The 54480-nt window shown below is 64.4% G+C and carries 57 protein-coding genes, 1 tRNA gene and 1 pseudogene (1 of these 59 running past the window's edge); 38 read left to right on the top strand and 21 right to left on the bottom strand.

Annotated elements, in window-relative coordinates:
- Positions 1-83 precede the first annotated feature (83 nt).
- Positions 84-884 (top strand): class I SAM-dependent methyltransferase, encoded by an 801-nt coding sequence (locus ACIU1A_RS29500; RefSeq protein WP_404925937.1) that lies wholly within the window; start codon positions 84-86, stop codon positions 882-884.
- Positions 885-950: 66 nt separating this feature from the next.
- Here the strand turns inward: ACIU1A_RS29500 and ACIU1A_RS29495 are convergent, their stop codons facing one another.
- On the bottom strand, positions 951-2489 hold the full coding sequence (locus tag ACIU1A_RS29495; RefSeq protein WP_404925936.1) for a winged helix-turn-helix domain-containing tetratricopeptide repeat protein: 1539 nt from the start codon (positions 2487-2489) through the stop codon (positions 951-953).
- A gap of 127 nt (positions 2490-2616) precedes the next feature.
- Here ACIU1A_RS29495 and ACIU1A_RS29490 point away from each other — a divergent pair, with 127 nt between their 5' ends.
- Together ACIU1A_RS29490 and ACIU1A_RS29485 are read left to right on the top strand one after the other, a co-directional pair.
- Complete coding sequence (locus ACIU1A_RS29490) at positions 2617-3078, top strand: cupin domain-containing protein (protein WP_404925935.1); 462 nt, start codon at positions 2617-2619, stop codon at positions 3076-3078.
- Between the two features lie 199 nt (positions 3079-3277).
- The gene (locus ACIU1A_RS29485) at positions 3278-3979 is read left to right on the top strand and encodes a haloacid dehalogenase type II (protein WP_404925934.1); all 702 of its coding nucleotides are present in this window, start codon (positions 3278-3280) and stop codon (positions 3977-3979) included.
- A gap of 119 nt (positions 3980-4098) precedes the next feature.
- Here the strand turns inward: ACIU1A_RS29485 and ACIU1A_RS29480 are convergent.
- From ACIU1A_RS29480 to ACIU1A_RS29470, 3 genes are all read right to left on the bottom strand, one after another.
- Positions 4099-4175: transfer RNA gene (locus tag ACIU1A_RS29480), tRNA-Arg, on the bottom strand.
- Between the two features lie 214 nt (positions 4176-4389).
- Positions 4390-5313, bottom strand: a complete 924-nt coding sequence (locus ACIU1A_RS29475) for a DUF1003 domain-containing protein (RefSeq protein WP_404925933.1) — start codon at positions 5311-5313, stop codon at positions 4390-4392.
- A gap of 758 nt (positions 5314-6071) precedes the next feature.
- Positions 6072-6959 (bottom strand): D-alanyl-D-alanine carboxypeptidase family protein, encoded by an 888-nt coding sequence (locus ACIU1A_RS29470; RefSeq protein ID WP_404925932.1) that lies wholly within the window; start codon positions 6957-6959, stop codon positions 6072-6074.
- Positions 6960-7168: 209 nt separating this feature from the next.
- Here ACIU1A_RS29470 and ACIU1A_RS29465 point away from each other — a divergent pair, with 209 nt between their 5' ends.
- From ACIU1A_RS29465 to ACIU1A_RS29455, 3 genes are all read left to right on the top strand, one after another.
- Entirely contained in the window at positions 7169-8272 is a 1104-nt protein-coding gene (locus ACIU1A_RS29465) for a hypothetical protein (protein WP_404925931.1), read from the top strand.
- A 129-nt stretch (positions 8273-8401) separates the two neighbouring features.
- Positions 8402-9013 carry a nucleoside triphosphate hydrolase gene (locus ACIU1A_RS29460; RefSeq protein WP_404925930.1) on the top strand — a complete coding sequence of 204 codons (612 nt, stop codon included), beginning with the start codon at positions 8402-8404 and terminating at the stop codon, positions 9011-9013.
- A 94-nt stretch (positions 9014-9107) separates the two neighbouring features.
- Positions 9108-9425: a hypothetical protein gene (locus ACIU1A_RS29455; protein WP_404925929.1), complete on the top strand. Its 318-nt coding sequence runs from the start codon at positions 9108-9110 to the stop codon at positions 9423-9425.
- Between the two features lie 52 nt (positions 9426-9477).
- On the opposite strand, the gene ACIU1A_RS29450 is transcribed toward ACIU1A_RS29455, so the two are convergent.
- The 3 genes from ACIU1A_RS29450 to ACIU1A_RS29440 all read right to left on the bottom strand — a co-directional run bounded on the left by ACIU1A_RS29450 (position 9478) and on the right by ACIU1A_RS29440 (position 11842).
- Positions 9478-10182, bottom strand: coding sequence for a glutathione S-transferase family protein (locus ACIU1A_RS29450; protein ID WP_404925928.1), 705 nt, complete (start codon positions 10180-10182; stop codon positions 9478-9480).
- A 192-nt stretch (positions 10183-10374) separates the two neighbouring features.
- Positions 10375-11583 (bottom strand): beta-ketoacyl-[acyl-carrier-protein] synthase family protein, encoded by a 1209-nt coding sequence (locus tag ACIU1A_RS29445; RefSeq protein ID WP_404925927.1) that lies wholly within the window; start codon positions 11581-11583, stop codon positions 10375-10377.
- 4 nt (positions 11584-11587) lie between these two features.
- Positions 11588-11842 (bottom strand): acyl carrier protein, encoded by a 255-nt coding sequence (locus ACIU1A_RS29440; protein WP_140491308.1) that lies wholly within the window; start codon positions 11840-11842, stop codon positions 11588-11590.
- Between the two features lie 202 nt (positions 11843-12044).
- On the opposite strand from ACIU1A_RS29440, the gene ACIU1A_RS29435 reads away from it, so the two are divergent.
- Genes ACIU1A_RS29435 through ACIU1A_RS29415 form a run of 5 tightly spaced genes read left to right on the top strand, consistent with a single transcriptional unit; the run spans position 12045 to position 14440 of the window.
- Positions 12045-12887, top strand: coding sequence for an urease accessory protein UreD (locus ACIU1A_RS29435; protein WP_140655347.1), 843 nt, complete (start codon positions 12045-12047; stop codon positions 12885-12887).
- A 28-nt stretch (positions 12888-12915) separates the two neighbouring features.
- On the top strand, positions 12916-13218 hold the full coding sequence (locus ACIU1A_RS29430; protein ID WP_140491311.1) for an urease subunit gamma: 303 nt from the start codon (positions 12916-12918) through the stop codon (positions 13216-13218).
- Positions 13219-13228: 10 nt separating this feature from the next.
- Positions 13229-13483, top strand: a complete 255-nt coding sequence (locus ACIU1A_RS29425; RefSeq protein ID WP_140554594.1) for a DUF1272 domain-containing protein — start codon at positions 13229-13231, stop codon at positions 13481-13483.
- 51 nt (positions 13484-13534) lie between these two features.
- Positions 13535-14128, top strand: a complete 594-nt coding sequence (locus tag ACIU1A_RS29420; RefSeq protein ID WP_404925926.1) for a HupE/UreJ family protein — start codon at positions 13535-13537, stop codon at positions 14126-14128.
- 6 nt (positions 14129-14134) lie between these two features.
- A complete protein-coding gene (locus ACIU1A_RS29415; RefSeq protein WP_404925925.1) occupies positions 14135-14440 on the top strand; it encodes an urease subunit beta in 306 nt (101 codons plus the stop codon).
- Between the two features lie 80 nt (positions 14441-14520).
- Here ACIU1A_RS29415 and ACIU1A_RS29410 read toward each other — a convergent pair whose 3' ends face one another.
- On the bottom strand, positions 14521-15009 hold the full coding sequence (locus tag ACIU1A_RS29410; protein ID WP_140514393.1) for a hypothetical protein: 489 nt from the start codon (positions 15007-15009) through the stop codon (positions 14521-14523).
- A gap of 132 nt (positions 15010-15141) precedes the next feature.
- Positions 15142-15519, bottom strand: a complete 378-nt coding sequence (locus ACIU1A_RS29405; protein WP_140514392.1) for a hypothetical protein — start codon at positions 15517-15519, stop codon at positions 15142-15144.
- Between the two features lie 167 nt (positions 15520-15686).
- Here ACIU1A_RS29405 and ureC point away from each other — a divergent pair, with 167 nt between their 5' ends.
- The 9 genes from ureC (at position 15687) to ACIU1A_RS29360 (ending at position 22462) form a co-directional block, all read left to right on the top strand.
- On the top strand, positions 15687-17399 hold the full coding sequence (gene ureC, locus ACIU1A_RS29400; protein ID WP_404925924.1) for an urease subunit alpha: 1713 nt from the start codon (positions 15687-15689) through the stop codon (positions 17397-17399).
- Positions 17400-17525: 126 nt separating this feature from the next.
- A complete protein-coding gene (locus tag ACIU1A_RS29395) occupies positions 17526-18014 on the top strand; it encodes a DUF29 domain-containing protein (RefSeq protein ID WP_140491324.1) in 489 nt (162 codons plus the stop codon).
- Positions 18015-18064: 50 nt separating this feature from the next.
- On the top strand, positions 18065-18658 hold the full coding sequence (locus tag ACIU1A_RS29390) for a hypothetical protein (RefSeq protein ID WP_404925923.1): 594 nt from the start codon (positions 18065-18067) through the stop codon (positions 18656-18658).
- 45 nt (positions 18659-18703) lie between these two features.
- Complete coding sequence (locus ACIU1A_RS29385) at positions 18704-19309, top strand: glutathione S-transferase family protein (protein ID WP_404925922.1); 606 nt, start codon at positions 18704-18706, stop codon at positions 19307-19309.
- On the top strand, positions 19306-19878 hold the full coding sequence (ureE, locus tag ACIU1A_RS29380; protein ID WP_404925921.1) for an urease accessory protein UreE: 573 nt from the start codon (positions 19306-19308) through the stop codon (positions 19876-19878). The genes ACIU1A_RS29385 and ureE overlap by 4 nt, the downstream gene beginning before the upstream one ends.
- Entirely contained in the window at positions 19871-20542 is a 672-nt protein-coding gene (locus tag ACIU1A_RS29375; RefSeq protein WP_404928032.1) for an urease accessory protein UreF, read from the top strand. The genes ureE and ACIU1A_RS29375 overlap by 8 nt, the downstream gene beginning before the upstream one ends.
- Positions 20539-20979, top strand: a complete 441-nt coding sequence (locus tag ACIU1A_RS29370; RefSeq protein WP_140563595.1) for a DUF3995 domain-containing protein — start codon at positions 20539-20541, stop codon at positions 20977-20979. Before ACIU1A_RS29375 ends, ACIU1A_RS29370 begins: the two co-directional genes overlap by 4 nt.
- Positions 20976-21617, top strand: coding sequence for an urease accessory protein UreG (gene ureG, locus ACIU1A_RS29365; RefSeq protein WP_140554600.1), 642 nt, complete (start codon positions 20976-20978; stop codon positions 21615-21617). Before ACIU1A_RS29370 ends, ureG begins: the two co-directional genes overlap by 4 nt.
- 77 nt (positions 21618-21694) lie before the next feature.
- Positions 21695-22462, top strand: a complete 768-nt coding sequence (locus tag ACIU1A_RS29360) for a class II aldolase and adducin N-terminal domain-containing protein (protein ID WP_140514376.1) — start codon at positions 21695-21697, stop codon at positions 22460-22462.
- Positions 22463-22464: 2 nt separating this feature from the next.
- Here ACIU1A_RS29360 and ACIU1A_RS29355 read toward each other — a convergent pair whose 3' ends face one another.
- Entirely contained in the window at positions 22465-23097 is a 633-nt protein-coding gene (locus ACIU1A_RS29355) for an HAD family phosphatase (RefSeq protein WP_140491338.1), read from the bottom strand.
- 256 nt (positions 23098-23353) lie between these two features.
- On the opposite strand from ACIU1A_RS29355, the gene ACIU1A_RS29350 reads away from it, so the two are divergent.
- The gene (locus ACIU1A_RS29350) at positions 23354-24313 is read left to right on the top strand and encodes a sugar-binding transcriptional regulator (protein ID WP_140491340.1); all 960 of its coding nucleotides are present in this window, start codon (positions 23354-23356) and stop codon (positions 24311-24313) included.
- Positions 24314-24360: 47 nt separating this feature from the next.
- Here ACIU1A_RS29350 and ACIU1A_RS29345 read toward each other — a convergent pair whose 3' ends face one another.
- Positions 24361-24546, bottom strand: coding sequence for a hypothetical protein (locus ACIU1A_RS29345; RefSeq protein ID WP_140514372.1), 186 nt, complete (start codon positions 24544-24546; stop codon positions 24361-24363).
- A gap of 110 nt (positions 24547-24656) precedes the next feature.
- Here ACIU1A_RS29345 and gcvA (ACIU1A_RS29340) point away from each other — a divergent pair, with 110 nt between their 5' ends.
- The 9 genes from gcvA (ACIU1A_RS29340) (at position 24657) to ACIU1A_RS29300 (ending at position 34669) form a co-directional block, all read left to right on the top strand.
- The gene (gcvA, locus tag ACIU1A_RS29340; RefSeq protein ID WP_140524183.1) at positions 24657-25562 is read left to right on the top strand and encodes a transcriptional regulator GcvA; all 906 of its coding nucleotides are present in this window, start codon (positions 24657-24659) and stop codon (positions 25560-25562) included.
- A gap of 212 nt (positions 25563-25774) precedes the next feature.
- On the top strand, positions 25775-27085 hold the full coding sequence (locus ACIU1A_RS29335) for a sugar ABC transporter substrate-binding protein (RefSeq protein WP_140491344.1): 1311 nt from the start codon (positions 25775-25777) through the stop codon (positions 27083-27085).
- Positions 27086-27210: 125 nt separating this feature from the next.
- Positions 27211-28083 carry a carbohydrate ABC transporter permease gene (locus ACIU1A_RS29330; RefSeq protein WP_140491346.1) on the top strand — a complete coding sequence of 291 codons (873 nt, stop codon included), beginning with the start codon at positions 27211-27213 and terminating at the stop codon, positions 28081-28083.
- Between the two features lie 11 nt (positions 28084-28094).
- The gene (locus ACIU1A_RS29325) at positions 28095-28919 is read left to right on the top strand and encodes a carbohydrate ABC transporter permease (RefSeq protein ID WP_140491348.1); all 825 of its coding nucleotides are present in this window, start codon (positions 28095-28097) and stop codon (positions 28917-28919) included.
- A 63-nt stretch (positions 28920-28982) separates the two neighbouring features.
- Entirely contained in the window at positions 28983-29987 is a 1005-nt protein-coding gene (locus ACIU1A_RS29320) for an ABC transporter ATP-binding protein (RefSeq protein ID WP_140514369.1), read from the top strand.
- A complete protein-coding gene (locus tag ACIU1A_RS29315) occupies positions 29984-30754 on the top strand; it encodes an L-iditol 2-dehydrogenase (protein WP_404925920.1) in 771 nt (256 codons plus the stop codon). Before ACIU1A_RS29320 ends, ACIU1A_RS29315 begins: the two co-directional genes overlap by 4 nt.
- 160 nt (positions 30755-30914) lie before the next feature.
- On the top strand, positions 30915-32393 hold the full coding sequence (locus ACIU1A_RS29310; protein ID WP_404925919.1) for a mannitol dehydrogenase family protein: 1479 nt from the start codon (positions 30915-30917) through the stop codon (positions 32391-32393).
- Positions 32394-32402: 9 nt separating this feature from the next.
- Positions 32403-33086, top strand: coding sequence for an HAD family hydrolase (locus tag ACIU1A_RS29305; protein WP_140491356.1), 684 nt, complete (start codon positions 32403-32405; stop codon positions 33084-33086).
- Positions 33083-34669 (top strand): FGGY-family carbohydrate kinase, encoded by a 1587-nt coding sequence (locus ACIU1A_RS29300; protein ID WP_404925918.1) that lies wholly within the window; start codon positions 33083-33085, stop codon positions 34667-34669. Before ACIU1A_RS29305 ends, ACIU1A_RS29300 begins: the two co-directional genes overlap by 4 nt.
- An 8-nt stretch (positions 34670-34677) precedes the next feature.
- On the opposite strand, the gene ACIU1A_RS29295 is transcribed toward ACIU1A_RS29300, so the two are convergent.
- The 6 genes from ACIU1A_RS29295 to ACIU1A_RS29270 form a co-directional block, all read right to left on the bottom strand.
- The gene (locus ACIU1A_RS29295; protein ID WP_404925917.1) at positions 34678-35766 is read right to left on the bottom strand and encodes an ABC transporter ATP-binding protein; all 1089 of its coding nucleotides are present in this window, start codon (positions 35764-35766) and stop codon (positions 34678-34680) included.
- Between the two features lie 2 nt (positions 35767-35768).
- On the bottom strand, positions 35769-36815 hold the full coding sequence (locus ACIU1A_RS29290) for an NAD(P)-dependent alcohol dehydrogenase (RefSeq protein ID WP_404925916.1): 1047 nt from the start codon (positions 36813-36815) through the stop codon (positions 35769-35771).
- Positions 36816-36830: 15 nt separating this feature from the next.
- Positions 36831-37643 (bottom strand): carbohydrate ABC transporter permease, encoded by an 813-nt coding sequence (locus ACIU1A_RS29285; RefSeq protein WP_140559032.1) that lies wholly within the window; start codon positions 37641-37643, stop codon positions 36831-36833.
- Positions 37644-37654: 11 nt separating this feature from the next.
- Positions 37655-38521: a carbohydrate ABC transporter permease gene (locus ACIU1A_RS29280; protein ID WP_404925915.1), complete on the bottom strand. Its 867-nt coding sequence runs from the start codon at positions 38519-38521 to the stop codon at positions 37655-37657.
- Between the two features lie 154 nt (positions 38522-38675).
- Positions 38676-39947, bottom strand: coding sequence for an ABC transporter substrate-binding protein (locus ACIU1A_RS29275; protein WP_140491369.1), 1272 nt, complete (start codon positions 39945-39947; stop codon positions 38676-38678).
- A 242-nt stretch (positions 39948-40189) separates the two neighbouring features.
- Positions 40190-41107: an AraC family transcriptional regulator gene (locus ACIU1A_RS29270; protein WP_140671575.1), complete on the bottom strand. Its 918-nt coding sequence runs from the start codon at positions 41105-41107 to the stop codon at positions 40190-40192.
- A gap of 284 nt (positions 41108-41391) precedes the next feature.
- Here ACIU1A_RS29270 and ACIU1A_RS29265 point away from each other — a divergent pair, with 284 nt between their 5' ends.
- Positions 41392-42795, top strand: coding sequence for an MATE family efflux transporter (locus tag ACIU1A_RS29265; protein WP_404925914.1), 1404 nt, complete (start codon positions 41392-41394; stop codon positions 42793-42795).
- 45 nt (positions 42796-42840) lie between these two features.
- Here ACIU1A_RS29265 and ACIU1A_RS29260 read toward each other — a convergent pair.
- From ACIU1A_RS29260 to speB, 4 genes and pseudogenes are all read right to left on the bottom strand, one after another.
- Positions 42841-43489, bottom strand: a pseudogene (locus ACIU1A_RS29260) (amino acid ABC transporter permease).
- Complete coding sequence (locus ACIU1A_RS29255) at positions 43486-44142, bottom strand: amino acid ABC transporter permease (RefSeq protein WP_404925913.1); 657 nt, start codon at positions 44140-44142, stop codon at positions 43486-43488. Before ACIU1A_RS29255 ends, ACIU1A_RS29260 begins: the two are co-directional and overlap by 4 nt.
- A gap of 6 nt (positions 44143-44148) precedes the next feature.
- On the bottom strand, positions 44149-44958 hold the full coding sequence (locus tag ACIU1A_RS29250; protein ID WP_404925912.1) for a transporter substrate-binding domain-containing protein: 810 nt from the start codon (positions 44956-44958) through the stop codon (positions 44149-44151).
- Between the two features lie 83 nt (positions 44959-45041).
- Positions 45042-46103 carry an agmatinase gene (gene speB / locus ACIU1A_RS29245; protein WP_404925911.1) on the bottom strand — a complete coding sequence of 354 codons (1062 nt, stop codon included), beginning with the start codon at positions 46101-46103 and terminating at the stop codon, positions 45042-45044.
- Positions 46104-46308: 205 nt separating this feature from the next.
- Here speB and gcvA (ACIU1A_RS29240) point away from each other — a divergent pair, with 205 nt between their 5' ends.
- The 7 genes from gcvA (ACIU1A_RS29240) to ACIU1A_RS29210 form a co-directional block, all read left to right on the top strand.
- The gene (gene gcvA / locus ACIU1A_RS29240) at positions 46309-47283 is read left to right on the top strand and encodes a transcriptional regulator GcvA (protein ID WP_404925910.1); all 975 of its coding nucleotides are present in this window, start codon (positions 46309-46311) and stop codon (positions 47281-47283) included.
- A 136-nt stretch (positions 47284-47419) separates the two neighbouring features.
- Positions 47420-48724: a nicotinate phosphoribosyltransferase gene (gene pncB, locus ACIU1A_RS29235; protein WP_404925909.1), complete on the top strand. Its 1305-nt coding sequence runs from the start codon at positions 47420-47422 to the stop codon at positions 48722-48724.
- Between the two features lie 199 nt (positions 48725-48923).
- The gene (locus ACIU1A_RS29230; protein WP_404925908.1) at positions 48924-50363 is read left to right on the top strand and encodes a hypothetical protein; all 1440 of its coding nucleotides are present in this window, start codon (positions 48924-48926) and stop codon (positions 50361-50363) included.
- A 156-nt stretch (positions 50364-50519) separates the two neighbouring features.
- Positions 50520-51824 carry an ABC transporter substrate-binding protein gene (locus ACIU1A_RS29225; RefSeq protein WP_404925907.1) on the top strand — a complete coding sequence of 435 codons (1305 nt, stop codon included), beginning with the start codon at positions 50520-50522 and terminating at the stop codon, positions 51822-51824.
- Positions 51825-52007: 183 nt separating this feature from the next.
- Positions 52008-52889 carry a branched-chain amino acid ABC transporter permease gene (locus tag ACIU1A_RS29220; RefSeq protein WP_140897857.1) on the top strand — a complete coding sequence of 294 codons (882 nt, stop codon included), beginning with the start codon at positions 52008-52010 and terminating at the stop codon, positions 52887-52889.
- Entirely contained in the window at positions 52886-53848 is a 963-nt protein-coding gene (locus tag ACIU1A_RS29215; RefSeq protein ID WP_140554620.1) for a branched-chain amino acid ABC transporter permease, read from the top strand. The genes ACIU1A_RS29220 and ACIU1A_RS29215 overlap by 4 nt, the downstream gene beginning before the upstream one ends.
- On the top strand, positions 53845-54480 hold the 5' portion of the coding sequence (locus ACIU1A_RS29210) for an ABC transporter ATP-binding protein (RefSeq protein ID WP_140897855.1). 90 nt of this gene lie beyond the right edge of the window; only the first 636 of its 726 coding nucleotides appear in the window; the start codon lies at positions 53845-53847; its stop codon lies off the right edge, out of view. Before ACIU1A_RS29215 ends, ACIU1A_RS29210 begins: the two co-directional genes overlap by 4 nt.

Raw genomic sequence — 54480 nt, 5'->3', positions numbered from 1 at the left:
GTTGCGCGACCGCGGACGGAAAACCGCCTCACACCTTTCCCGGAATTGCCCTAGCCTCGCCTCTTCAGCGCAGGGAGAGCGAGATGACATCAAGTTTCACCGTTCATGACGCCAGCGGATATGAGCAGCTCATGGGCCGCTGGAGCCGCAAGCTCGCGCCCAAATTCATCGACTTCGCCGGGCTTGCCCGCGGCGAAAAGATCCTCGACGTCGGCTGCGGCACCGGCAGCCTGACATTCGAGCTGGCCAAATCCGCCGACCTCGCGGCGATCGCGGCAATCGACTTTTCGCCCGTCTTCGTCGAGGCGGCGAAGCGGCGCAACACCGACCCGCGCATCGAAATCCAGCAAGCCGACGCCACCGCCTTGCCGTTCGCCGACGACAATTTCGACCGCGCGCTGGCGCTGCTCGTGCTCCACTTCGTGCCGGAGGCCGGCAAGGCGGTGGGCGAGATGCGCCGCGTGGTGCGGCCGCGCGGCGTGGTGGCGGCCGTGGTGTGGGACCATCTCGGCGGCATGCCTGGCATGCGCATGATGATCGACACGGTGGCCGCGCTCAGCGAAGGCGGACGCCAGATGCGCAGCCGCTATTGCTTCCAGCCGATGATGCAGCCGGGCGAAATGAAGCGGACTTTTGTCGAGCAGGACCTGGCCGATGTGACCGAAACCGAGCTGATGATCCGCATGGACTACCGGGACTTCGACGACTATTGGGCGCCGATAGCGGCCGGCGAAGGTCCGCTCGGCAAATACATGATGACGCTCGATCCAGCCGAGCGGACGCGCAGCGAGGCTGCCGTCCGCGAAGCCTATGAGGCCGGCCGGCCGGATGGGCCGCGGTCGTTCGCGAATGTGGCCTGGGCCTGCAGGGGCGTGGTGCGGTAAGGGGCGCCGAAGAACCGCCAACCGCCATCTTCCGCCCAGGCCGGCCTCCATGAAGACGCACCGGCACTATTGCGGCAAACCGGCGGCCTGCAGCGCCTCGCCGAGGCATTGCGCCAGCGCCGGGGCGCAATGTACGGCGGCGAACTGCCGACCGTAGCGAAACGTCGGATGCAGCTCACGCACCCGCGCCGCTGCCGCCATGGCCTCGTCCAGCCGGCCGAGCTTGGCCAAGGCGGCGGCCAGTTGCACATAGGTGATGCTGTGGGCAGGATTGGCCTGCACCGACCTGTATGCGGCACGGCAGGCCTCGTCATAGCGGCCGCGCAGCAGGTGGCTCATCGCCTGGGCGTCGAAGGCGGCGAAAGCCCATGGGTCGAAGGGGCTGAGCCGCATCCCGCGCTCGCTCCACGCGATGGCCTGCTCCGCTTCGCCGCTCCAGCCAAGGATGACGCTGCCCAGAATGTAGGTCAGGGCGGATGACGGGCTGACGGCGAGCGCGGCTTCCAGGGCGGTGAAGGCAGCCTTGCGGTCATGTCCATCCATGCCGATCGAAAACCCCGCAAGGGTAAGCGCCGAGGCGTCGTCCTGCCCGTGCAGGATGGCCAGGCGGGCGTGGCGTACCGAAGCCTCGCGATCGGCTTCCTGCAGGCCGGCGCGAAGGAACAGGCAATGGTGGCACATGGCGGCGTTGCCATGGGCAAGCGCATAGGTCGGCTCGAGTTCGATGGCGCGTTCGAGCAGCACGAGCGCCTGCGCCACCCGCTCGGGCATGCCGGAATCCACGTCCGGCTGGGCGCGCAGCACGAGGTCGTAGGCATCGAGACTGTTGGGGCGCTTGCGCCTCACCCTCTCGATTTCGACACGCCGCAGGCTGGGCGCGATCGCGCCGACGGCCGCCAGCGCGATCTCGTCCTGCAGCGCGAAAATATCGGCGGAGGCGCGGTCGAAGCGCTCGGCCCATATGTGGGCGCCGGTCGAGGTGTCGATCATCTGGCCGGTGACGCGCACGCTGCCGCCGGCCCTGCGCACGCTGCCTTCGAGCACATAGTGGACGCCGAGCTCGCGGCCGACCTGCTTCACGTCCACCGCGCGCCCCTTGTAGGTGAAGGAGGAGTTGCGGGCGATGACGAACAGCCAGTTGATGCGCGCCAGGCCGGTGATGATGTCGTCGACGATGCCGTCGGCGAAATAATCCTGTTCGGGATCACCGCTGAGGTTCGAGAACGGCAGGACCGCGAGCGAAGGCTTGCCGGGCCATGTCAGCGTTGCCGCCTCGGGGCCCAGACCACCGATCGCGACCTCGGGGCCGACATAACGATAGCCGTGCCGCGGCAGCGTCTCGATCCAGCTTCCGCCGCCGGCCGCGCTCTCCAGCATGCGCCTGGCCGCCGCGATCTGCACCGTCAGATTGCTGTCCTCGATCGCTTGCCCCGGCCATGCGGCGTCGATTAGCGCCTGCTTGGGAACCGGCTTGCCCGTGCGTTCGACAAGCAGCGCCAGCAGCGCGACGGCCCGTTGGCCGAGCGGCGTCGGCTGGTCGCCGTGGAACAGGATCCCGGCTTCGCCGTCGATGCGAAAGGGGCCAAAGGCCAGGCTTGTTGCCATTCCCGAAGGAGATACCGTTTGCAATCTTTTCGCAATGATTTCGCAACGGCTTCACGACTGGCCGGCCGGGTAGAGGCATTCTGTGCCGGTGGCTGCGGGAAAAAGCAGCGAACCGATGGAGGATCAAATGAGCGCCGCCCCTGTCATCCGGATGCCCGACGAGAACAAGGGGGTCATGCTGGGTGGCCAGCCGATGGTGTTTCTCGTCACCGGCGAGGATACCAGACACACGAGCATGTTCGACTGGACCATACCGGCCGGCTTCGCCACCGGCCTGCATGTCCATCGCGTGCAGGAAGAAACCTTCTATGTGCTTGACGGCGAATGTGTCTGGCACGTCGGGGCGGAGGTGATCCGGGCGACCCCGGGCACCTTCCTGTTCATTCCGCCCGGCGTGCGGCACAACATCACCAATGTCGGCGAAAAACCGGCCCGCGTGCTGATGACCGTCTCGCCGCCCGGGCATGAGCACTATTTCGAAGACCTTGCGAGGCTCGCCGCAAAGGGCTCCCCGGATCCGAACGCGCTTGCCGAACTGCGGAACCGCTACGACACCGACCAGATTTCTACGTTGACGACGAGTGCATAGGCGCAGTTGGTCGACAGGGGTAGTTGGCCTGCCTCCGGCGCAACTGTGACCTCCGGTGGCTGCGATGTCCGGACACAGCGAAGATGATCTCCACGGCCGAGAGGTGGCCCTCCAACGCGGGGAACCCTGCATCTGGATAAAAGCGAGCAGTGGTCTAATCTCCCTCGGGATTCCGACGTCTTTCGCAGGGGATACCCGAATGGCACTTGGCGGACCGCGCCCGACTTGGCTTACTTTCGACTGCTACGGCACGCTGATCCAATGGGATGAAGGGCTGATGGCCGCGATGGAGACGATCCTGTCGCGCAAGGGCCGCAGGATCGAGGCGCAGACATTCATCCCGGTCTACGACCGGCACGAACACCAGCTCGAGCATACCAGGCCGCACCTCTCCTTCGCCGAGGTGACGGCCAAGGCGCTGCAGCTGGCGATGCGGGATTTTTCGCTGGAAGCGGAAGCCGGCGACGCCGAACTGCTGACATCCTCGATCGGCCGCATGCCGCCCTTCCCGGAGGTCGTCGCGACGCTGCAAAAGCTGAAGCAAGCCGGCTTCAAGCTGGCGATCATCTCCAACACCGACGACGCCATCATCGCCGGCAATGTCGCGCAGCTGGGCGGCGCCATCGACCGGGTCATCACCGCGCAACAGGCGCAGGCCTACAAGCCGTCGCGGCAGATCTTCGAACACGCCTGGCGCACCCTTGGCGTGACCAGGGACGAGCTGGTCCACATCTGCGCCAGCCCGCACCTCGACCTGACCGCCGCGCGCGACCTGCACTTTCGCGCGATATGGGTCGATCGCGGGACGGGACGAAAGCCGCCGGCGGACTATGAGCCCGACGCGGTGGCGCACGGGCTGGACGATGTGCCGGGGTTTTTTGAGAGAGCTGGGTGGGTTTAGGATATCGGAGGGATGGGCGCGCAAGCTCGAACCACTCCAAAGCCCCTTCGGGCCAAAAGTGTTACCCATGTCTCCGGTATAAACCGTAACCTATGTGTCCAGAACGGACCCGTCGGAACTGGCGCACCCGACAGGATTCGAACCTGTGACCTCTGCCTTCGGAGGGCAGCGCTCTATCCAGCTGAGCTACGGGTGCTTCCCGGCGGGCCGGAAAACGAACCGGGTGAACCGGCAAGTCACGGCTTCTTAGCGGAAGCTGGCGCGGGCTTCAACGGGCAATTGGAGATTGCGCGGCGTCTCAGGGTTCGGGTGGCCCTCGTAGGCGGGAGCCTGTTGCGTACGGCGCTCCCCCTCTCCGTCTCGGCTTCGCCGAGCCACCTCTCCCCCGGGGGCGAGGAACCCAACACCCCTCACCCGCCCGCCTCACCCCGCACCGCTCGCCTCCTCACGCCTCTTGCCGCGCGCTTGGCTTTCTTCGCGCCGGTCAGCTCGTGCATGGCGTCGAGCTGCATCTGCTGCATCTCGGCCAGGCGCGTCCATTGGCGCGAGATGAGGTAATCCAGTTTTTCGTGCAAATGGCGCACTTCGAGCTCGGCCTTGAGGTTGACGCGGTAGTCGTTGAAGGAGCGCAGGCGGTCTTTCACCTCCTGGCGCTTCTGGCTCATCATGATGATGGGCGCCTGGATGGCGGCGATGCAGGAGAGCAGCAGGTTGAGCAGGATGAAGGGATAGGGATCGAAGGCGCGGTTCAAGCCCTCGAACAGGTTGATGGCGATCCACACCAGGAGCACGCTGGCGAACGAGATCAGGAACCACCAGCTGCCGCCGAAGGCCGCCATGTTGTCGGAGACGCGGTCGGCAAACGAGCGGTGCTCCTCGAACTCCTCTTCCGAGTTTTCCGAAATCGTGTCCTGCCTGGCGATCGATTCCACCACCTGGCGGTCGAGCTCGGAGAATTCGCCGTGCTCCTGCTGGAGCAGCTCCTCCATGTAGCGCATGCGGTAGCGGCCGAGCTCCTCGCGGCTGATGCGGGCGCCATGCGGCAGGTCCGGATGGTCGGAGCGGATGCGGTCGGCCAGGCTCGGGCGCAGATCGTCGATACGCACCAGGTCGCGCTTGCGGAATTTGCGGCCCGAGATCGCCGACGGTCTTTTCTTGGGCTTGGCCCGCGAAGCGCCGGGCAAGGCCGGCTCTGAGTCCGGCACCTCCGGCGTGTCGAAATGCTCGTCCGAAACCCCGTGCAGGTCCTCCCCGGCGGTCGGCGCCTCGAAATATTCGCCGCCGCTGTCATTGTCCGCCGCCTGCTGCTCGGACGCCTTGGGAACGGTGCTCATGATGCGGGCTCCTGCTGTGGTGGAAGACGATAGACCGATGCGGCGATGCTTAGCCAGCATCGCGGCGAATTGGCATGCCTATGCCACGCCTTGCGGACGATTGCGTGACAGGAAGGGGGCAGCGGGCCGCCTTTCGGGGCTCGCCTGTTAGAGAGACATTCGAGGTTCGCGGCGGCCCTATGAAATCGCCATCAACCCCTGGGGAAACCTAACGGGGGCGAAGCTCCGTCGCGGAGCCTGGATCCATTCCGTGACATTGGCCGCGGTGGAGCAGAATTGCGAACCGTTGCGGCCCTTGCCGAGTCGCGGCATGGATCCTCGCGCCGCGTCGCTAAGCTCCTTGGTCCGCCCGTCGATGACGAAGTGATTGGCCGGTGCCCTGGCGACGGCAACAAAAACCCGCCTTGCGGCGGGTGGCCGGCGCAAATCAGCACCATAGCGTGAACAGTAGCATAGTTGCCTTCACCCTGTCAAGAAAAAATTCCTATCGGGTCAAGTCGACGCCATCGCCCGCTTTCGAGCGACTGCGCCGCCCTCACTGTCCTGCCGGACATCTCTCCCCGTAGAACGGGGAGAGAGGGGCTGTTATCGCCGGTTTCGCCAATCACCAACGCTGCAAAAGGGTGCCGAGGTTGCGGCCAGCCCCTTCTCCCCGTCACTATACGGGGAGAAGTGCCCGGCAGGGCGATGAGGGGCGGCACCGACTTCGATAGTTGAGCAAGCTGGTCCGAAGCGAGGCAGCCCCGCAGTTCGCCCGCTCACTGCTGTTCGGCGTACATCACCCTGGTCGGGGCGTCGGCCGGCGACAAATTGCGCTGGATCAGCGCCTCGACATGGTCGTTGCGCTGGCGGGCGCTGTCGGCGCCCATCACCACCACGATCAGCTGGCGGCCGTCGGCTTCGTAGGAGGTGACGATGTTGAAGCCGGAAGCCCTGATATAGCCGGTCTTGATGCCGTTCACGCCGCGCACGCGGCCGAGCATGTCGTTATGGCCGCGCACCAGCCGGCCGCGGAACATGAAGTCGCTTTCGGAAAAATAGTGGAAATGCTGGGGGAAGCGCTGGTGCAGCGCCATGCCGAGCACCGCCATGTCGCGCGCGCTGGTGACCTGGCCGTCGTCGGGCAGGCCCGAGGCGTTGCGGAAAATGGTGCTGGTCATGCCAAGCTGGCGCGCCTTGGACGTCATCATGGCGGCGAACTCGTCCTCCGAGCCGCCGAGATATTCGCCCACCGCCGCCGCCACGTCATTGGCCGACTTGACGACGATGGCGCGGATGGCGGAATCGACGTCGATCGTTTCCCCGCGCCGGAAGCGCATCTTGGTCGGCGGCTGCGAGGCGGCGTGGTCGGAGACCGGGATCTGCGTTTCCTTGGAGACGCGGCCGCTCTCCATCGCCTCGAACAGGAGGTAGAGCGTCATCATCTTGGTCAGCGAGGCCGGATAGCGCTGGGCCCTCGAATTGACCTCGAACAGCTGCTTTCCGCTTCTGATATCGACGACGATGGCCGCGTATTTCTGCGGCGGCGCCGGCACGGCGAGCACAGAGTCCGGCGGTGTCGTGGTCGAGCAGCCCGCAGCCATCAGCAACAGGCCAAGGGCGACGAAAAGTCTCTGGACGAGCGGAAGGCGACGCTGGTTGGACAAGGGCAAGTCTGTTCGGGTCAGGCTGTTGCTGAGATGCGGCGAAGCTAACGTAACCCGCCAGCTGCGTCCATTTGGTTAATAGCGGTAGCCCCAGCTTTGTCTGCTTTCGCAAGCTTGCGTTCCAAGGATGATGCAAAATGCCGGTCGCGGCGCTTGCGCAACCGGTGGCGAACGGTTCTTGTTGCGCCTTCGGATTCGATGAGAGCGCTATGGATACGGTCAACCTCAAGGCACGCGGCATTTCGGTTTCGCTGGACACCACGGTAGGCCATATCGCCGACATGGTTGTCGAGGATGGCGGTCGCCGGCTGCGGCCGCTGCACCGCGCACCTTGGGTCGGCGCGCCACGCGAGACGCTGCCGGCCGACTTGCCCGAGGGCACGGTGCGGCTGTCCGGCGATTTCCTGTGCGCGCCGTTTTCGCGCAGCGACGTCGAGGAAGCACCGCTGCATGGCTGGCCGGCCAACAGCGCCTGGGACGTCACCGAAAGCAGCGCCGTGGACGGCGGCTGGCGAGCCGTTTTCCGGCTGCGCCGCAAGGTCATGGGCGCGACCGTCGACAAGATCCTGACGCTGCGCGACGGCCATGCCTTCCTCTATCAGGAACATGTGTTTTCCGGCAGCCACGGCGCGATCTCCGTCGCCCATCATCCGATGACGGCGATGACGGATGGCGGCCGGCTCGCCTTTTCGCCAAAACGCTTCGCGGCCTCGCCCGCCGATCCGCTGGAGCCCGATCCCAAGCGCGGCCGCTTCCTGCTCGCCTATCCCGGACGCACCAGCGATCTCGGCCATTTTCCCGCCGCCGGCGGCGGCACGCTCGACCTGACGGATTACCGCATGGACGACCGGCGCGAGGATTTTGTCACGCTGGTCGAGGCCGACCATGGCGGGCCGGGCTGGACGGCCCTGGCGCGCCGGGCCGAGGACGATCTGGTTCTGGTGCTGAAGAACCCGGCGGAGCTGCCGGTCACCATGCTGTGGTTCAGCAATGGCGGCCGCGACTACGCGCCGTGGAGCGGACGGCATCTGGGCGTGCTCGGCATAGAGGACGGGCGCACGGCGATAGGCCACGCCGCCTCGATCGGCGACAACTGGCTGACGCGCGAAGGCGTGGCGACGGCGTTCGCACTCGGCGAAGGCCCCAGCATCTCCTTCCGCCATGTCATCGGCGCACTGCCGCTGGCGGGCGGCGAGCCGCCGCAAGAGGTCACCACGGCGGAGGGCCGCATGCGGCTGGCGGGCGGAGGCTCGGTGCGGGAGGTTCCGTTCGATAGCGATTTCCTGCGCGTCGGGCAGGCCGCGGCTGGCTGAGCGGATTGGCTTCGAACGCCGGCTTTTGACATTTGACACGGCCCCTTACCCAAAATGCCGGTTTGAAATTTCCGACGAGTGCCGCCAGAATAACGGTCGCGCCAACCATCAGGGGCAAGCGAGGCTGCCATGTCCGAAATCGCCCATCTCGCCGCCACCATCTTCAAGCGCGCCGGCAAGGCTAAGCGCTTCATCGTCGCCATTGCCGGACCGCCGGGAGCCGGCAAGTCGACATTGTCGGCGAGCCTGCACGATCTGCTGCCGGAAGGCGCCGTCGAGGTCGTGCCGATGGACGGCTTCCACTATGACGACGTCGTTCTCAACCAGCGCGGGCTACGCGCGCGAAAGGGCGCGCCGGATACGTTCGACTTCGGTGGCTTCGAGGCGCTTCTGAAGCGCATCCGGGCCGGCGAGCCCGACATCGCCATCCCGGTGTTCGACCGCGGCATGGAACTGTCGCGCGCGGCCGCGGCGATCATCGGCGCGGAGACCAAATTCATCCTGGTCGAGGGCAATTATCTGCTGCTCGACGAGGAGCCATGGTCGCGACTGGCGCCGCTGTTCGATTTCTCGATCTTCGTCGAGGTGCCGCGCAACGAGCTCGAGCGCCGGCTGATGGAGCGCTGGCACGAACATGGCCGCTCCGAGGAGGATGCGCGCGCCTGGATCGCCTCCAACGACATGCCCAACATCGAACGCGTGCTGGCGCGGCGCCGGGCGGCCGACCTGGTGATTGGTTAACCTGCTTAATTGTCGGTATTTTTCGACGGGAACCTTAAGGGGTTTCGCACCGTTATGACCGGGAACTGATTGTCCTGCGTAAGGGGATTTTCCAATGGCAACCAAGGCAAGAAAACCCGCGACCGCCAAGACCAGGACGACAAAGACGACGCAGGCGAAAGCCGGCGCTGGTCCGGCGATCGCCGAACGTTCGAAGGACGCCAAGCCCAGCTTCGGCAAGGCCGCGCCTCGGAAGGTCGCGGCCGCGGCCGCAAAGCCGGCCAGCGCGCGCAAGCCGGCGCCAGAGAAATCCGGCGCCGTCCGCACCGTGGCAAGCGTCGCGGCCGGCGCGATGGTGGCGACGGCACGCGGCGCCGCTTCGCTGGCGGCTTCCGTGATGGGCAAGGGCGGCCCGAAAGCCAAGGCGAAATAGCCCAGCCGAGTCGGCCAAGGCTACGATATCCCGCCAGGGCGGCCGGGCCGCTTCAGCCCTTTGCCGGGATTGTCAGGCCCTTCTGCACCGCCGGCCGAGCCAGGCCGCGCTCCAGCCATGCCGCCACATGCGCGAAATCATCAAAGCCGACGAGGTCGCGCGCTTCATAGAAGCCGATCAGATTGCGCACCCAGCCGATGAGCGAGATGTCGGCGATGGTGTAGTCATTGTCCATGATCCATCGGCGGCCCTTCAGCCTGCCGTCGAGAACGCCGAGCAGGCGGCGCGACTCATCGCGGTAGCGCTCCAGCGGCCGCTTGTCGGCGATCTCACGGCCGGCGAATTTGTGGAAAAAGCCGACCTGGCCGAAGATCGGGCCGACGGCCGCCATCTGGAAGAACACCCACTGGATCGTCTCGTAGCGCCGCGCCGCGTCCGCCGGGACGAGCAGGCCGGTCTTGTCGGCGAGGTAGAGCAGGATGGCGCCGGACTCGAACAGGCCGATCGGCTTGCGGTCGGGACCGTTCGGATCGATGATCGCCGGTATCTTGCCGTTGGGATTGAGCGACAGGAATTCCGGCGTCCAGCTTTCGTTTTTGCCGATGTCCACATAGTGCGGCTCGTAGGCCAGGCCGATCTCTTCCAGGGCGATCGATATCTTCACCCCGTTCGGGGTCGTCGCCGAATAGAGCTGGATCCGGTCCGGATGCCTGGCCGGCCAGCGGGCGGTGATTGGAAAGGCGGACAGGTCGGCCATCGAGAACTCCTGGGCGGGGATTTCGCACCGAGCGGCGCGGTCTGGGTGAGATCGGCAAAGAATTAGGCGCAGGCCCAGGGATGATCAATGCGGCGTCAGGCGTTTGGCCGTGCACGCCCAGTCAACAAATCGAATGATGCCGGCATCGGGAGCCGGCAGATTGACCTGCCGGGCAGAACATGATCGCCGGGATCAGATCGCCTTGAAGGCCAGCACCGCATTGGTGCCGCCAAAGGCGAAGCCGTTGCTGATGGCGGCGCGCACCTTGCGCTCGCGCGCGACGTTCGGCGTCACGTCGAGATCGCAATCGGGGTCGGCCTCGCGGAAATTCGCCGTGGGCGGCACCACGCCCTCGCGAATCGCCATGACGCAGGCGATCATCTCCAGCCCGCCCGAGGCGCCAAGGCAATGGGCATGCATCGACTTGGTCGAGGAGACGGAAAGCGAGCGCGCGTGCTCGCCGAAGACGCGCTTGATCGCGGCGGTCTCGATCTGGTCATTGGCCTTGGTGCCGGTGCCGTGCGCATTGAGGTAATCGATGTCCTCGGGATTCAGCCCGGCGTCCGCCAGGCAGAAACGCATCGCCGCTTCCGGCCCTTCTATGGTCGGCGCAACGATGTCGGAGGCATCGGCCGAGAGGCCGGCGCCGACGATTTCGGCGAGGATGTTTGCGCCGCGCGCCACCGCATGGTCGTAGCTTTCCAGAATCGCCATGCCGGCGCCTTCGCCGAGCACCAGGCCCTGACGATCGGCCGAAAACGGCCGGCAGGTATCGGGCGACAGCACGCGCAGCGCCTCCCACCCCTTCAGCACGCCCCAGACCAGCGGCGCCTCGGTGCCGCCGGCGACCATGACGTCGGCGCGGCCGAGCCTGATCTGGTCGACCGCCGATGCGATGGCGTGGTTGGCCGACGAGCAGGCCGAAGTGACGCCGAACACCGGTCCACGCAGGCCAAGATGCATGCTGACCTGGCCGGCGGCGGCGCCCGGCATGACCTTCGGCACCGTGAAGATGCCGGCGCGATTCTTGCCCTCGATCAGGATGGCGCGGTAGTTCTCCTCGACCGTCTCGAAGCCGCAGACGCCGATGCCGATAACGGCACCCATGCGGTAGGTATTGTCCGCATGGGCGGCCAAGCCGGACTGCCGTAAGGCTTCGCGGGCGGCGATCACCGCCAACAGGCTGAAACGGTCCATCGACACCAGCTGCTTGCGCTCGATGCCATGGTCGGGCAGCGCCTTGATCTCGCAGCCGATCTTGACCTTCAAATCGTGCAGGAACGGGTTGTCGATGGGTCCGATCGCCGAGCGGCCGGCGCGCATCTCGGTCCAGATCGCCGGCACGTCTGTGCCAAGCCCGCACAAACCGCCGATGCCGGTAATGACGACGCGCTTGTGCATCCGGTCAGGCTTTTTTCGCGATCAGCGCGCGAACGGCCTCGACCATGTCGCCAACATTCTTCAGGTTGCTCCAGGCATCGACCGTGTTCATCTCGATCTCGATGCCATACTGCTCCTCGAGATCGAAGATGATCTCGGTCAGTTCCAGCGAATGGATGCCGAGCGCCGTCAATTCGGTGCTGGTGGTGATCTCCTCGCCGCCCGGCTCGGCATGAGCCTTGATCTTTTCGATGATTTCGGTCGCCAGTTGGTCAGCCATTCGGTTTCTTCCCCACTTTGTCGTTTCCCGACGCCAACTGAACAGCGCCTTTTTGTCCTCGATATCAGGCCGCGACCGTCGCCTTGGACCCCCGCCAGGCGTCGCATGAGCGTACCAAGGTGGCTCCCTCTATAGAAACGGAAACGCCATCAAGCAACAAGCTATATATCGACAAAACCGCCGCGGTGCTTAACCTGACGGCGTGGATACGATCGAACATACCGGATTTTCGGCCCCGCCGGCGCAGCGGGCGGCCGGACTGGCGCAGCTCGCCTGCGCCAGTCAAGACGGCCGCACACGGCTGCGCCGCCTCTATCAGGACGGTTCCGCCAAGATAAGGATGCCGGCCGTTTCCGGCGGCCCGCTGGAAGCCGTGCTGATCAACACCGCGGGCGGGCTGACCGGAGGCGACCGCCTCGGCTGGGAGATCGACGTCGGCGCGCATGCCAGCGCCACGATAACGACGCAGGCCTGCGAGAAAATCTATCGCGCCGCTTCCGACCGGGCCGAAGTCAGCGTCCGGCTAACGGTCGGCGAAAACGGCCGCGTCGCCTGGCTGCCGCAGGAGACCATCGTTTTCGACCGATCGGCCTTTGCCCGCACGCTCGACCTTGATCTTGCCGCCGGCGCCGAGGCGCTGGTGCTGGAAGCCACCGTCTTCGGCCGGACGGCTATGGGCGAACGCGCGGTCCAGGGCGGCTTTCACGATCGCTGGCGCGTCCGCCGGGGCGGGGCTCTCATCCATGCCGAGGATTTCCGCATCGGGCCCGACATCGCCGCGACCCTGGCGCGCCCACCGATTGCCGGCGGCGCCGTCGCCATGGCGACGGTGCTATTGATCTCGCCGCGGGCGGAAGCGCTTCTCGATCCGGTTCGGGAGATCATCGGCGGCCAGGGCGGCGCCAGCACCTGGAGCGTGCAGGAATCTGGCAAGCTTCTTGCGAGGCTGTATGCCGGCGACGGCTACCGGCTGCGCCAGCATCTGGTTCCGCTCGTCGGCTTGCTCAACGGAAAGGCGGGACTGCCCAAAATATGGTCACTGTGATCGTGTCCGCATCATTTCAGGGAAACGCATGAACCTGACGCCAAGGGAAAAGGACAAGCTGCTGATAGCCATGGCGGCGGTCGTGGCGCGCAAGCGTCTGGAGCGCGGGGTCAGGCTCAATCATCCGGAGGCGATCGCGCTGATCACCGACTTCGTCGTCGAAGGCGCCCGCGACGGCCGTCCCGTCGCCGAGCTGATGGAAGCCGGCGCCCACGTCGTCAGCCGCGCCCAGGTGATGGAAGGCATCGCCGAGATGATCCATGACGTGCAGGTGGAGGCGACATTCCCCGACGGCACCAAGCTGGTGACCGTGCATGAGCCGATACGGTGAGGAGACAGATATGCTTGAGCTGCGCCCGAACTGCGAATGCTGCGACAAGGACCTGCCGCCGGAAGCGGCGGATGCGTTGATCTGCACCTTCGAATGCACCTTCTGCGCCGATTGCGTCGAAGACGTGCTCGGCGGCGTCTGCCCCAATTGCGGCGGCAATTTTTCGGCACGGCCGATCCGTCCGGCGGCAATGCTGAAGAAATATCCCGCTTCGACCAAGCGCGTCCTCAAAGCCGAGGCCTGTGGCCCGCGCGAGGCCGCGTGAACGCCAGACGACCCTGATAGGAAAGACGATCCTGATAGGAAAGACGCACCGATGATCTCAGCACAGATGAAACGCACAGCCCTCTCGGCGATTCTGCTCATGGCAGCCGCAATGCCCGCCTACGCCCATGTCGGGGCCGGCACGACCTCCTCCTTCGCGGCCGGCTTCATGCATCCGCTCTCCGGCCTCGACCACATGACGGTGATGGTCGCGGTCGGCCTGTGGGCGGCACAGAAAGGCGGCAAGGCCATGTGGGCATGGCCGGCGGCCTTTGTGGGCGTCATGCTGGCCGGTGGCGCGCTCGGCATGCTGCATGTGCCGCTGCCCTTCGTCGAGCCGGGCATATTGGCGTCGGTGGTGGCGCTCGGATTATTCGTGGCGCTGGCCGTCGATCTTCCTGTCACGGCCGGCGTCGCCATCATCGGCGCGTTCGCGCTGTTTCATGGCCACGCCCATGGCACCGAAGTGCCGGAAAATGCCGCAGGGCTTGAATATATGGCCGGCTTTGCCGTCGCCACGGCGCTGCTGCACGCCGCCGGCATCGCCGCCGGGCTTGGCCTCGGCAGGCGATTTCGCGTGCTCGTGCGGGCCGCTGGTGCCGCCTGCACGGCGATAGGGCTCGGCCTCGTCCTCGGCGCCGTGTGACGAACGATGACCCCAGGTGAAATCATTCCCGCCGACGGCGACATCGACCTGAACAAAGGCCTGCCGACGGTTACGCTCAAAGTGGCCAACAGCGGCGACCGGCCGATCCAGGTCGGCAGCCACTATCATTTCTTCGAGACCAATGAGGGCTTGAAATTCGACCGCGAACAGGCGCGCGGCATGCGCCTCGACATCGCCGCCGGCACCGCCATGCGCTTCGAGCCCGGACAGGAGCGCGACGTTACGCTGGTGCCGCTGGGCGGCAAGCGCGAGGTCTATGGCTTTCAGCAGAAGGTGATGGGCAGGCTGTGAGGCCGAGGGCGTCTCATGCGCGGCGTGCAAAGAGGGCAAAGGGCTTTCGGGCCAGCACGAAAGCGAGTTGTGCCCTCGGCTCAATCGGACGGCTTGGCCGCCGCATAGATGACGATCTTTCCGGGGTCGTCGAATTCCACGGCGAGAACGTCCTGCGCAAGCACGCGTCGCGAGTCGATGGCGTTGAACAGCAGCGCGTTGGCCTCGATCTCCTTGCGCAGCTCCGCAATGTCGTCCTGATGCTGCTTGACCTTGGTTTCGATCGCCGGCGGCGGACCGCCTTCGGTGCGCGCGGCATCGGTCAGGAACACGATGTCGACCTTGTCGAGCTTGGAGGTCTTGCGCACCGTGCCGATGTTTTCACGCGTCCGGTCGATCGCCCTGGCAACTTTGCCCGCTTCGGCATCGCTCCTGGTTTCTTCCTGCTTGACGTCCGAGCCGATGATCCGGTTGACGGTCTCGGGACTTTCGAGTCCTTGTGCGTGAAGGGAGGCTCCGGGGCTGCCCGCCGCCAGGAATGCCATGGAGGCGAAGGCATAGAGCCGTCTCTTGCCGGGGTTGGTCGCCATCGCTCGCTCCTGGACGGGTTCGTTTCGCGGCGCCGTTCAGCGCCGATGAAACGAAACGGCTCCTGCCCGGCCAAGGTTCCCTTCCAGATAGCGCGGGCGGACCGGACGACGGCCCGCCGCGCAGGCGCGCCGTCAGCTCGCCTTCTTGGTGATCAGGGTCAGGGCGCCGTTGGGCTCCATGCTGGCCGCGACCACCTGCGCCGAGGTCATTCCCTTGGCCTCGAGGGCGGATTTGACCTTGGGCGTGGCATCGATCGAGCTGCGCAGCTTCTGCAGGCCGGCATCGCCGCGCTGGGCGATCACCTGGTTGACCTGCGTCTGGGTGTCCTTCGGCAGTTCGGTGATGTCGACGATGTTGACGCTCTGGATCGTCGGCGCGGCCTGCTGCCCGCCGGGGGCGGGCGCGGCCGGCGCTGCCGGAGCGGGCTGCTGCGCGGGCTGCTGCTGGGCACTGGCGGCACCCGCCAGCATCAGGGTGGCGGCAGCGGCGAGAACTATCGTTTTGCGCATGGATTTTCCTTCCATCGATTTGGCAAACGGTCGTTTTGGGGTGACCCTCCAACCTCAACCGCCAAATGGGATCAGAAGGTGTCGACCAGCGGGTCATTGCGTGACCATTGGATGGCAGCAATGTGCAGCCCGGTTTCACCAGCACCGCAATTCGGGAGCAATCACTGATGGCCAGAATAACCCGCGCCGCCTATGCGCAGATGTACGGGCCGACGGTCGGCGACAGGGTGAGGCTTGCCGATACCGAACTCTTCGTCGAGGTCGAGAGGGATTTCACCATTCATGGCGAGGAGGTGAAATTCGGCGGCGGCAAGGTCATCCGCGACGGCATGGGCCAGAGCCAGGTTTCCCGCGCTGGAGGAGCGGTCGACACCGTCATCACCAATGCGCTGGTGATCGACGCCAACGCTGGCATCTTCAAGGCCGATATCGGCCTCAGGGACGGCCGCATCGCGGCAATCGGCAAGGCCGGCAACCCGGACACACAGGATGGCGTCACCATCATCATCGGCCCCGGCACCGAGATCATCGCCGGCGAGGGCAAGATCCTTACCGCGGGCGGCTTCGACGCGCATATCCATTTCATCTGTCCGCAGCAGATCGAGGAAGCGCTGATGTCGGGCATCACCACGATGCTCGGCGGCGGCACCGGCCCGGCGCACGGCACGCTCGCCACCACCTGCACGCCCGGGCCATGGCACATGGCGCGCATGATCCAGTCCTTCGATGCGTTCCCGATGAATATCGGCCTGTCGGGCAAGGGCAACGCTTCCCTGCCCGCAGCGCTCGAGGAGATGGTGCTGGGCGGCGCCTGCTCGCTGAAGCTGCACGAGGACTGGGGCACGACGCCGGCCGCGATCGACTGCTGCCTGTCGGTCGCCGACGACCATGACGTTCAGGTGATGATCCATACCGATACGCTCAACGAGAGCGGCTTCGTCGAGAACACGGTGGCGGCGATCGGGGGCCGCACCATCCACGCCTTCCACACCGAAGGCGCGGGCGGCGGGCATGCGCCCGACATCATCAAGGTCTGCGGCCTGCCCAACGTCATCCCGTCCTCGACCAACCCGACGCGGCCCTACACGGTCAACACGCTGGCCGAGCATCTCGACATGCTGATGGTCTGCCACCATCTGTCGCCGTCGATCCCGGAAGACATCGCCTTCGCCGAAAGCCGCATCCGCAAGGAGACCATCGCGGCGGAGGACATTCTGCACGACATCGGCGCCTTCTCGATCATCTCCTCGGACTCACAAGCGATGGGCCGCGTCGGCGAGGTGGCGATCCGGACCTGGCAGACCGCCGACAAGATGAAGCGCCAGCGCGGTTCGCTGCCGCAGGAGACCGGCAACAACGACAATTTCCGCGTCCGCCGCTATATCGCGAAATACACGATCAACCCTGCCATCGCGCATGGATTGTCCAGGGACATCGGCTCGGTCGCTGTCGGCAAACGCGCCGACCTGGTGCTGTGGAACCCGGCCTTCTTCGGCGTCAAGCCTGATATGGTACTGATCGGCGGCATGATCGCGGCCGCTCCCATGGGCGACCCCAACGCCTCGATCCCGACGCCGCAGCCGATGCACTATCGGCCGATGTTCGGCGCCTATGGCAAGGCGCGCACCAACTCGTCGGTAACGTTCGTCTCGAAGGCGGCACTAGAGTCCGGTCTGCACGGCCGGCTCGGCGTCGACAAGCAGTTCGCCGCGGTCGAAAACACGCGTGGCGGCATCGGCAAGCACTCCATGGTGCTCAACGACGCCACGCCGCATATCGAAGTCGATCCCGAGACTTACGAGGTTCGTGCCGACGGCGAACTCTTGACCTGCGAACCAGCGACGGTGCTGCCGATGGCGCAGCGATATTTTCTGTTTTGATAAGATCGCCGCGAGCCATTGCCCTCGTTAAATGCGGCGGTGAGTGGGTTGTGCCGACTGCCCGAATGGGCCCACTCGTTCTCCGCGGACTTGGAAATTGTGCACTTTGGGAGCAATATCTCCTCAATGAACAAGATATTTCGCAAACAGCAATTGACGCCCTACGAGGCCGACTATGCTCAGTGGTGCGCCGAGCAGGGCGCGTTGCTGCGCGAAGGTCGTCTTTCCGACCTCGATCGTGAGAATGTTGCCGAGGAGATCGAGAGCTTGGGGCGGAGCGACAAAAGGGAAATTGCGAGCAGGCTTGGCACTTTGGTCCTTCACTTGCTAAAATGGGAGTTTCAGTCTGAGCAGCGCAAAACGGGCTGGTTGCTGACAATTCGGGAGCAACGGCTTCGGATTGAGGGCCTGCTTGATGAAAGTCCGAGCCTCAAAAAATATCCTGCGCAGGTGCTCGACCGAGAGTTCAAGATAGCAAGATTAAAGGCATTGGACGAAACAGGCCTGAGAGATCGGGATTTCCCTGTCCATTGCCCCTATGGGATCAAGGAAATCTTGGACGATGATTATTTCCCAGGATCACCGTGGTCTTCAGACAACCTTATGCGCGAATAGACTGATAGTGGTGTGTTGACGGACGTTCCATCACCTGGCGAGCATTCGGCATGGCCACCGAAATAGCTTCGCCCCACGACATCTTCCCGCATATCCGCATCGTCATGGGCATGGTGATCGGGCTCGGCGTCGCGCGCCTGTTGTCGGGGGTGGCGCGCATCGTCCAGCATCCCGGCCAGTACCGGCTCTATGCGGTGCATCTGGCCTGGGTCGCTTCGGTGCTGTTGATGCTGGTGCATTTCTGGTGGTGGGAGTTCGGCCTCTACGCCATCGAAACATGGACCTTCGGCAAGTACCTGTTCATCATCTTCTACGCCATCACCCTGTTCCTGCTCTGCGCGCTGCTGTTTCCGGATTCGATGCTCGACTACACCAGCTATGAGGATTTCTTCTATTCGCGCCGCGCCTGGTTCTTCGGCCTGCTGGCCGCGACCTACGTGCTCGACGTGATCGACACGCTGCTGAAGGGGCCGGAGCATTTCGCCCGCTTCGGCAACGAATATCTGTTCCGCACGCCAGTCTTCGTCGCGCTGTGCATCGCCGCGATCCTGGTGCGCGACCGCCGCTTTCACATCGCCTTCGTCGCCGCGGCGCTGATCTATCAGATATCGTTCATCCTGCGGCTGTTCGACACGATCGTATGACGGCCGCGGATGCTCTAAGCTGACCGGGAAAGGCAGGGTTCAACCATGTACAAGGCCGTCGGATCGCGTGGATCCCGGGTCAGCCGTGTTCTGTGGATGCTCGAAGAACTCGGGCAGGCCTATGAATTCGTCGAAATTCCCCTGCGCTCGCCCGAAGCCTATGCGCTCAACCCCTCGGGCAAGGTGCCGATCCTGATCGACGGCGAGCTGACGCTGACGGATTCGGCGGCGATCTGCGTCTATCTCGCCGATAAGCACGCGGATAAGGGCATGGGCGCCAGTCCCGGCCTCGCAGGCCGCGCCGAGATGGATTCCTGGATGCATTTCGCCCAGTCCGAGCTGGAAGCGCCATTATGGAACAAATTGCGCCACCGCTTCCTGCTGCCCAAGGAAGTCCGGGTCGATGTCGGCCCCGCAGCCGCTTACGATTTCGCCTCCGAGGTCAAGGCGCTGGAGCGCCGGCTTGGCGACAAGCCGTTCGCGCTCGGCGACCGGTTCTCGGCTGTCGACGTGCTGCTCGGCGACATGGGCGGCTGGGCGCGCGCCGGCCGGTTCCCGGTCGAATCCGACCGCGTCAACGCCTATTTCGACCGCGTGCTTTCACGCCCTGCCCGTGCCCGGGCGCAAGCCAATGGCGGAGCCATGAAATGAAGCTCAACCTCAACACCGACTTCACGAAATTTCCGCGCGCCATCTCGGTGCTGACGTCCGGCAATGCCGGCACCACGGCGCCATCCGGTCGTGCCGTTCTTGCCCATGACGAGCGGCATCTGCGCCGTCGGGCGATCGAATTGTCCGATGGCAGCAAGGTACTGGTCGACCTGCCGGAGCCCGTCACCCTCAACGACGGCGACAGGCTGGTGCTGGAAGACGGCCGCCACGTCGAGATCATCGCGGCGCCGGAGGAGGTCTATGATGTCCGCGCCCGCGACGCCGTGCATCTGGCCGAGCTTGCCTGGCACATCGGCAACCGCCATCTCGCGGCGGCGATAGAGGCGGAGCGCATCCTCATCCTGCGCGATCATGTCATCAAGGCGATGCTGCAAGGCCTGGGCGCCACGGTGAGCGAGGTTTCCGAACCGTTCAAACCGGTGCGGGGCGCCTATTCCGGTGGCCATGACCACGGCCATGCGCACGCCCATAGCCACGCCGAAGCGCACAGCCACGGCGGGTCGCATTCGCACAACCATTCGCACGACCACCATGATCACCATGACTGATCAGCCATCCGGCATCGCCCTGCTGCGATTGATGGCATGGCTGTCGCCGGTCTTTCCGGTCGGCGGCTTTTCCTACAGCCATGGCCTCGAGCGCGCCGTGCATGATGGGCTGGTGACCGATGCGGCGGGCCTCGCCGCTTGGCTTGAAACGCTGGTTGAGATGGGCTCCGCCTGGAACGATGCAGTGCTGTTCGCGGAGAGCTGGCGCAACGCCCGCGACGGCGGCCATCTGGCCGAAGTCGCCGCACTGGCCGAGGCGTTGGCCGGGTCGCGCGAGCGCCATGCCGAGACGATGCTGCAAGGTGCTGCTTTCCTGAAGGCCGCGGCGGCGTGGCCCAACCCGGTGCGGGCGCGCCTGCCGGCGGAGTGTGCCTATTGCGTCGCCGTAGGCGCGGTCGCCGGCGGAAACGGCATCGCCTTGCCGGACGCCCTGTCCGCCTTCCTGCAGGCCTTCTTCTCCAATCTCGTCCAGGCTGCAATCCGGCTGGGTGTCATCGGCCAGAGCGACGCCGTGATGCTGCTCGCCAGCTTCGAAGTACTGGCCCTTGCGACGGCCGCCCGCGCATCCCGCTCGACAATGGACGATCTCGGCGGTTGCGCCTTTGTCTCGGACGTTGTGGCGATGCAGCACGAAACCCAGTATTCGCGATTGTTCCGCTCATGATCGTCCTTGCCTTCGTCCTCTCATTCGTCCTGCTGGTGATCACCGCGTTGCACGTTTATTGGGGCATTGGCGGGATATGGCCGGGCAAGGATGCGGCGTCCTGCGCGCATGCGGTCGTCGGCTTTCGCGGCGTCGACGAGATGCCGGCGCCGTTCGCCTGCTTTGCCGTCGCCGCCTGCCTGGCGCTGGCAACGCTCTGGCCGATGGCTCTGGAGGGTGTGTTTGCCTCGCCCTTTCCCAGGGAAGGCCTCGCCGCCACCGCGCTGCTGATCGGGCTGGTGTTTCTCGGACGCGGCATTGCCGGCTTCACGCCCCGGTGGCGCCGGCTGGCACCGGAACAGCCTTTCGCGCGGCTCGATAGGAGCCTTTATTCGCCGCTGTGCCTGCTGATCGGGCTCGGCTTCGCAGTTCTCGCCATCACGGAGTTCCCGACATGACGCAGCCCAACGGTCCCCTTCGCATCGGCATTGGCGGCCCCGTCGGTTCGGGCAAGACGACGCTCACTGAGAAACTGTGCAAGGCGCTGCGTGAGGAATTCTCCATCGCCGTCGTCACCAACGACATCTACACAAGGGAAGACGCCATGATGCTGGCGCGGCTGCAGGCGCTGCCGGAGGAGCGCATCGTCGGCGTCGAGACCGGCGGCTGCCCGCATACCGCCATCCGCGAGGACGCCTCGATCAATCTGCAGGCGATCGCGGAGCTCAACCGCAAATTCCCCGATCTCGACATCATCTTCATCGAATCCGGCGGCGACAACCTTGCCGCCACCTTCTCGCCGGATCTCGCCGACCTCACGCTCTATGTCATCTCCGTCTGCCAGGGCGAGGAGATCCCGCGGAAAGGCGGTCCGGCGATCACCCGTTCCGATTTCCTGATCATCAACAAGAGCGACCTGGCGCCCTATGTGAACGTCAATCTCGACGTGATGGAGAGCGACGCCGCCCGCATGCGCGGCAAACGGCCGTTTGGCTTCACCGACCTGTCGCGCGGCAAGGGGTTGCGGGAGGTGATCGATTTCATCGTCGAGCATGGCGGCTTGAAGGTCGGGGCCGCCGCAAGCACGGCGGCGTGAGCCGGCTGCACCAACCGAAACCGGTTGCGGGCACAAGCAGGGCACGGCATTGTTCCTAAAACCCGGAGGATTTTTCGATGAGCATCGCCCGCCTGCAAAAGGAACAGCTGACCAACCTGCCCTTCTACGAGGAGCGCGTCGATCTCGCCTGCTCTTTCCGCTGGACGGCGCGGCTCAACATGCATGAGGCGGTGGCGAACCATTTCTCGCTGGCGGTCAACGAAGACGGCACAAAATTCCTGATGAATCCCAATCAGGTGCACTTCTCGCGCATCAAGGCGAGCGACCTTTTGATGATCGACGCCAACGATCCCGAGACGCTGTCCGGCCCGAATGCGCCCGACCCGACGGCGTGGGGCCTGCACGGCGCCATCCACCGCAATGTCCGCCACGCGCGCTGCGTCATGCATGTGCATTCCATCCATGCCACCGTGCTGGCCTCGCTTGCCGATTCGAGGCTGCCGCCGGTCGACCAGAATTCGGCGATGTTCTTCAACCGCCACGTCGTCGACGCCCACTATGGCGGGCTGGCCTTCGAGGAAGAGGGCGAGCGCTGCTCGCAGCTCCTGACCGACCCCAAGGTCAAGGTAATGGTGATGGGCAATCACGGCGTGCTGGTCATCGGCGACACGGTGGCCGACGCTTTCAACCGCATGTTCTATTTCGAACGCGCCGCCGAGACCTACATCAAGGCGCTGTGGACCGGGCGTCCGCTGCGCACGCTTTCCGACGCCATCGCCGAGAAGGCGGCAAGCGAAATGGACGACTATCCCGGCCAGGCCGAGCGGCATCTCAGCGAGCTGAAGGCGATCCTCGACGAGCAGGAGCCGGTCTACCGGAACTGAAGTTAAAGCCCCAGTTCAGCCCGCAATTCCTCGGCGCTGTTGATGACCACCGCACCGGGCGGGCCGTCCATCGGTTTTTCCGGCCAGAAGATCGTCTTCATGCCTGCCGCCAGCCCCGCCATGGCGCCCGGCCAGCTGTCGTCGACCGCCACCGCGTTCGCGGGATCGACATCGGCCAGATAGGCGGCGCGCAGGAACGGCTCGGCTTGCGGCTTGCCTTCGCGCACGTCGTTGCGGCTGATGGTCTTCATGCCTGGATAGATCAGGCCGACCATGTGCAGATTGGCGTCGACGATCATGCGGTCGGAATTCGAGACCACGGCCTGCTGCACGCCAAGTGCGCGCAATTCGTTGAAGATCTCGATCGCACCGGGGCGCGGCTTCAATGTCGTGACAAGCGGCAGATAATGCTCGTATTTATGGACGATCCACTCGTCGAAGGGCAGATCCAGGCCGAACTCGTCGCGCATCATCAGGTAGACCGGCCAGGCAGCCACCCCGAGAACGCGCTCATGCAGGTCGGGCGGAGGCTGAAGGCCGACATTGCGCATCGCCGCCACCAGGGCTGCTTCGTGCAGCGGTTCGCTGTCGACCAGCGTGCCGTCCATGTCCCAGAAAACCGCTTTCGGTGTCATGCAACGCTCCTTTTGGCGTTCCCTTAAAGGGTTTACCCCGCGAGATAAACCATCCGGACGGCAGAACGTGCCACCTGTCGGAACGGAAATCCTCCTTTTGCCTGCCGTGGAATCCCCAGGCCGACGATGATCCGGCCGATCCCACGCCCGCATGCGCAAGCAATTGCCCTGGCGATTTGACAATTGCGCAGCGCGCGGTTCCCTGCGAAAGTAGGCGCGGACCGCCTCCATGACCGGCGGTTTCGGGAGGCAGGACGTGAACAACCGGCAGGAGGGCGGCAGCAACAGGTTGGACGATGCCGCGCGCGCGGGCTGGCTTTATTACGTTGCCGGCAACACGCAGGACCAGATCGCCGCCACGCTCGGCATCTCGCGGCAGACCGCGCAGCGGCTGGTGTCGCTGGCAGTGTCGGAAGGCCTGATCAAGGTGCGCGTCGACCATCCGATCGCCAACTGCCTCGACCTCGCCGCCCGCCTGAAGTCGCGCTTCGCGCTCGACCTGGTCGAGGTGGTGCCGAGCGACCCGACCTCGTCGTCGACAACGATCGGCATCGCCGAGGCGGCGGCAGCGGAAATCGAGAGGCGGCTGAGATCGCCGGCGCCGATCGTGCTGGCGATCGGCACCGGCCGTACGCTGAAGGCGGCGATCGAGCAACTGCCGCCGATGGAGTGCCCACAGCACAAGGTGGTGTCCCTGACCGGCAATATCTCGCCCGACGGTTCGGCCGCTTTCTACAACGTCATCTTCACCATGGCCGACAGGGTCAAGGCGCGGTCGTTCCCGATGCCGTTGCCGGTCATCGCCTCCTCGCCGCAGGAGCGCGAGATGCTGCTCAGCCAGCCGATGATCCAGCCGACGCTGGCGCTGGCCGCGGAGGCCGACGTCACCTTCGTCGGCATCGGCGACCTCGGCCCGAAGGCGCCGCTCTATGAGGACGGCTTCATCTCCGACGCCGAGCTGAAGGCGCTACAGAAGGCCGGCGGCGTCGCCGAAATTGTCGGCTGGGTGTTCGATCGCGACGGCCGCATGATCGAGGGCATCACCAACGACCGGGTGTCGTCGGCGGCCCTGCCGTCACGCGAGAAGTCGCTGGTCATCGCGCTCGCCATGGGTGAACGCAAGCTGCCGGGCATCCTGGCGGCCGTGAACCGCCGGCTGGTCAACGGCCTCATCACCGACGAACGAACCGCCGCCGCCCTGCTGGCGAGCGGATGAGCCAAAAGCCTCGAGGCAACATCGATTTGCGATAAAATCCGGGCGGGCTATCCATGCCGTCCGAAGGGGTCGTTGCCGTCGAGGAAGCCAAGGTCCCGCCGCAAGTGCGGTGACAGGTCCCTGATGTCGAGATGCGCCTTTTTCCTGGTCGCGAACCAGCCGAATCCGTCCGCAAGCCATGAAATCCAGCGATGATCCGGAGCGGGAGTGCATTTTTGCTGCGCCATGGTCATGATCGTCAACCTTCGCTATCTTCAACCCGAGTGACGGGCTGAGGATGAATGTCGGTCTTGCCGGCCGCCTTTGCCAATCGAACGTCGATAAGGACCCATAAGGAGGCTTTATGCCGGATCTCAGCTCGCGACAGGTTGCGCAGCTTCCGCCGCTGCAGGCGATCCGGGTGTTCGAAGCGGTGGCGCGGCATCTGTCCTTCACCAAAGCGGCCGAGGAACTGGCGATGACGCAGGCAGCGGTCAGCTATCAGATCAAGGTGCTGGAGGAGCGGGTCGGCGCGCCGCTTTTCCTGCGCCGGCCGCGACAGATCGAGCTCACCGAAGCCGGACAGCGCCTGGCGCCGGCGGTCAGCGAGGCCTTCGCCATACTCGGCCAGGCCTATGCGGCGGCGCGCGGCGGGGCGGACGGTCTGCTGTGCGTCACCACGGTGCTGACCTTTGCCTCCAACTGGCTGGCGCATCATCTGGGTTCGTTCCAGATCGCGCATCCCGCCCTTGCCGTGCGGCTCGACACATCCAGCCGCCTGACCGATTTCGCCCGCGAGGATGTCGACCTTGCCATCCGCTCGGGCGGCGGCAAATGGCCGGGACTGGAGGCCTACAAGCTGCTCGACGCCGATTTCACGCCGATGCTGAGCCCCAAGCTCGCCGCGAGCATCGGCGGCGTCAAGGAACCGGCCGATCTGCTCAAGCTGCCTATCCTCGATCCCGGCGACATCTGGTGGACGCAATGGTTCGAGGCCGCGGGCGTGCAAAGCCATGACCTTGCCAAGCGCCCCGGCAGCAGCATGGGCGCGCAGGCCTATGAGGCCAATGCGGCCATTGCAGGCCATGGCGTGGCGGTCCTGACCAGGGCGCTGTTCAAGGCGGAACTCGCCGACGGCCGCCTGATCCAGCCCTTCGACCTGGTCGGCGACGACGGCCACGCCTACTGGCTGGTCTATCCGGAGGCGCGCCGCAACGTGCCGAAGATCCGCGCTTTCCGCGACTGGATCCTGGCCGAGATCGCCTGCTGACCGGCTAACTCCAGGATCAAAACCGCGCTCCATCCAGATCGCCGTTGTCGCCCGGTCCGCGCCTGCGGGACGGCCATTTGCAACGCGCCAGGTCGGCGCTCCTCCATCGAGTGTGCGCTGCACCATCGAATCTGGCTTGACATAATTCATTCTTAGTGAGTAATTGCTCATAGCCAAGGCAAATGCTCATCTTGGTCCATGGGAGGAATTTGATGAAACTTCGTACGCTCATCCTGGGCTTGTGCTCGGCCAGCGCGCTCGCGTTCGCGGCACATGCCGAATCCATCACCATCGCCACCGTCAACAATGGCGATATGGTCCGCATGCAGAAGCTGACCGACGACTTCACCAAGGCGAACCCCGACATCCAGCTCAACTGGGTGACGCTGGAAGAGAACGTGCTGCGCGAGCGCGTGACCACCGACATCGCCACCAAGGGCGGCCAGTATGACGTGATGACCATCGGCACCTACGAGGTCCCGATCTGGGCCAAGCAGAGCTGGCTGTTGCCGCTCGACAAGCTCGGCGACGACTACGACGCCAAGGACATCATCCCGGCGATCGCCGGCGGCCTCTCGGTCGACGGCAAGCTCTATGCCGCGCCCTTCTACGGCGAAAGCTCCTTCGTCATGTACCGCAAGGACCTGATGGAGAAGGCAGGGCTGAAGATGCCCGACGCGCCGACCTGGGACTTCATCAAGCAGGCCGCCGACAAGATGACCGACCGCGCCAATGGCGTGAACGGCGTTTGCCTGCGCGGCAAGGCCGGCTGGGGCGAGAACATGGCCTTCCTGACCGCCATGTCGAACTCCTTCGGCGCGCGCTGGTTCGACGAGAACTGGAAGCCGCAATTCGACCAGCCCGAATGGAAGAACACCTTGCAGTTCTATGTCGACCTGATGAAGGCCGACGGGCCGGAGGGCGCGTCTTCCAACGGCTTCAACGAGAATTTGGCGCTGTTCCAGCAGGGCAAGTGCGGCATGTGGATCGACGCCACCGTCGCCGCCTCCTTCGTCTCCGATCCCAAGGCCTCGCAGGTCGCCGACAAGGTCGGTTACGCATTGGCGCCTGACAATGGGCTCGGCAAGCGCGGCAACTGGCTGTGGGCGTGGTCGCTGGCCATTCCCGCCGGCACGCAGAAGGCCGATGCCGCCGAGAAGTTCGTGTCATGGGCAACCAGCAAGCACTATGCAGAACTGGTCGCCTCGAAGGAAGGCTGGGCCAACGTTCCGCCGGGAACGCGCTCCTCGCTCTATGCCAATCCAGAGTACCAGAAGGCGGCTCCGTTCGCCAAGATGACGCTGGACTCCATCAATGCCGCCGACCCGACGCATCCGACCGTCAAGCCGGTGCCCTATGTCGGCGTGCAGTTCGTCGCCATCCCCGAATTCCAGGGCCTCGGCACCACCGTCGGCCAGCTGTTCTCGGCAGCCCTTGCCGGCCAGTCGAGCGTCGACGACGCGCTGAAGCAGGCCCAGGACGCCGCAACCGCGGCGATGACCGAGGGCGGCTACATCCAGTAAGGCTCCTCCTGGTGCCTAAGGCCGGTCGCCGACCATGGCCGGCAACGGCCGCCCGAAACCCAGTTCGGGCGGCCACTTCCCGACAGCTCGAGAAAATTCCGTCCGATCCTTGAAGGGTGACCGTCATGGCTACTCAGCAGACCCGTTCGCTTGCCCGTTTCATGATGGCGCCATCCGTCGTCCTGCTGCTCGTCTGGATGGTCGTTCCGCTGGCGCTCACGCTCTGGTTCTCCTTCCAGCAGTACAATCCGCTCAATCCGATCCGCGACGGCTTCGTCGGCTTCTCCAATTACGCGTTGTTCTATTCCAACCCGGCCTTCCTGCAATCGATCCTGAACACGCTGCTGATCGTCGTCAGCGTGCTTGTGATCACCGTGGTCGGAGGCATCCTGCTGGCGCTTTTGATCGACCAGCCGATGTGGGGCCAGGGCATCGTGCGCATCCTCGTCATCTCGCCGTTCTTCGTCATGCCGCCGGTGGCGGCACTGGTCTGGAAGAACATGATCATGCATCCGCAATACGGCGTCTTCGCCGACATAGCGCGGTTCTTTGGCCTCCAGCCCATAGACTGGTTCGGACAATATCCGCTGACCGCCATCATCATCATCGTCGCCTGGCAGTGGCTGCCTTTCGCGACGCTCATTCTTTTGACTTCGCTTCAGTCGCTGGACGGCGAGCAGAAGGAAGCCGCCGAGATGGACGGCGCCGGCTTCATCAGCCGCTTCATCTACCTGACGCTGCCGCACATGTCGCGCGCGATCACCGTCGTCATCCTGATCCAGACGATCTTCCTGCTTTCGGTCTATGCCGAGATCCTCGTCACCACCAATGGCGGCCCGGGATACGCCTCCACCAACCTGCCCTTCCTGGTCTACCAGAAGGCGCTGCTCGAATTCAAAATCGGCCAGGCCTCCGCCGGCGGCATCATCGCGGTCATTCTCGCCAACATCGTCGCCTTCTTCGCCATGCGCGCCGTCGGCAAGAACCTGGACAGATAAGGGAGGAAAAGATGGCACGCGCAGTCACAACCCGGCACAAGACGATCGCGACGGCTGCCGCCTGGATCGTCGCCTTGCTGATCTTCTTCCCGATCCTCTACACGATCATCACCTCGTTCAAGTCGGAACAGGAGGCGATCCAGGGCTTCAACCTGATCCCGTCCGGGACCTTCGAGAGCTATTCCGAGGTCCAGGCGCAGAACGGCTATTTCAAGTTCTTCCTGAACTCGGTGCTGCTCTCGGTCGGCTCGACCATCCTGGCCCTGCTGGTCGCCATTCCGGCGGCCTGGTCGATGGCGTTCTCGCCGACCAAGCGGACCAAAGACATTTTGATGTGGATGCTGTCCACCAAGATGATGCCGGCCGTGGCCGTGCTGTTTCCGATCTACCTGATCTTCCGCGACACCGGCCTGCTCGACAGCCGCATCGGCCTGATGGTGATGCTGATGCTGATCAACCTGCCGATCGTGGTGTGGATGCTCTACACCTATTTCCGCGAAATCCCCGGCGAGATCCTGGAAGCGGCGCGCATGGACGGCGCCTCGCTGTGGAACGAGATCATCTATGTGCTCACACCCATGGCGGTGCCGGGCATCGCCTCGACCATGCTGCTCAACATCATCCTGGCCTGGAACGAAGCGTTCTGGACGATCCGGCTGACCACGACGGAAGCAGCACCCTTGACCGCCTTCATCAGCTCCTTCTCCAGCCCGCAAGGCCTGTTCTGGGCGAAGCTCTCGGCCGCCTCGACGCTGGCGATCGCGCCGATCCTGATCATGGGCTGGTTCAGCCAGAAGCAACTGGTGCGCGGCCTGACCTTCGGTGCGGTGAAGTAGGGGCGGCGCCGTGAAGTAGCAGCGTGCGCCAGGCGGCGGACGGAAATCCACCGGGAGGAAAGCATGGGAAATATCACGCTCAAGAACGTCTCGAAATCCTTCGGCTCGACGTCGATCATTCCGAACATCGATCTCGTCATCGAGGACGGCGAGTTCGTCGTCTTCGTCGGCCCGTCGGGCTGCGGCAAGTCCACGCTGCTGCGCCTGATCGCCGGCCTGGAGGACACCAGCGGCGGCACCATCAACATTGACGGTCGCGACGTCACCGGCGAGGCGCCGGCCAAGCGCAAGCTTGCCATGGTGTTCCAGTCCTATGCGCTCTACCCGCACATGACGGTGGCCAAGAACATCGCCTTTCCGCTGAAGATGGCGGGCGAGGACCAGGCGACCATCGACAGGAAGGTGAAGGACGCCGCGCGCGTGCTCAACCTCACCAATTATCTGGAGCGCCGCCCCGGCCAGCTTTCCGGCGGCCAGCGCCAGCGCGTCGCCATCGGCCGCGCCATCGTGCGCCAGCCTTCGGCCTTCCTGTTCGATGAACCCTTGTCCAACCTCGACGCGGCACTCCGCGGCACGATGCGGCTGGAGATCAGCGAACTGCACCACCAGCTCAAGACGACGATGATCTACGTCACCCACGACCAGGTCGAGGCGATGACCATGGCCGACAAGATCGTCGTGCTGAATGCCGGAAATGTCGAGCAGGTCGGCTCGCCGATGGAGCTCTACAAGACGCCGAAGAACCTGTTCGTCGCCGGCTTCATCGGCTCGCCGAAAATGAACCTGATCGAAGGCGCCCCGGCGGCGAAGTACGGCGCCAAGACCATCGGCATCCGGCCCGAGCACATGGCGATCTCGACCACGGCGGGCGATTGGAAGGCAACAGTCGGCGTTGCCGAACACCTGGGATCCGACACCTTCCTGCATGTCCAGGCCGACGGTGTCGGCCCGCTGACGGTGCGCGCCGACGGCGAACTCAGCGTCCACCATGGCGACAGCATTTATCTCACGCCCGACAAGGCCAAGCTGCATCGCTTCGGCCCCGACGGCAAGGCGTCGGCGGCATGAGGCTGAAAGGCAAATCGGCGCTGATCACCGGGTCGGCGCGCGGCATCGGCAAGGCCTTCGCCGAAGCCTATGTCGGCGAAGGCGCCACCGTTGCCATAGCCGACATCAACCTCGAGGCGGCGCAAAAGACGGCCGCCGAGATCGGCGGCAAGGCCTACGCGGTGAAGCTCGACGTCACGGACCAGGCCTCCATCGATGCCGCGGTGCAGGCGGTGGAAACCAGGACCGGCGGCCTGGACATACTGATCAACAACGCCGCGATCTTCGACCTTGCGCCGATCGTCGAGATCTCGCGGGCGAGCTATGAAAAACTGTTCTCGGTCAATGTCGCCGGCACGCTGTTCATGCTGCAGGCGGCGGCGCGCTCGATGATCACGCGGGGAAAGGGCGGCAGGATCATCAACATGGCGAGCCAGGCCGGGCGGCGCGGCGAAGCGCTGGTCGCGGTCTACTGCGCCAGCAAGGCGGCGGTCATTTCACTGACCCAGTCGGCCGGGCTCGACCTGATCAAGCACGGCATCAACGTCAACGGCATCGCGCCTGGCGTCGTCGACAGCGACATGTGGGACCAGGTCGACGCGCTGTTCGCCAAATACGAAAACCGGCCCAAGGGCGAAAAGAAAAGACTGGTCGGCGAAGGCGTGCCTTACGGCCGCATGGGCAGACCGGAGGACCTCGCCGGCATGGCCGTGTTCCTGGCCAGCGACGAAGCCGAATACATCGTCGCCCAGACCTACAATGTCGATGGCGGCCAGTGGATGAGTTGAGGCGGGGGCGGCCTCTTCTCCCCGTGCCTCCGCGGGGAGAAGAGGCCAACATCAAGGTGGCGGCCGCATCGCCTCGGAAGGCATGTGCCGCTTCCTACCCTCTCCCGGTGAAGGGGAGAGAAGGGTAACGAAGGCCGCAACCCGGCCAAAGGGTAAACAGATGACCGTGAAACTCTCTTCCGCCAATCTCGCCAACCTGCCCGCCAGGGTCGCAGGTCCGAAATACGACCGCGCAGCGCTGAAGGCCGGCATCGTGCATTTCGGCGTCGGCAATTTCCACCGCTCGCACCAGGCCGTCTATCTCGACGACCTGTTCAACCATGGCATCGGCCATGACTGGGCGCTGGTTGGCGCCGGCGTGTTCGAGGGCGAGAAGACCGGCCGCGGCAAACTGGAAGAGCAGGACTGGCTGACGACGGTGGTCGAGCAGGATGAGGGGCATATGAGCGCCCGCGTCACCGGCGCCATGATCGACTTCCTGACGCCCGGCGATGTCGCCGCCATCATCGAACGGCTGGCCGATCCGGCGATCAAGATCGTGTCGCTGACCATCACCGAAGGCGGCTATTTCATCGATCCTGCCTCCGGCGTGTTCAACCCGACGCATCCCGATATCGTCGCCGATGCGCAGCCGGGCGCAACGCCGAAGACCGTGTTCGGCATCATCCTCGCCGGCCTGGTGCGGCGGCGCGGCGATGGCATCGCACCGTTCACGGTGATGTCCTGCGACAACATTCCCCACAACGGCCATGTCACGTCGGATGGCGTCATCGGGTTGGCCCGCCTGATCGACGAGGATCTGGCGGCCTGGGTCGGCGGCAATGTCGCTTTCCCGAACGCGATGGTCGACCGCATCACGCCGGCCACGTCGGACCGCGAACGCGCGATCCTGGCCAAGGATTTCGGCGTCGAGGACAATTGGCCTGTCTTTTGCGAACCCTTCCGGCAATGGGTGCTGGAAGACCATTTCACCGACGGCCGGCCGCCGCTTGAAAAGGTCGGCGTGCAGTTCGTCAAAGACGTCGCGCCCTACGAGCTTATGAAGATCCGCATCCTCAATGGCGGCCATGCCACCATCGCCTATCCGGCCGGGCTGATGGACATCCATTTCGTGCATGAGGCGATGCAGGAGCCGCTGGTGCGCGGCTTTCTCGACAAGCTCGAGCATGACGAAATCATTCCGACCGTACCGCCGGTGCCAGACACGGTCCTGGAGGATTATTACCAGCTCATCGAAAGGCGCTTTTCCAACCCCAAGATCGGCGACACGGTGCGCCGGCTTTGTCTCGACGGGTCCAATCGCCAGCCGAAATTCATCATCCCGACCATCGCCGACCGCCTGAAGGCGGGAAAGAGCGTCGCCGGCCTGGCACTGGAATCGGCGCTGTGGTGCCGCTACTGCTTCGGCACGACGGACAGCGGCGCGGTCATCGAGCCCAACGATCCGAACTGGGACCGCTTGCAGGCGACGGCAAAGGCGGCAAAGGACGCGCCCGCCGCCTGGCTTGCGATGGAAGACATCTATGGCGATGTCGGGCGCGCCACCGCGTTCGTCGAGGCTTTCGCGCATGCATTGAACCTGCTGTGGACGGATGGCACGCGCGCCACGCTGACGCGCTACCTCGCCGGCAAGCTCTGAAACGGGACCATGGCGCCGGAACTGGTCATTTTCGACTGCGACGGCGTGCTGGTGGACAGCGAGGCGCTGTCGGTCTCGGCGCTGCTCGGCATGATTGCGCTTGCCGGCGGCAGCATTGGCGAAGACACGGCCTACGAGCATTTCCTCGGCAAGAGCATGAAGAGCGTGCGCGAGATCCTCGCCCGCGACTTCGGCCTGCCCATCACCGATCAGCACCTGACCACGATGCGCGTCGAATTGATGCGCAAATTTCGCGAGGAGCTGAAGCCAATCGCCGGCGTCAAGGAAGTGCTGCCGAGGCTTGGCTTGCCGTTCTGCGTCGCCTCCTCGGGCACGCTCGACCGCATCCGCTATGCGCTCGACGTCACCGGCCTGCTCGGATTGATGGAGCCGCATCTGTTCAGTGCCGGCATGGTGGCCAGGGGCAAGCCGGCGCCCGACCTGTTCCTTCATGCCGCCGCCTCGATGCGGGCGCATCCGCGCAAATGCCTTGTGATCGAGGACAGCCCCGCCGGCGTCGCGGCGGCGCGGGCGGCTGATATGCGCGTGTTCGCCTTCACCGGCGGCGCGCATGCCGGCAACCCTGCCCTGAAAGCGCGGCTTGCGTCGAGTGAGCCGGACTTTATATTCGCTGACATGCTGCAATTGCCCGATCTGATTGCAGGCCTGGGAGCGAGAGACAGAGCATCTTGACGAAACAGTTCGTTTGCGCGGTCGATGTCGGCACCGGGAGCGCCCGCGCGGGCATTCTCGACACCAGTGGCACCTTGCTCGGCCGCGCCGAGCACCCGATCGCCATGCACCAGCCGAAGGCCGATCACGCCGAGCATGATTCGCGCGATATCTGGTCAGCCGTGTGCGCCGCGGTGCGTGCGGCCCGCGAAAAATCCGGTGTTGCCGCCGAGGACATTGCCGGCATTTCCTTCGATGCCACCTGCTCGCTGGTCGTGCGCGACAGGCAAGGCGGCCAGCTCAGCGTTTCGATGACCGGAGAGGAGCGCTGGGATACCATCGTCTGGCTCGATCACCGCGCCATCGCCGAGGCCGACGAATGCACGGCGAGCGGCCATGAGGTGCTCAACTATATCGGCGGCGTCATGTCGCCGGAAATGGCGACGCCGAAGCTGATGTGGCTGAAGCGAAACCTGCCGAAGACCTGGAATAAAGCCGGCTATCTATTCGACCTTACCGACTTCCTGACCTGGCAGGCAACGGGGTCGCTGGCCCGCTCGCAGTGCACGCTGACCGCCAAATGGACCTATCTGGCGCACCGGGAACCCGCATGGCAGCGCGATTTCTTCGAACTCGTCGGCCTCGGCGACCTCTTCGAGCACGGCAATCTGCCCGAAAGGGCCAGTCCGGTCGGCGCTTACATCGGCTCTTTGAGCGCGCAAGCAGCGGCGGAGCTCGGCCTGACGGAGACATGCCGGGTCGGCGCCGGGGTGATCGATGCCTATGCCGGTGCGCTTGGCGTGCTCGGCGGGTTTGCCGGCGACGAGCGGAATATCGGCCGTCATTTGGCGCTGATCGCCGGCACATCCTCCTGCGTCATGGCGATGTCACCCGATCCGCAGCCCTTCGCCGGGGTCTGGGGGCCATACTACGGCGCCGCGCTGCCGAAGCTGTGGCTGTCGGAGGGCGGCCAGTCGGCCACCGGCGCCCTGCTCGACCACATCATCCGCTGGCACGGCGCGGGCGGCGAGCCGAACGCGGCCATGCATGCGAGGATTGCAAGCCGCGTCGCCGAGCTGCGCACGGCGGAGGGCGACGCCCTTGCCGGCCGGCTGCATGTGCTGCCCGACTTTCACGGCAACCGCTCGCCGCTCGCCGATCCACATGCGGTCGGCGTGGTCAGCGGCCTTACGCTGGATTCCTCCTTCGACAGCCTGTGCCGGCTTTACTGGCGCACCGCCGTCGGCATCGCGCTCGGCGTGCGCCACGTGCTGGAAGCGCTGAACGAGAACGGCTATCTCATCGACACGCTGCATGTCACCGGCGGCCACACCAAAAATCCGCTCTTGATGGAACTCTATGCCGACGCCACCGGCTGCACGGTGGTCGAGCCGCTGGCCGACGAGGCGGTGCTGCTCGGCACAGGCATGGTGGCGGCGACCGCCGCCGGGCTTTTCCCCGACCTCAATGCGGCCTGTCTTGCCATGCAGCAGGGCGGCAGGACGCGCGCCGCCAACCCGGCCGCCGGCGCCCGCTTCGATCGCGACTACCGGATTTTCCTGGAGATGCACCGGCAACGCCAGGCGCTCGACGCGATCCAGTAGAACGCGCCTTACCGTGTCAACAAGGATAGGCCGGACTTGGCATCGAACAGATGCATATCCGATTCGTCAAACGTATAGCGGACATCGCTGCGGATAGTTGGGCAGACGCGGCTGGGAACGAGTGCGCTGATCTCCTTGCCGCCAAGAGCGAATGTCACCAGTGCATCGTTGCCATGAAACTCGATGAGATCGGCCGTTCCCGCCAGGAAATTTCCGGCGCTGCCGGGGGTCGCGGGCTTGAGATCCGGAGGCCTGATGCCAAGCACCGCCTGCTCGCCATGTTGTAGCTTGAAGCGCGAGCCGTCGAGGGTGAAGACAGTTCCGCCATTGGTCAGCGTCCAGCCATTTTCTTTCCGGGCCACCGTCACATCGATGAAATTCATGTTCGGCGTGCCGATGAAGCCGGCAACGAACAGATTGCCCGGCCGCTCGTAGATTTCCGCCGGCGAGCCGACCTGCTCGATGACGCCGTCCTTGAGCAGCACGATGCGGTCGGCGAGCGTCATCGCTTCGAGCTGGTCATGGGTGACATAGACGGTGGTGGTCTTCAGCGACTGGTGCAGCCGCGCGATCTCGACGCGCATGTGGTTGCGCAGCTTGGCGTCGAGATTGGACAGCGGCTCGTCGAACAGGAAGACTTTCGGCGTCTTGATCATGGCGCGCGCGATCGCCACGCGCTGCTGTTGGCCGCCGGAAAGCTCGGCCGGCTTGCGGCCGAGATAGGGTTCCAGCCCGAGCGTCCTTGACACCGCTTCGACCCGCTTCTGGATCTCGGCCGCCGGAACTTTCTGGCGCCGCAGTCCGAAGGCGATGTTGTCGAAGATCGTCATGTGGGGGTAGAGCGCGTAGTTCTGGAACACCATGGCGATGCCGCGGTCGCCCGGATCGAGATCGTTGACCACCGTGCCGCCGATCGAGACCTCGCCGCCGCTGATGTCCTCCAGCCCCGCCAACATGCGCAGCAAGGTCGACTTGCCACAGCCGGACGGGCCAAGGAACACGACGAACTCGTGCTCCTCGATCGAGAGATTGAGGTCGCGGATGACCGTCGTGGTGCCATAGGCCTTGTCGACATGGGAACAGGTGATCGCGGACATGGTCAGCCCTTTTCGCCGCTGAGCAGGATCTGCAGCTTGACGTCCTGCGGATGCGCTGCCGCCGCCCGCTCGAAAGCCTCAATGCTGTCGGAGAAGGGATAGGTGCCGGTGATCAGCGGCTTGAGATCGACCTTGCCGGAAGCGATGAGCTGCAAGGCGCGGTCGAAGATGTTGGCATAGCGGAACACGGTTTCGATGCGGACTTCCTTCGATATGGCCGCCGGCACGTTGAGCGCTACCGGCTCCACCGGCAGCCCGACGAGCACCACCGCGCCGCCAGGGCGCACGACGTCGAACAAATCAGCGAAGGCCTTGGGGCTGCCGCTGGCCTCGAAGACGATGTCCGCACCCCAGCCGTCGGTGGCCGCGCGCACCGCATCGACCAGCGGCTGCTCGCCGATGTTGACCGGAACGACGCCGGGATAGCGCCCGGCAATTTCGAGCTTGGGCGCGGAGAAGTCGGAAATCAGCACTTTCGAGCAACCACCGGCCAGGGCGGCCAGCGCGATCATGATGCCGATCGGGCCACAGCCGACGACAGCGGCCACGTCACCCGGAACGATGCGCGCGCGCGCCGCCGCCTGCATGCCGATGGCGAAAGGTTCGACCATCGCGCCTTCGGCGAAGGAGACATTGTCGGGCAGCCTGTAGGTGAAGGCGGCCGGATGCACGGCTTGCGGCGCAAGAATGCCATGCACCGGCGGCGTCGCCCAGAAGGTGACATCCGGATCGACATTGTAGATGCCGAGCTTGGTTGCCCGCGACGACAGATTCGGTACGCCTGGTTCCATGCAGACGCGATCGCCGACCTTTAGCGTCCGGACATTGGCGCCGATCTCGACGATCGTTCCGGACGCTTCGTGGCCGAGCACCATCGGCGCGCGCACGACATAGCTGCCGATGGCGCCATGGGTGTAATAATGCACGTCGCTACCGCAGACGCCGACCGTGTGGATGGCGATCCTGACGTCGTCCGGCCCGACCTCGAGCGGCAACGCAATTTCGCGCAGCGACAGCTCGCCCTTTTTCTCAAGCACCAGTGCCCGCATCGTGTCGTCCTCGCTTCAAGTCTTTTTTTGCCGGAAAACGGAATTCAGGAAGCCGCTGAGCACGCCGAGAAACAACAGCGGCGGCAGCGACAAAAGCACGACCGAGGCGTTCAGGATTCCCCACGGCACATTCATGCCTTGCTGGGAGAGTTCCGAGGCGACGATCGGCAAGGTCTTGGCATTGGAGCTCGACAGCATCAGCGCGATCAGGAACTCGTTCCAGACCAGCACGAAACTGAAAGCCACCGCGCCGATCAGCGAGCGCGCCGCGACCGGCAGCGCGACCCTCCAGAACACCGAATAGGCGCCGTAGCCATCGACGAAGGCGGCTTCCTCGACCTCCTTCGGCACGGCCTGGAAGGCGGGAATGGCGAGCCACATGATCACCGAGATGGTGAGCAGGCAATAGGTGACGATCAGCGCGGCGAGCGTGTCGTAAAGCCCCAGCTGAAGCCAGATCACCATCAGCGGGATGGCGACCGCCACCGGCGGCAGGAAGCGAAGCGACAAAACGAAGAACTGGATGTCGCCGGCCCAGCGGTTCGGGTAGCGCGCCACCGCGTAAGCCGCCGGCAGGCCGAGCACCACGCCGATCAGTACCGCGCAGCCGCAGGCGACGACCGAATTGTAGAGGCCGGTCATGACACTGTCGCGGCCGACGATATAGCTGATGTTGGCCAGCGTCGGCGTGAACACCAGGCGCGGGACGCGGGTGATGATGTCGACATTGTTCTTCAGCGAATTGAGCGCCGTCCACAGCAACGGAAACACGGCCATGAAGCCTGCAAACGCCAGCACGGTCTTGCCGATCAGGCGGCCGGGTCTCATGCGATATGGTCTCATGCCTGCACCCGCTTCCAGAGCATGGTGAAGGTGATGACCGTTGCGATCATCATCAGCACCGCCATCGCCGAGGCGTAGGAGACCTTGCCGGACTCGATGAAGCCTTGCGAGAAGGCGTACATGTCGAGCGTTTCGGTCGCCACGCCCGGACCGCCGCGGGTCATCACATAGATCAGGTCGAAGGAGCGCAGCGACTCGATCATCTTGACGAACATCAGGCTGATCAGCGGCGCCTTGAGCATCGGCAAGGTCACATAGGCGTGGATCTGCCAGCGTTTAGCATGGTCGAGCCGGGCCGCCTCGATCGGCTGCGGCGGCAGCGTTTCCAGGAGCTTCAGCACGATGACGGCGAAGAACAGGCCCCATTGCCAGACGTCGACCGAAGCGACGGCGAACAGCGCCGTCGACGGCTTGGACAGCGGATCGAAGATCAGCCCACCGGTCAGCAGCCGGTAGGGGTAAGTGGCGATGCCGTAGAGCGGATGGTAGGCGAACTTCCAGACGAAGGCCGCCGAGACGCGCGGCAGCAGGACCGGGATGATGAACAGCAGGCAATAGACGTTGCGAAGGCGCGGCGAGGCGACCTCGAACATCAGGACGCCCAGTCCGATGGCGACCGTCATCGTCGCGATAACCGTGACGAATTCCCATTTCACCGACACCCAGACGGCGTTGAGAAAGCGGCGGTCGACGAACAGGTCGGCGAAATTCGAGAACCAGACATAGGAATAGGCTGTCGAGCTGAGTTCACGGTTCTGCAGGGCGATGACGACCGCGTAGAGCGTCGGCACCATCGACAGCACCAGAAGGATGGCGAGTGTCGGCACGACGAAGGTGACCGGCAGGGATGAGCGTCGCGGCATCTGTCTAACCTCTGCTGCGTCTCGAACGATTGAGCATGACTGACCTTTCGCGCGAAGGCTGGCTCAAACCGCAATGATGAACCAAGACCTGCGGCGCACAGGTTCCGGCGCTCCACCGAATGCCGTGGACCGCGCGCCGCAGGGGGAGGATGGCTTATTTCTTCACCAGCTCGTTGGCATAAGCCTCGAGTTCGTTGAGGCCGCCCTTGATATCGGTGCGGGTGCCGGTGACCAGTTCCTCGAGGATGATGCCCCAGCGGTCGCCGAGATCGGGCCAGCGCGGGTCCTGCCAGAAATTGACCGCCGTGACCTTGCCGGTTTCGGCCAGTGCCTGGCCGAGATCGGCGCCGTAGATATCGGCGAATTCCTTGCTGGCCAGGATGCTGGTGCGGTTCAGCTCGCCGAACTGGTGGGCGTCGAGCCGGCGCTTCTCGTTTTCCTTCGATGTTGCCCAGGCGATGAACAGGCCGGCGCATTTCTTCGACGCGTCGTCGGCATTGGCCTTCGTCGCGATGGCGAGGCCATGGCCGTAACCGCCGCCCGGCAGTGGCGACGGCGGCGGCATGAAGCCGATGTTGCCGACGACCTGCGAGGTCTTCGGATCGACCGCCATGCCCGACAGCGGCGTCGATTCGACCAGGATCGCGACCTGGCCCGACAGGAAGGCGCCGGTCGATTCATCCCAGCTGCCGGTCTGCGTGCCGGGCGCCGAATCCTTGAACAGTTTCAGGTAGGTCTCGGTCGCCTTGACCGCGGCATCCGAATTGAAGGCCGGCTTGTCACCGTCGAACCACTGGCCGCCATAGGCCTTGAAGAAGGGCATCCAGCGCCAGACATTGGCGCCCGAACCGCGCGCGCCGCGCAGCGCGATGCCATACATGCCCTTGTCCGGATTGGTCAGCTTCGGCACGTCGGCGATCAGCTCGTCCAGCGTCTTCGGCGGCTGGATGCCGGCGGCCTCCAGCACGTCCTTGCGATAGACCATCAGGTCGCCGCCGCCGGTCAGCGGCGCGAACCAGACCTTGCCGTCATAGGTGGCGACCTTCTGGCGGCCGGGGTCGAAGTCGGCATAGTCGTAGTCGGCCGGATAGTAGTCGGCCAGCGGCACGATCCATTTCGAGGAAGCGAACAGCGCGACATTGGCTTCGTCGACATAGTAGACGTTGTAGTTGCCGACCGTGGACGCGTCGGCGCGCGATTTTGCCCGGCGGTCGTTCTCGTTGAGGTAATCGATCTGGAAGCCGGCGCCGGCAAGCTTCTCGAACTCGGCCTTGGAGTCCTCCAGAAGCGTCAGGCCGTCACGTGGCTGCGCCAGCACCTTGACCGGCGCCGAGCAGACCGGCGCCTGCGCTAAAGCGATGGTTGAAACGGTAGCGGAAAGCATGAAAGCTGCACCAAGGCTGGCAGCGAGCCGAATTGGTTTCATTATTTTCTCCTCCAGGAACACGTCGCAGGAAGCGGACGTCCTCGGGTTGCGCGATCCTCACCATCGCCCGAGCGACTTGCCACCCATCGCCAAAATGCGGAGTTGCAGCGGCTCGCGCTAGAAGCTCCGTTGCAGAAGACCTGTACTTTTATGCATTGTGCGACGCAAAAACCGGCATCCGGTTGCGCCCAATCTCACATGAGTATCGATCGGACTCGGGGGCGGTGGTTTTTAGGGCGTGCTTACGCGCGCATCGCCAGCCGCTGCCGCGACAGCTTGCGATAGGATGACGGCGTCATCTTGTGCTTGCGCATGAAGGCGCGGTTGAAATTGGAGATGTTCATGTAGCCGACCTGGAAACAGATGTCGGTGATCGGAATATCGGTATCGGCCAGCAGCTTGCAGGCCTGCCACAGCCTCAGCTTGGCAAGGTGGTCACTGAAGGAATTGCCGGTGTTCTTCTGGAAAAAGCGCGAGAATGTGCTCTCGGTCATCCCAGCGAGCGCCGCCACATCAGGCAGCTTCAGATCCTCGGCGAAATGCTGGAACAGATAGGTCAGCGTGCGCTGGATGATGTCGAGCGAGGCGGCATCCAGAACAGGGGAGAAATCCGGCGAGGACAACAGCTCGTATTCGTCGGTCCTGGCGAGGAGATCGACGAGGTTCAGGAACAGGCAGAACCTGGTTAGCCCGCTGACCTCCCCCATCCGTTCCATCAGCTCGGCGCCTTCCAATGCCGTGCGGCCATGAAAAACCATGCCGCGCAGCGACCGCTCCAGGAACGGCTCCAGTTCGCGCAGTTCGGGCAACAGGCCAGCCGAGCCGCGCAGCCTCTCGGCATCGAACTGGAGGACGATGTCGCGGCCTTCGATCAGCTCGCCCGGCTGCACCGCCGTCACCCAATCATGCGGCAGCCCGCCGCCGACGATGGTCAGATAACCCGGCCCGAACTCGCCGATGTGGTCGCCGACCAGCACCACACCGGAGGATTTTCGCAAGAGGTGGATTTCGTACTCCGGATGGAAATTCCAGACATTGCGCTCCCAGGGATAGTCGTCCAGCCGCCACAGGAAACTGTCGCTCGCCTCGGTGACGATATGTTCGAAGGCCGGCGCCGTGCGAAGCGTCGCAACCGGATTCCTTCTGCGCCTGAACTGCATCCTGCCTCCTGCAAATTTGGGTTCCGTGGCACCTCGCTCGTCCTTGCAATGCGTAGCAGCCTTGAGGCCATGTGTGAAATGGGCCGTCGGAGAGCGTCGGTCACGAGGCTTCAGCGTCATCGGCGATCCGACTGGATCAATCTGTTCCCGCCCCTCCTCCCTTGCCTTCATGTCGCGTTTCGTACAAAAGCTGACGTAAACGCCGCGAAACCGAAGGTCTCGCCGTTTGCAATGCGGCTTCCGGCTTTTTTGCCGATGCGCCGCAACCTTGAAAGAGCGGAATAATGTCTGCGATCGAAGCCGGCGCTCGCGCGCCGGAAAATCTTTGGCTTCAGGAAATCAGGGCGACTTTGGCGCTCGCCTGGCCCATGGTGCTGACCAATCTCGGCCAGACCGCCATGACGGCCACCGACGTCATGATGATGGGCAGGCTGGGGGCGGACACGCTGGCCAGCGGCGCGCTTGGCGCCAATCTCTATTTCATGCCGCTGATCTTCGGCCTCGGCCTGATGCTGGCGACCTCGCCGATGATGGCGACCGAGCTCGGCCGCCGCCGTCATTCGGTGCGCGACCTGCGCCGCACCGTGCGCCAGGGCCTGTGGCTGGCGATCCTCATCTGCATTCCGATCTGGATCTTTCTCTGGCACGGCGAGAACGTGCTGCTCGCCATGGGCCAGGAGCCCGCTCTGGCGCATAGCGCCGGCATCTACCTGCGCTGGCTGGAATGGGCGGTGCTGCCCTTCTACGGCTATATCGTGCTGCGTTCGTTCATCTCGGCGCTGGAGCGGCCGGGCTGGGCATTGATAATCGTCTTCGTCGCCGTCGCCTGCAACGCGCTCTTCAACTGGGTGTTCATGTTCGGCAATCTCGGCGTCCCGGCCATGGGCATATCAGGCTCGGGCCTTGCCACCTCGCTGTCCTCAACGCTGATGTTCGTCGGCATGGCCGCCGTGGTGATGTGGGAGAAGAAGTTCAGGCGCTATCATCTGTTCGGCCGCTTCTGGCGGTCCGACTGGCCGCGCTTCAAGGGCCTGCTACGGCTTGGCCTGCCGATCGCCGGCATCCTTGCTTTCGAGGTGACGATCTTCAATGCCGCGGCGCTGCTGATGGGCCTTATCGACGCGGATTCGCTTGCCGCGCACGCCATCGCCATCCAGATCGCCTCGATCTCCTTCATGGTGCCGCTCGGCCTCAACCAGGCGGTGACGGTGCGCGTCGGGCTTGCGCATGGCGCCGGCAATCCGGAAGGCGTCTCGCGCGCCGGCTGGACCCCCTTCGTCATCGGCGTCTCGTTCATGGCCTTGATGGGCCTGGTAATGATCCTGTGGCCGCATCTCCTGATCAGCGCCTTCATCGATCTTGCAAACCCCGCCAATGCCAGGGTGATCACGCTTGCCGTATCGTTCCTGGTCTTCGCGGCCCTGTTCCAGGTCTTCGACGGCGCGCAAGCGGTTGCCGCCGGCATGCTGCGCGGCCTGCACGACACCAAGGTGCCGATGATCTATGCCGCCATCGGCTATTGGGGCGTCGGCCTGCCGTTGGGCGTGCTGCTCGCCTTTCCTTTCGGCTTCCACGGCGTCGGCATCTGGATCGGGCTGTCCAGCGGACTGGCGGTGGTGGCGGCGCTGCTTCTGGCGCGCTGGTTGCGGCGGGATCGCCTGGCGCCGCCGCTGGTGGTCGGACATTGAACGTAACCGGTTGCCTAAATTCTGGTGGCCGGTTGCTTTGCCGGCTCAGTGCCCGGCCGCACGCTTCTCCAGCCGGCGGGCGTATTGCGTCAGGGGAAAGCACATGAGGAAGAAGATCAGCGCCACCAGCCCATAGACCTTGAACGGTTCGAAGGTCGCGTTGTTGATGGCGTTCGAGGTTCGCACCAGCTCCTCGAAGCCGATGATCGAGGTCAGCGCCGTCGACTTGATGAGCTGCACCAGAAAGCCGACCGTCGGCGCGCGGGTGATCGAAAACGCCTGCGGCAGGATGATCAGCCGCAGTTCCTTGCAGATAGTGCAGGCCGAGGCTGGCGCCGGCATCCCATTGTCCTCGCGGCAGCGCGTCGACGCCGGAGCGCCAGATCTCGGCCAGATAGGCGCTGGCGAAGAAGGTCAGGCCGAGCACGGCCGCCGTCCATGCCTCGATGCGGAACCCGAGCATCGGCAGGCCGAAGAACATCAGGAAAAGCTGCATCAGGAGCGGCGTTCCCTGGAACAAAGCAATGTAGCCGGAGGCGAGGCGCCGGGTCCATTTGTTCTTGGCGATCCTGAAGAACAGCACGATCATGCCGACCACCGCGCCGCCGACGAAGGCGGCCAGCGACAGCAGCACCGTCCAGCGGGCGGCAAGCACAAGATTGCGAACGATGTCCCAGAAAGTGAACTCGATCATGCTACGCCGGCCCCCAAGGCACGGCGCCCGCCTGTGACCAGAAGCCTCCGCAAGGCCATCGATAGAAGCAGATAGACCATCGTCACGACGAAATATGTCTCGAAGGAGCGGAAGGTGCGCGCCTGCAGCATGTCGGCCTCGTAGGTGAGCTCGCGCACGGCGATCTGCGACACCACGGCGGACTCGAGCATCATGATGACGATCTGACTGGTAAGCGCCGGATAGATGACCTTGAGCGCCTGGGGCAGCACGATCTTGACGAACACCTGACGCGGCCGAAGGCCAAGCGCCAGCGCTGCTTCGGTCTGTCCGTGCGGCACGGCGTCAAGCCCGGCGCCGACGATCTCGATCGTATAGGCCGCCATGTTAAGCGTCATCGCCAGCATGGCGGCCAGAATGGGATCGAGCCTGATCCCGAGGCTGGGCAGGCCGAAGAAGATGAAGAACAGCTGCACCAGGAACGGCGTGTTGCGCATCACTTCGACATACCAGGCGATGGCCTGGCGAAGCAGCACGGGGCCGTTTCGCCGTCCCGCGGCACCCAGGATGCTGAGCAACGTTCCCGCCAGCGTGGTCACGACGATCAGAAGGATCGTCGTGGCGGCGCCACGCGCGATGTCAGCGGCGGCAGCCGGAAGCCAGCCGAAGGTCACGGAGGTTCAATCCTTGAGGTTGTCGGGATTGAGCGGCGTCTTCAGCCAGGCTTTCGAGCTTTCGTCCAGCTTGCCGTCTGCCAGCATCTTGGCAACGGCGTCGTTGACCGCCTTCTTGAGGCCGTCCTCATTCTTGTTGAGGCCGATATGCGAGGGCGAGGTCAGAAGCTGGAACTTCTGCTCGGGCTTGAGCGCATCCTGCTTGGCCAGCACCTGCGCGCCGACATCGTTGCCGACGACCATGAGCTGGGTCTGGCCGGAAATGAAGGCCTGGATCACCGAATTGTAGTTGTCGAAGCGCTTGATGTCGGCCGAGGCGGGTGCGGCCTCCGTCAGCGAGGTGTCTTCGAGCGTACCGCGATTGACGGCGATCGACTTGTCGGCAAGGTCTTGCTTGCCCTTGACCGCCATCGCCGCCGGACCGATCACGGCGATGTAGTAGGGTGCGTAAGCGGCGGCGAAGTCGATCACCTGCTCACGCTCCTTGGAGTAACCGACGCTCATCAGTATGTCGACGCGATGGTCGTTCAGGTACGGGATTCGGTTCTGGCCGGTGACCGCAATGGGATTGAGCTTCACCTTGAGCGTGTCGGCGATGTACTGCGCGACATCCATATCGTAGCCCTTGAGGCTCATGTCGGCGCTGGCCGAGGAGAAGGGCGGGAAATCGGCGAAGACACCGACATTGACGGTGCCGGCCTTGGTGATGTCAGCCAGCGCGTCGGCATTGGCGGCCTGTGTGGCGAGACCGAGTCCGGCAGCGCCCATCACCAGGATGGCGGCGATGGACGAGTTGAGTGTCGAGTGGATTGTCATTGTTATTCCCCTTCTGGAAGCTTTGTTCGTTTTCCGTCGGCCGCCGGCTCCAGCGCGACGGCCGCCTTTGCTTTTGCTGAACGTCAGGCGCCCTTGCTTGTAACGGCCGGGCTGAACACCATCAGGCTCAGTATCTCGAACAGCACCTGCGCGCCGGCATGCGCGGTGTTGGTGGTGGCGTCATATTGCGGCGCCACCTCGACGACATCGCCGCCGACGATGTTGAGGCCTTTGAGGCCGCGCAGCAGTTCCAGCACTTCCCGCGTCGTCAGCCCACCGACTTCCGGCGTACCGGTGCCCGGGGCGAAGGCCGGATCGACGCTGTCAATATCGAAGGAGACATAGGTCGGGCCGTCGCCCACGATCCTGCGCGCCTTCTCGATGATGGCGGGGATGCCAAGGCCGGTTACTTCCTCCGCATGGATCACGGTCATGCCGGACTCGTAGGTGAACTCCCACAGATATTCGGCCGAACCGCGGATACCGATCTGAATGGTGCGCGTCGGATCGAGCACGCCGTCGAGCACCGCGTTGCGGAATGGGCCGCCGTGGTGGAACTTGGTCATGTCGAACAGGCCGCTGGTGTCGCAATGGGCGTCGATGTGGATGAGGCCGACTGGAGCCTTTTTGCCGACGGCCTTCAGGATCGGATGGCTGATCGAATGGTCACCGCCGACAGACAAGGGAATGACGCCGGCATCGACGATCTGGTTGGTACGGCGCTCGATGTCCTCATGGCTGGTTTCCAGCCTATAGCGGCTGCGGAACGGCGTGTCGCCGATGTCGGCAACCCGAAGCTCATGCGTCGGCGCGCATTCCAGCACATGATTGTAGGGGCCAATACGCTCAATGGCGCGCAACGCCCGCGGCCCGAAACGCGAGCCCGGCCGGTTGGTGACGCCGAGGTCCATCGGCACGCCTGTCATCGCCACCTGCAAATCGCCGAAATCCGGATTGTCCGCCGATATTTCACGATAGGGCGCGGCCAGGAAGGTCGGAATTCCGGAATAGGGTGCGAGCCGCGTGCCCGACTTGGAGAAGATCTTGTCGGCGACCTTGCGGAACTTCGGATCGAACATCTCGCCGCCATGGCTCTCGCCATATTTGCGCCGCAGCGCGTCGAGCTTGCCCCGATCGTAACCCATATCGCTCCTCCTGGGTGATGCAGTGTGCCGTGGGCAGGCGAGCCGGCCACCATCCGGCCGGGCCGCTGTGTCCCGCTGGCCGCCTGCGGATTTCACGTCTTGATGCTGTTCCGGGCCAAAGTGTCCGGCAGCCGCATTGAAAAAGCAATTGATATTGTTAAGGTGTTTTCTGTGAGAAAATCTCACAATTAACCCGCCGAGCACGATGGCCAAACGCCTGCCGCCCCTCAACCCGCTGCGCGCCTTCGAGGCGACGGCGCGCCATGCCTCGCTGACCAAGGCGGCGAGCGAGCTGAACGTTACGCATGGCGCCGTCAGCCACCAGATCAAGGCGCTCGAGCAGTCACTCGGCGTCAAGCTGTTCGAACGCGTCGGCCAGCGGGTCAAGCTGACGCCGCATGGCGCCGAACTTTTGCCGGCGGTGTCGACGGCCTTCGAAGGCATTGCCGCCGCCACGCAGCGGTTGACGCGGCCGGCGAGCAGCGGCGCGCTTTCGGTATCCTGCGTGCCGGCATTGCTGCTTTTGTGGATGACGCCGCGGCTGGGCAGCTTCACCGCACAATATCCCGACATCCAGCTGACGCTCATCCCCTCCAACGATCCAAGAGACATCCGTGCGCCGCATGTCGATGTCTGCGTACATTATGGCGACGGCAGCTGGGCCGATTGCTGGATGCGCAAATGGTCCGGCCTCGAACTGTTTCCCGTGGTCAGCCCGACCCTGATCAACAACCGGCCGATCCGCGGCGTGAGGGACCTTGCCGACCACGTCTTCCTGCATGGCGACGACGGCCGCGAATGGCACACCTGGCTGGCCGCCGCTGATGCACTGGACCTGGAGCGCGGTCGCCGCCATCATTTGGGCGATGCGCGCATGGCGGCGGAGGCCGCCGTGCACGGCCATGGCGTGGCGCTGGGTGACTCGGTGACGGCAAGCGCGCTGCTGGCCAGGGGCATGCTGGTCGCGCCGTTCAGCCTTTCGGTGCCGGCGGTCGATGATTTCTATGTCGTCTGCCGCAACGAAATGCGGGCGACGCCGATCGTGCAGGTGTTCATCGACTGGCTGTTTGCCGAGAAGGCGCAGGATGACGGCCGCGCCGATGCCCCCGTCGCGGGTCGCCTTGTCACCCGCCGCAAGCGCCCGGCGCTCAAGGTAATGGGCAGCAGACCCGCGGGCTGATGTCGGCCCGTGCCCGCCAAACGCAGGTCTTTCTTTTTTGTCGGGCCAGCCTGAAACCGGGCAGCGCTTTTGCCAATTCGATGCTATGAGGCCTGTCGCGATCATGGGCGTCAGGCAGCGAAGGCGGTAACGAGACATGGCCAGGACCGATATTGCGCGGCGCGTCTACAACCATACCTGGAAACTCGACCCGATCGTGCGCAGCCTGCTGGACACGGATTTCTACAAGCTTCTGATGCTGCAGATGATCTGGGGCATGTACCCCAAGGTCGACGCCACCTTTTCGCTGATCAACCGCACCACTTCGGTGCGGCTGGCCGAGGAGATCGACGAGGGCGAGTTGCGCGAACAGCTTGACCACGCCCGCACCTTGCGCTTCTCCAAGAAGGAGATGATCTGGCTGGGGGGCAACAATTTCTATGGCCGCAAGCAGATCTTCGAGCCGGAATTCCTGGCCTGGCTCGAAAATTTCCGGCTGCCCGACTACGAGCTTTCCAGGCGCGGCGGGCAGTATGAACTCTCCTTCAGCGGCCCGTGGATGTACACCACGCTGTGGGAGATACCCGCACTCGCCATCATCAACGAATTGCGCTCGCGCGCCGCCTTGCGGTCGTTCGGGCCTTTCACGCTCGACGTGCTCTACGCCCGCGCCAAGGCCAAGATGTGGGCCAAGACCGAACGGCTGAAGGCGCTGCCCGGCATCCGTATTTCCGACTTCGGCACGCGCCGGCGCCATTCCTTCCTGTGGCAGCGCTGGTGCGTGGAAGCACTGAAGGAAGGCATCGGCGAGGCTTTCACCGGCACCTCCAACGTGCTTCTGGCCATGGACAACGACCTCGAGGCGCTGGGCACCAACGCGCATGAACTGCCGATGGTGCTTGGGGCGCTGGCCAATTCGGAAAAGGAATTGAAACAGGCGCCCTACAAGGTGCTGCAGGATTGGCAGCGCTACTATGGCGGCAATTTGCTGATCGTGCTGCCCGACGCCTTCGGTACGGCTTCCTTCCTGCGCGACGCGCCGGATTGGGTGGCCGACTGGACGGGCTTTCGCCCCGACAGCGCGCCGCCGATCGAGGGCGGCGAGAAGATCCTGTCCTGGTGGCGCGAGAAGGGCAAGGACCCCAGGCAGAAGCTGCTGATCTTCTCCGACGGGCTCGAGGTCGAGACCATCGAGGAGACCTACCGCCACTTCAAGGGCAAGGTGCGCATGTCCTTCGGCTGGGGCACGAACCTGACCAATGATTTCGAGGGCTGCGCGCCTACGGCGACCGACAGCCTCGACGCCATATCGCTGGTCTGCAAGGTCACCGAGGCCAACGGCCGGCCAGCGGTCAAGCTCTCCGACAATCCGTCCAAGGCGACGGGCGACCTCAAGGAGATCGAGCGGTATCTGCGCATCTTCGGTGAAAAGGACCGGGTGGAGCAGTTGGTCAAGGTGTGAGGGCACCACCGGTGCTTCCGGCATCGCCATACGAGACGGCAAAGTCGGATAGGCTGAGTTCCTTGGCGCCCCCCTCTGTCCTGCCGGACATCTCCCCCTCAAGGGGGAGATCATGCTGTCATCTTCGTCTTCGCGAACCTCCGGCGTTGCAAGGGAAGCGCCGACAGAGAAACCGCCAATCTCCCCCCTTGAGGGGGAGATGTCCGGCAGGACAGAGGGGGGCGCCGTAGAGTGCCCTCGTCGGTCATTAGCATCTTTGCCTATCGCTCTATTGCTCCTCTCACCCACCCCAGCCTTCGCCCACGCCTCGGACCGCGGCCACGTCCTGCTTCTCCCGACCGGCTATTACCTTGTCGGCGGCGCTTTCGCCGTGGCCGCCAGCTTCCTCGTGCTGGCGCTGCTGGCAGCGGATCGGCTCGAACGTTTCTGGCGGCGGCGCCTGCCACTGTTCACACTGGGTGATGATGCCCGCACCGCTGCCAGCCTGATATCCTTTGCCGGCTTTGCATTCCTCATCTCCGCCGGCTTTCTCGGCAGCCGCGATCCGCTCTCCAACCCGCTGCCTCTGGTGATCTGGACACTGCTGTGGGCCGGCTTCACGCTGCTGCAAGGTTTCCTTGGCGATCTCTGGTCCTGGCTCAATCCCTGGTACGGGCCGGTGCGTCTCCTGTTGCGTCTGACCGGCAGAGGCGATGAAGCGGCCTGGCGCCTTCCGCCATGGCTCGGCTGCTGGCCGGCTGTCGTCCTGTTCTTCGCTTTTGCCTGGTTCGAACTCATCGATCCGGCGCCCGACGATCCGACGCGGCTGGCCTGGGCCGCCGGCCTCTACTGGTTGTTCACCTTGCTGGCGATGCTGTTGTTCGGTTATAGGGCGTGGGCCAGTAGCGGCGAGTTCCTCACCGTCTTCTTCTCGATGGTGGCACGCTTCGCGCCGGTCGTGCGCGACGAACGCGGCCGGCTCGCGCTATGCTGGCCGGGCGCCAAGCTGCTGACCGCCGCGCCTTTGCCGGCAAGCGGCGTGGCCTTCCTGCTGCTCGCCCTGTCCTCGGTTTCCTATGACGGCCTGTCGAAGACCTTCTTCTGGCTGGGCCTGTTCGGCATCAATCCGCTTGAATTCCCCGGCCGCACGGCGGTGATCGGCAGCGGCAGTTTCGGCCTCGTCCTGACATTCATGCTGCTTGCGGCGGTCTTCCTGCTTGCCGTGGTCGTCGGCCAGAAGCTCGCCGGCGAAGGCCACAGGCTTGGCGAGGCGACGGGACTGCTGGTCTGGTCGATCGTGCCGATCGCGCTCGCCTACCACATCGCGCACTACCTGACGGCGCTGCTGGTCGACGGCCAGTATGCGCTTGCGGCACTGTCCGATCCGTTTGCGCTCGGCTGGAACCTTTTCGGCACCGCCGACATGCAGATCGAAGCCGGTATCGTCGCCGGCGCGGGCTCGGCATGGTGGCTGTGGAACATCCAGGCCGGTGCCATCATTCTCGGTCATCTGCTTGCTGTGCTCGTCGCCCACGGCTTCGCCGCACGCCTGCATCCGGTTCCCGCCCGCGCCGCGCTCAGCCAGTTTCCGCTCACCTTGCTGATGATCGCCTACACCGTCTTCGGCCTCTGGCTGCTCGCCACGCCGACCGTTGGCTAGACGCGGTGGAAATAAACCGGGATCCCCCTGGGGAAACGGCATTGCCGTGTCCGGACTTTGGTGATTTAGTTTGTACACATGCAATTTCGGCCGTCCGCAGGAAGCGGTCTGCTACGTTCCAGCCATTGGTCAAAACTCAAAAACAGGGGAACTGCCGTGACTGACAAGAATGGGTTTTTCGATCTCTCCAAGGCCGGTCTCACCCGCCGCACCGCGCTGAAGGGTCTGGCCGCCGGCGCCGGCCTGGCGGTCGCGCCCGGTTTCGTCCGCTACTCCCAGGCGCAAAGCTCCGCCCCGGTCAAGATCGGCTTCCAGTCGCACCGAACCGGCATCGGCGCCGCCTATGGCCGCTGGTACGAGAAGACCACGGCCGCGGCGGTCAAGGCGATCAACGCGGCCGGCGGCATCAATGGCCGGCCGGTCGAGGTCATCATCGAGGATGACGGCACCGATCCCGGCCGGGGTGCCGAGGTGGTTGGCAAGTTCGCCACCCAGCACAAGACCGACATCGTCTTCGGCACCTTGTTCTCGCATGTCGTCATCGGCTCGGCACCCGCCGCCGGCGAAGCCAAGATGCCCTATTTCGTCGTCAGCGAAGGCCACCATGTCGCCTCGACCAAGCTCAACCGCTATGTCTTCCAGCCCGGCATCACCGACGTGAAGAGCCAGATCCAGTCGATGGCGCCGTGGATCGCGGCCAATGCCGGCAAGAAGGTGACACAGATCTTCCCCGATTTTGCTTTCGGCTACGACCACCGCGACTACCTCCCGCCGGCGTTGAAGGCGCAAGGCGCAGAGGTCATCGCGCAAATCGCCATTCCACCGACGGAGAGCTCCTTCACCAAATACTTCCCGCAGATCCCTGCCGAGACCGAGGTGATCTACCACGTCATGGTCGGCCCGGCGGTGCTCACCTTCGTCAAGGAGCTTGGCGAGTTCTACGGCTCCAACCGGCCGCAGCTGTTCGGCTTCATCGATTCGCTCGAAGCAGTCGACATCAACAGCCCCGGGCTCGAATTCCTGGATGGCAGTCATTTCTGGGAGGGCTCGCCGCGTTATGCCCAGGCGGACGATTCCGAGGCGCAGAAGGCCTATCGCGCCGCCGTCGGCATCGACGACAATGGCGCGGCCATCGGCGACCCCAAGGATGTCTCCACCGCCGCGCACATGTTCGGCTGCTGGGAGACGCTCTACGTCGTCAAGAAAGCGATGGAAGACGCCGGCTACAAGGGCCCGGAAGACCGCGCCAAGCTGGTCGAGGCGACCGAGGCGCTGACCGAATTCGCCGAAGGTCCGGAGCATCCGCAGGGGCCAAAAACCTTCAACGGCAAGATCCACCAGTGCTTCGGCATCCAGAACATCTCCAAGGTCGACGGCGGCAAGCTCAAGGTGGTGCACAAGACCAAGATCGAGGACGGGCTTTACGAGGCCGAGGGGGATTATACGACGCAGGCGTTATAGGCCGGCTCAACAGCAAGCGTGAGCGCCAAGCCACCCCCCTCTGTCCTACCGGACCCGGCCCTTCGCTGTCGCTCCGGGCGTTCGTCGTTCGGAAAGCCAAGCAATTGGCTTTCCGTCCGCTGCGCGGACCACTTCTCACCCCCCTCAAGGGGCGCGATTGCGCTATCGGTGAGTGCCTAACCCATGCATTTCGGACCCCACCTCCTCCTTGCCGCCCTCGAAGGGCTCGTCACATCCGCCGTGCTGGCGCTGACCGCGCTTGGGCTGTCGCTGGTGTTCGGCGTGATGCGCGTGGTCAACGTCGCGCATGGCGAGTTCTTCATGCTGGGAGCCGTGCTCGCCTGGGCGATCACGACTGCGATCGGAGGCCATCCGGCGCTCGGGTTCCTGGCGGCACTTATCATCGCACCGCTGGTCGTCGGCGCCCTTGCACTGGTGGCCGAGCGGCTGGTGCTGCGCCGGCTGAACTACAATCCGGAAGCCACCATCGTCGCCACCATCGGCATGCTCTACATCATCCAGCAGCTGGCGCTGACCTTCTATGGTCCGGAAGCGCGCCCGGTAGAGCCGCCCTTCAGCTATCGCATCCTTCTGCCGTGGTTCGGCTATTCGGGCTACAAGCTGTCGATCATCGCGGCATCCGTCCTTCTGCTCGTGGTGACATGGCTGGTGCTGACGCGCACCAGGGTCGGCCTCGTCATGCGTGCCACGCAGTATGACAGCGAGACGGCACAGGCCTTCGGCATCCCTGTCGATCGTGTCTATGGCGGCGTCTTCGCGCTCGGCGCCATGCTCGCGGCCATTGCGGCGGTGCTGATCGTGCCGATCAGCCAGGCGCATTACCTGATGGGGCAGGATCCGCTGCTGCTGTCCTTCATCGTCGTCATCATCGGCGGCCTCGGCTCGTTGCGCGGAACCGTCATCGCCGCCGTGCTGATCGGGCTGTCGGACGGCATCATTTCGGTGTTCTTCTCGCCGACGCTGGCCAAGATCATCGCCACGCTGCTGGTCGCCATGGTGCTGGTGTTCCGGCCGCAGGGCCTGTTCGGGACGGCGACGCGATGAGCGAGACCTCGCCGGCAAAAGCCTACGGCTTGCATCTCGGCGTCATCGCGCTGCTTTTTGTCCTGAGCTTCGTGCTGCCGGACTATCATCACGGCCTCGTCGCCCGCATCATGGTGCTGGCGGTCTTCGCCATGGGCTACAACATGCTGTTCGGCTATGTCGGCCTGCTCAGTCTCGGTCATGCCATGTTCTTTGCCGCCGGCCTCTACGGCGCCGGCCTTGCCGTCATCCAGCTTGGCTGGAGCGTGCCGGCGGCTTTGTTGAGCGGTATCGCCTGCGGCGCGGTGCTGGCACTGGTGATCGGGCTGCTGGCGCTGCGCACTACGGGTGTCGCCTTCATGATCGTCACCATGATGTTCGCGCAGGTCTTTTACCTCCTCATCCTCTATTTTGCCGCGTGGACCGGCGGCGACCAGGGCATGGTGGTGCCGCAGCCGGCACGCGTCCTGAATTTCGGCGCGACGTCGCTCGATCTCACCAATCCGACGGTGCGCTACATGAGCGCGCTGGCTCTGTTCTCGCTCGTGCTTCTGGTCACGCTGGCCGTCGTCCGCTCCCGATACGGCCGCGTGCTGGTCGCCATCCGCGAGAACGAGGAACGGACCAAAATGCTGGGGTACGACACCTTCTCCAACAAGCTCGCCGCCGTGGTCGTCTCCGGCGCCATCTGCGCGGCGTCGGGCGCTGCCTATGCGCTGCTGTTCGGCTATGTCGGCTCGAGCTTCGCCTCGGTACAGTACTCGATCCTGCCGCTGCTGTGGGTGCTGCTCGGCGGCGCCGCCACCACGCTCGGACCGCTGATCGGCACGCTGTTCATGTACTATGTCATCGACGTCACCAGCGGCTTCACCTCCGCCTACCTGTTGATCGTCGGCGTCGCGTTGATCCTGCTGGTGCTGTTCTTCCCGAAAGGCATTCTGGGCAGCATCCGGCAGCGCTGGCTCGGATGGCTGCCATGACGCCGCTTCTGACCACCAAAGGCCTGTCGCGCAATTTCGGCGGCCTGCGCGCCGTCGACAGCGTCGATTTCACCTTGGTGCCGGGCGAAATCCGCGCCGTCATCGGCCCCAACGGTGCCGGGAAGACCACTTTCGTCAGCCTGATCAGCGGCCGAATCCCGCCCTCGTCCGGATCGATCGTTTTCGACGGCTCCGACATCACCGGCCTGCCGGCCTATGTCAGGGTCCGCCAAGGCATTGCCTACACGTTCCAGATCACCAGCATCTATGCCAACCTGTCCGTTTACGCCAACGTCGCGCTGCCAGTGCAACTGACGCTACGGCATGGCCATTCCAAGAGCGCGATACAGGCCGCTGTCATGTCGGCGCTCGCACGCACTGGGCTGGCCGACCGCGCCCATATGCCGGCCGGTCAATTGTCCTATGGCCACCAGCGCCTGCTGGAGGTGGCGATGGGCCTGGCGCTGAAGCCGCGCCTGCTGATCCTCGACGAGCCGACGCAGGGGCTCGCCGACAGCGAGATCGACAATTTCATCGCCCTGGTGCGCGAGATCGCCAGGGACGCCACCGTGCTCCTGATCGAGCACAACATGCCTGTCGTCATGCAGCTTGCCGACCGCATCACCGTTTTC

Origin of the sequence: Mesorhizobium maamorense, from assembly GCF_044998965.1 — a bacterium.
Taxonomy (GTDB): domain Bacteria; phylum Pseudomonadota; class Alphaproteobacteria; order Rhizobiales; family Rhizobiaceae; genus Mesorhizobium.
The sequence above is the reverse complement of the archived record's forward strand: the minus strand, read 5'-3'. Positions and strand labels throughout refer to the sequence as shown.

What these genes read in the sequence shown, in the direction of transcription:
- ACIU1A_RS29500 (WP_404925937.1), top strand. Translation starts at nt 84, where the DNA reads ATGACATCAAGTTTCACCGTTCATGACGCCAGCGGATATGAGCAGCTC.
- ACIU1A_RS29495 (WP_404925936.1), bottom strand. Translation starts at nt 2,489, where the DNA reads ATGGCAACAAGCCTGGCCTTTGGCCCCTTTCGCATCGACGGCGAAGCC.
- ACIU1A_RS29490 (WP_404925935.1), top strand. Translation starts at nt 2,617, where the DNA reads ATGAGCGCCGCCCCTGTCATCCGGATGCCCGACGAGAACAAGGGGGTC.
- ACIU1A_RS29485 (WP_404925934.1), top strand. Translation starts at nt 3,278, where the DNA reads ATGGCACTTGGCGGACCGCGCCCGACTTGGCTTACTTTCGACTGCTAC.
- ACIU1A_RS29475 (WP_404925933.1), bottom strand. Translation starts at nt 5,313, where the DNA reads ATGAGCACCGTTCCCAAGGCGTCCGAGCAGCAGGCGGCGGACAATGAC.
- ACIU1A_RS29465 (WP_404925931.1), top strand. Translation starts at nt 7,169, where the DNA reads ATGGATACGGTCAACCTCAAGGCACGCGGCATTTCGGTTTCGCTGGAC.
- ACIU1A_RS29460 (WP_404925930.1), top strand. Translation starts at nt 8,402, where the DNA reads ATGTCCGAAATCGCCCATCTCGCCGCCACCATCTTCAAGCGCGCCGGC.
- ACIU1A_RS29455 (WP_404925929.1), top strand. Translation starts at nt 9,108, where the DNA reads ATGGCAACCAAGGCAAGAAAACCCGCGACCGCCAAGACCAGGACGACA.
- ACIU1A_RS29450 (WP_404925928.1), bottom strand. Translation starts at nt 10,182, where the DNA reads ATGGCCGACCTGTCCGCCTTTCCAATCACCGCCCGCTGGCCGGCCAGG.
- ACIU1A_RS29445 (WP_404925927.1), bottom strand. Translation starts at nt 11,583, where the DNA reads ATGCACAAGCGCGTCGTCATTACCGGCATCGGCGGTTTGTGCGGGCTT.
- ACIU1A_RS29440 (WP_140491308.1), bottom strand. Translation starts at nt 11,842, where the DNA reads ATGGCTGACCAACTGGCGACCGAAATCATCGAAAAGATCAAGGCTCAT.
- ACIU1A_RS29430 (WP_140491311.1), top strand. Translation starts at nt 12,916, where the DNA reads ATGAACCTGACGCCAAGGGAAAAGGACAAGCTGCTGATAGCCATGGCG.
- ACIU1A_RS29425 (WP_140554594.1), top strand. Translation starts at nt 13,229, where the DNA reads ATGCTTGAGCTGCGCCCGAACTGCGAATGCTGCGACAAGGACCTGCCG.
- ACIU1A_RS29420 (WP_404925926.1), top strand. Translation starts at nt 13,535, where the DNA reads ATGATCTCAGCACAGATGAAACGCACAGCCCTCTCGGCGATTCTGCTC.
- ACIU1A_RS29415 (WP_404925925.1), top strand. Translation starts at nt 14,135, where the DNA reads ATGACCCCAGGTGAAATCATTCCCGCCGACGGCGACATCGACCTGAAC.
- ACIU1A_RS29410 (WP_140514393.1), bottom strand. Translation starts at nt 15,009, where the DNA reads ATGGCGACCAACCCCGGCAAGAGACGGCTCTATGCCTTCGCCTCCATG.
- ACIU1A_RS29405 (WP_140514392.1), bottom strand. Translation starts at nt 15,519, where the DNA reads ATGCGCAAAACGATAGTTCTCGCCGCTGCCGCCACCCTGATGCTGGCG.
- ureC (WP_404925924.1), top strand. Translation starts at nt 15,687, where the DNA reads ATGGCCAGAATAACCCGCGCCGCCTATGCGCAGATGTACGGGCCGACG.
- ACIU1A_RS29395 (WP_140491324.1), top strand. Translation starts at nt 17,526, where the DNA reads ATGAACAAGATATTTCGCAAACAGCAATTGACGCCCTACGAGGCCGAC.
- ACIU1A_RS29390 (WP_404925923.1), top strand. Translation starts at nt 18,065, where the DNA reads ATGGCCACCGAAATAGCTTCGCCCCACGACATCTTCCCGCATATCCGC.
- ACIU1A_RS29385 (WP_404925922.1), top strand. Translation starts at nt 18,704, where the DNA reads ATGTACAAGGCCGTCGGATCGCGTGGATCCCGGGTCAGCCGTGTTCTG.
- ureE (WP_404925921.1), top strand. Translation starts at nt 19,306, where the DNA reads ATGAAGCTCAACCTCAACACCGACTTCACGAAATTTCCGCGCGCCATC.
- ACIU1A_RS29375 (WP_404928032.1), top strand. Translation starts at nt 19,871, where the DNA reads ATGACTGATCAGCCATCCGGCATCGCCCTGCTGCGATTGATGGCATGG.
- ACIU1A_RS29370 (WP_140563595.1), top strand. Translation starts at nt 20,539, where the DNA reads ATGATCGTCCTTGCCTTCGTCCTCTCATTCGTCCTGCTGGTGATCACC.
- ureG (WP_140554600.1), top strand. Translation starts at nt 20,976, where the DNA reads ATGACGCAGCCCAACGGTCCCCTTCGCATCGGCATTGGCGGCCCCGTC.
- ACIU1A_RS29360 (WP_140514376.1), top strand. Translation starts at nt 21,695, where the DNA reads ATGAGCATCGCCCGCCTGCAAAAGGAACAGCTGACCAACCTGCCCTTC.
- ACIU1A_RS29355 (WP_140491338.1), bottom strand. Translation starts at nt 23,097, where the DNA reads ATGACACCGAAAGCGGTTTTCTGGGACATGGACGGCACGCTGGTCGAC.
- ACIU1A_RS29345 (WP_140514372.1), bottom strand. Translation starts at nt 24,546, where the DNA reads ATGACCATGGCGCAGCAAAAATGCACTCCCGCTCCGGATCATCGCTGG.
- gcvA (WP_140524183.1), top strand. Translation starts at nt 24,657, where the DNA reads ATGCCGGATCTCAGCTCGCGACAGGTTGCGCAGCTTCCGCCGCTGCAG.
- ACIU1A_RS29335 (WP_140491344.1), top strand. Translation starts at nt 25,775, where the DNA reads ATGAAACTTCGTACGCTCATCCTGGGCTTGTGCTCGGCCAGCGCGCTC.
- ACIU1A_RS29330 (WP_140491346.1), top strand. Translation starts at nt 27,211, where the DNA reads ATGGCTACTCAGCAGACCCGTTCGCTTGCCCGTTTCATGATGGCGCCA.
- ACIU1A_RS29325 (WP_140491348.1), top strand. Translation starts at nt 28,095, where the DNA reads ATGGCACGCGCAGTCACAACCCGGCACAAGACGATCGCGACGGCTGCC.
- ACIU1A_RS29320 (WP_140514369.1), top strand. Translation starts at nt 28,983, where the DNA reads ATGGGAAATATCACGCTCAAGAACGTCTCGAAATCCTTCGGCTCGACG.
- ACIU1A_RS29315 (WP_404925920.1), top strand. Translation starts at nt 29,984, where the DNA reads ATGAGGCTGAAAGGCAAATCGGCGCTGATCACCGGGTCGGCGCGCGGC.
- ACIU1A_RS29310 (WP_404925919.1), top strand. Translation starts at nt 30,915, where the DNA reads ATGACCGTGAAACTCTCTTCCGCCAATCTCGCCAACCTGCCCGCCAGG.
- ACIU1A_RS29305 (WP_140491356.1), top strand. Translation starts at nt 32,403, where the DNA reads ATGGCGCCGGAACTGGTCATTTTCGACTGCGACGGCGTGCTGGTGGAC.
- ACIU1A_RS29295 (WP_404925917.1), bottom strand. Translation starts at nt 35,766, where the DNA reads ATGTCCGCGATCACCTGTTCCCATGTCGACAAGGCCTATGGCACCACG.
- ACIU1A_RS29290 (WP_404925916.1), bottom strand. Translation starts at nt 36,815, where the DNA reads ATGCGGGCACTGGTGCTTGAGAAAAAGGGCGAGCTGTCGCTGCGCGAA.
- ACIU1A_RS29285 (WP_140559032.1), bottom strand. Translation starts at nt 37,643, where the DNA reads ATGAGACCCGGCCGCCTGATCGGCAAGACCGTGCTGGCGTTTGCAGGC.
- ACIU1A_RS29280 (WP_404925915.1), bottom strand. Translation starts at nt 38,521, where the DNA reads ATGCCGCGACGCTCATCCCTGCCGGTCACCTTCGTCGTGCCGACACTC.
- ACIU1A_RS29275 (WP_140491369.1), bottom strand. Translation starts at nt 39,947, where the DNA reads ATGAAACCAATTCGGCTCGCTGCCAGCCTTGGTGCAGCTTTCATGCTT.
- ACIU1A_RS29270 (WP_140671575.1), bottom strand. Translation starts at nt 41,107, where the DNA reads ATGCAGTTCAGGCGCAGAAGGAATCCGGTTGCGACGCTTCGCACGGCG.
- ACIU1A_RS29265 (WP_404925914.1), top strand. Translation starts at nt 41,392, where the DNA reads ATGTCTGCGATCGAAGCCGGCGCTCGCGCGCCGGAAAATCTTTGGCTT.
- ACIU1A_RS29250 (WP_404925912.1), bottom strand. Translation starts at nt 44,958, where the DNA reads ATGACAATCCACTCGACACTCAACTCGTCCATCGCCGCCATCCTGGTG.
- speB (WP_404925911.1), bottom strand. Translation starts at nt 46,103, where the DNA reads ATGGGTTACGATCGGGGCAAGCTCGACGCGCTGCGGCGCAAATATGGC.
- gcvA (WP_404925910.1), top strand. Translation starts at nt 46,309, where the DNA reads ATGGCCAAACGCCTGCCGCCCCTCAACCCGCTGCGCGCCTTCGAGGCG.
- pncB (WP_404925909.1), top strand. Translation starts at nt 47,420, where the DNA reads ATGGCCAGGACCGATATTGCGCGGCGCGTCTACAACCATACCTGGAAA.
- ACIU1A_RS29230 (WP_404925908.1), top strand. Translation starts at nt 48,924, where the DNA reads ATGTCCGGCAGGACAGAGGGGGGCGCCGTAGAGTGCCCTCGTCGGTCA.
- ACIU1A_RS29220 (WP_140897857.1), top strand. Translation starts at nt 52,008, where the DNA reads ATGCATTTCGGACCCCACCTCCTCCTTGCCGCCCTCGAAGGGCTCGTC.
- ACIU1A_RS29215 (WP_140554620.1), top strand. Translation starts at nt 52,886, where the DNA reads ATGAGCGAGACCTCGCCGGCAAAAGCCTACGGCTTGCATCTCGGCGTC.